The organism is Actinoplanes sp. 13, assembly GCF_056134165.1.
In genome coordinates this window covers 113,410-168,024 of sequence record NZ_JBVYOQ010000007.1, presented here as the reverse complement: position 1 = coordinate 168,024, position 54,615 = coordinate 113,410, and the positions used below count along the sequence as shown (strand labels likewise).

General features: G+C 71.0%; 59 protein-coding genes (2 of these 59 cut by a window edge). 32 read left to right on the top strand and 27 right to left on the bottom strand.

The annotated features are described in order from the left end of the window. Together AC0NH5_RS17240 and AC0NH5_RS17235 are read right to left on the bottom strand one after the other, a co-directional pair. Positions 1-94, bottom strand: partial view of a hypothetical protein gene (locus tag AC0NH5_RS17240; RefSeq protein WP_474404755.1) — the beginning only. 449 nt of this gene lie to the left of the window's left edge; 94 of the gene's 543 nt are visible here — the first part of the coding sequence; its start codon is at positions 92-94; its stop codon lies off the left edge, out of view. Between the two features lie 122 nt (positions 95-216). Next, complete coding sequence (locus tag AC0NH5_RS17235; protein ID WP_474404753.1) at positions 217-387, bottom strand: hypothetical protein; 171 nt, start codon at positions 385-387, stop codon at positions 217-219. Positions 388-445: 58 nt separating this feature from the next. Here AC0NH5_RS17235 and AC0NH5_RS17230 point away from each other — a divergent pair, with 58 nt between their 5' ends. Continuing rightward, complete coding sequence (locus tag AC0NH5_RS17230) at positions 446-1,921, top strand: hypothetical protein (RefSeq protein WP_474404751.1); 1,476 nt, start codon at positions 446-448, stop codon at positions 1,919-1,921. 27 nt (positions 1,922-1,948) lie between these two features. On the opposite strand, the gene AC0NH5_RS17225 is transcribed toward AC0NH5_RS17230, so the two are convergent. Next, positions 1,949-2,128, bottom strand: coding sequence for a hypothetical protein (locus AC0NH5_RS17225; protein ID WP_474404749.1), 180 nt, complete (start codon positions 2,126-2,128; stop codon positions 1,949-1,951). Between the two features lie 149 nt (positions 2,129-2,277). Here AC0NH5_RS17225 and AC0NH5_RS17220 point away from each other — a divergent pair, with 149 nt between their 5' ends. Then, a complete protein-coding gene (locus AC0NH5_RS17220) occupies positions 2,278-2,778 on the top strand; it encodes a DUF5956 family protein (RefSeq protein ID WP_474404747.1) in 501 nt (166 codons plus the stop codon). A 94-nt stretch (positions 2,779-2,872) separates the two neighbouring features. On the opposite strand, the gene AC0NH5_RS17215 is transcribed toward AC0NH5_RS17220, so the two are convergent. The 3 genes from AC0NH5_RS17215 to AC0NH5_RS17205 are packed head-to-tail and all read right to left on the bottom strand — an operon-like array spanning position 2,873 to position 5,771. After that, a complete protein-coding gene (locus AC0NH5_RS17215) occupies positions 2,873-3,577 on the bottom strand; it encodes an ABC transporter permease (RefSeq protein WP_474404745.1) in 705 nt (234 codons plus the stop codon). Further along, positions 3,574-5,055 carry a DUF1349 domain-containing protein gene (locus AC0NH5_RS17210; RefSeq protein WP_474404743.1) on the bottom strand — a complete coding sequence of 494 codons (1,482 nt, stop codon included), beginning with the start codon at positions 5,053-5,055 and terminating at the stop codon, positions 3,574-3,576. The genes AC0NH5_RS17215 and AC0NH5_RS17210 overlap by 4 nt, the downstream gene beginning before the upstream one ends. Then, the gene (locus AC0NH5_RS17205) at positions 5,052-5,771 is read right to left on the bottom strand and encodes an ABC transporter ATP-binding protein (RefSeq protein WP_474404741.1); all 720 of its coding nucleotides are present in this window, start codon (positions 5,769-5,771) and stop codon (positions 5,052-5,054) included. The genes AC0NH5_RS17210 and AC0NH5_RS17205 overlap by 4 nt, the downstream gene beginning before the upstream one ends. A gap of 87 nt (positions 5,772-5,858) precedes the next feature. On the opposite strand from AC0NH5_RS17205, the gene AC0NH5_RS17200 reads away from it, so the two are divergent. Further along, positions 5,859-6,869: a sensor histidine kinase gene (locus AC0NH5_RS17200; RefSeq protein ID WP_474404739.1), complete on the top strand. Its 1,011-nt coding sequence runs from the start codon at positions 5,859-5,861 to the stop codon at positions 6,867-6,869. After that, a complete protein-coding gene (locus tag AC0NH5_RS17195; protein ID WP_474404737.1) occupies positions 6,866-7,528 on the top strand; it encodes a response regulator transcription factor in 663 nt (220 codons plus the stop codon). The genes AC0NH5_RS17200 and AC0NH5_RS17195 overlap by 4 nt, the downstream gene beginning before the upstream one ends. On the opposite strand, the gene AC0NH5_RS17190 is transcribed toward AC0NH5_RS17195, so the two are convergent. From AC0NH5_RS17190 to AC0NH5_RS17180, 3 genes are all read right to left on the bottom strand, one after another. Continuing rightward, a complete protein-coding gene (locus tag AC0NH5_RS17190) occupies positions 7,525-8,787 on the bottom strand; it encodes a multidrug effflux MFS transporter (protein WP_474404735.1) in 1,263 nt (420 codons plus the stop codon). The genes AC0NH5_RS17195 and AC0NH5_RS17190 overlap by 4 nt on opposite strands. 152 nt (positions 8,788-8,939) lie before the next feature. Then, positions 8,940-9,608: a response regulator gene (locus AC0NH5_RS17185; protein ID WP_474404733.1), complete on the bottom strand. Its 669-nt coding sequence runs from the start codon at positions 9,606-9,608 to the stop codon at positions 8,940-8,942. After that, the gene (locus AC0NH5_RS17180) at positions 9,605-10,942 is read right to left on the bottom strand and encodes a sensor histidine kinase (protein WP_474404731.1); all 1,338 of its coding nucleotides are present in this window, start codon (positions 10,940-10,942) and stop codon (positions 9,605-9,607) included. Before AC0NH5_RS17180 ends, AC0NH5_RS17185 begins: the two co-directional genes overlap by 4 nt. 129 nt (positions 10,943-11,071) lie before the next feature. Between AC0NH5_RS17180 and AC0NH5_RS17175 the strand changes: the two genes are divergently transcribed. From AC0NH5_RS17175 to AC0NH5_RS17150, 6 genes are all read left to right on the top strand, one after another. After that, positions 11,072-11,635, top strand: coding sequence for a hypothetical protein (locus tag AC0NH5_RS17175; protein ID WP_474404729.1), 564 nt, complete (start codon positions 11,072-11,074; stop codon positions 11,633-11,635). Continuing rightward, positions 11,632-12,735, top strand: coding sequence for a hypothetical protein (locus AC0NH5_RS17170; protein WP_474404727.1), 1,104 nt, complete (start codon positions 11,632-11,634; stop codon positions 12,733-12,735). Before AC0NH5_RS17175 ends, AC0NH5_RS17170 begins: the two co-directional genes overlap by 4 nt. Next, entirely contained in the window at positions 12,732-13,418 is a 687-nt protein-coding gene (locus AC0NH5_RS17165; RefSeq protein ID WP_474404725.1) for an ABC transporter ATP-binding protein, read from the top strand. Before AC0NH5_RS17170 ends, AC0NH5_RS17165 begins: the two co-directional genes overlap by 4 nt. After that, positions 13,415-14,599 (top strand): ABC transporter permease, encoded by a 1,185-nt coding sequence (locus tag AC0NH5_RS17160; protein ID WP_474404724.1) that lies wholly within the window; start codon positions 13,415-13,417, stop codon positions 14,597-14,599. The genes AC0NH5_RS17165 and AC0NH5_RS17160 overlap by 4 nt, the downstream gene beginning before the upstream one ends. Before the next feature lie 127 nt (positions 14,600-14,726). Then, complete coding sequence (locus AC0NH5_RS17155) at positions 14,727-15,032, top strand: hypothetical protein (RefSeq protein ID WP_474404723.1); 306 nt, start codon at positions 14,727-14,729, stop codon at positions 15,030-15,032. Further along, entirely contained in the window at positions 15,029-15,526 is a 498-nt protein-coding gene (locus AC0NH5_RS17150) for a GAF domain-containing protein (protein ID WP_474404721.1), read from the top strand. Before AC0NH5_RS17155 ends, AC0NH5_RS17150 begins: the two co-directional genes overlap by 4 nt. A 22-nt stretch (positions 15,527-15,548) precedes the next feature. Here AC0NH5_RS17150 and AC0NH5_RS17145 read toward each other — a convergent pair whose 3' ends face one another. Next, positions 15,549-16,937, bottom strand: a complete 1,389-nt coding sequence (locus AC0NH5_RS17145) for a serine hydrolase domain-containing protein (protein ID WP_474404719.1) — start codon at positions 16,935-16,937, stop codon at positions 15,549-15,551. A gap of 93 nt (positions 16,938-17,030) precedes the next feature. On the opposite strand from AC0NH5_RS17145, the gene AC0NH5_RS17140 reads away from it, so the two are divergent. The 7 genes from AC0NH5_RS17140 to AC0NH5_RS17110 all read left to right on the top strand — a co-directional run bounded on the left by AC0NH5_RS17140 (position 17,031) and on the right by AC0NH5_RS17110 (position 21,812). Beyond that, positions 17,031-17,327, top strand: a complete 297-nt coding sequence (locus tag AC0NH5_RS17140; protein ID WP_474404716.1) for an ArsR/SmtB family transcription factor — start codon at positions 17,031-17,033, stop codon at positions 17,325-17,327. Then, positions 17,324-17,713 (top strand): VOC family protein, encoded by a 390-nt coding sequence (locus AC0NH5_RS17135; protein WP_474404714.1) that lies wholly within the window; start codon positions 17,324-17,326, stop codon positions 17,711-17,713. The genes AC0NH5_RS17140 and AC0NH5_RS17135 overlap by 4 nt, the downstream gene beginning before the upstream one ends. A gap of 51 nt (positions 17,714-17,764) precedes the next feature. Beyond that, positions 17,765-17,914 (top strand): hypothetical protein, encoded by a 150-nt coding sequence (locus AC0NH5_RS17130; RefSeq protein WP_474404712.1) that lies wholly within the window; start codon positions 17,765-17,767, stop codon positions 17,912-17,914. Positions 17,915-18,029: 115 nt separating this feature from the next. Next, positions 18,030-18,833 (top strand): ATP-binding protein, encoded by an 804-nt coding sequence (locus AC0NH5_RS17125; protein WP_474404710.1) that lies wholly within the window; start codon positions 18,030-18,032, stop codon positions 18,831-18,833. Then, positions 18,830-20,077: a PP2C family protein-serine/threonine phosphatase gene (locus tag AC0NH5_RS17120; protein ID WP_474404708.1), complete on the top strand. Its 1,248-nt coding sequence runs from the start codon at positions 18,830-18,832 to the stop codon at positions 20,075-20,077. Before AC0NH5_RS17125 ends, AC0NH5_RS17120 begins: the two co-directional genes overlap by 4 nt. A 76-nt stretch (positions 20,078-20,153) precedes the next feature. After that, complete coding sequence (locus tag AC0NH5_RS17115) at positions 20,154-20,945, top strand: alpha/beta fold hydrolase (protein ID WP_474404706.1); 792 nt, start codon at positions 20,154-20,156, stop codon at positions 20,943-20,945. Positions 20,946-20,960: 15 nt separating this feature from the next. Beyond that, entirely contained in the window at positions 20,961-21,812 is an 852-nt protein-coding gene (locus AC0NH5_RS17110) for a helix-turn-helix domain-containing protein (protein ID WP_474404704.1), read from the top strand. 427 nt (positions 21,813-22,239) lie between these two features. Here the strand turns inward: AC0NH5_RS17110 and AC0NH5_RS17105 are convergent, their stop codons facing one another. Continuing rightward, entirely contained in the window at positions 22,240-23,157 is a 918-nt protein-coding gene (locus AC0NH5_RS17105; protein ID WP_474404702.1) for a LysR family transcriptional regulator, read from the bottom strand. 107 nt (positions 23,158-23,264) lie between these two features. Here AC0NH5_RS17105 and AC0NH5_RS17100 point away from each other — a divergent pair, with 107 nt between their 5' ends. Then, the gene (locus AC0NH5_RS17100) at positions 23,265-24,194 is read left to right on the top strand and encodes an NAD-dependent epimerase/dehydratase family protein (RefSeq protein ID WP_474404700.1); all 930 of its coding nucleotides are present in this window, start codon (positions 23,265-23,267) and stop codon (positions 24,192-24,194) included. 207 nt (positions 24,195-24,401) lie between these two features. Here the strand turns inward: AC0NH5_RS17100 and AC0NH5_RS17095 are convergent, their stop codons facing one another. Together AC0NH5_RS17095 and AC0NH5_RS17090 are read right to left on the bottom strand one after the other, a co-directional pair. Further along, on the bottom strand, positions 24,402-24,890 hold the full coding sequence (locus AC0NH5_RS17095; protein ID WP_474404698.1) for a MarR family winged helix-turn-helix transcriptional regulator: 489 nt from the start codon (positions 24,888-24,890) through the stop codon (positions 24,402-24,404). Positions 24,891-24,898: 8 nt separating this feature from the next. Then, positions 24,899-26,146 carry an FAD-dependent oxidoreductase gene (locus AC0NH5_RS17090; protein WP_474404696.1) on the bottom strand — a complete coding sequence of 416 codons (1,248 nt, stop codon included), beginning with the start codon at positions 26,144-26,146 and terminating at the stop codon, positions 24,899-24,901. 126 nt (positions 26,147-26,272) lie between these two features. On the opposite strand from AC0NH5_RS17090, the gene AC0NH5_RS17085 reads away from it, so the two are divergent. Continuing rightward, positions 26,273-27,091 carry an SAM-dependent methyltransferase gene (locus tag AC0NH5_RS17085; RefSeq protein WP_474404694.1) on the top strand — a complete coding sequence of 273 codons (819 nt, stop codon included), beginning with the start codon at positions 26,273-26,275 and terminating at the stop codon, positions 27,089-27,091. Positions 27,092-27,100: 9 nt separating this feature from the next. Here AC0NH5_RS17085 and AC0NH5_RS17080 read toward each other — a convergent pair whose 3' ends face one another. Both AC0NH5_RS17080 and AC0NH5_RS17075 read right to left on the bottom strand, forming a co-directional pair. After that, entirely contained in the window at positions 27,101-27,439 is a 339-nt protein-coding gene (locus AC0NH5_RS17080; protein ID WP_474404691.1) for a hypothetical protein, read from the bottom strand. A gap of 61 nt (positions 27,440-27,500) precedes the next feature. After that, positions 27,501-28,739: a styrene monooxygenase/indole monooxygenase family protein gene (locus AC0NH5_RS17075; protein WP_474404689.1), complete on the bottom strand. Its 1,239-nt coding sequence runs from the start codon at positions 28,737-28,739 to the stop codon at positions 27,501-27,503. A 383-nt stretch (positions 28,740-29,122) separates the two neighbouring features. On the opposite strand from AC0NH5_RS17075, the gene AC0NH5_RS17070 reads away from it, so the two are divergent. From AC0NH5_RS17070 to AC0NH5_RS17055, 4 genes are all read left to right on the top strand, one after another. Next, a complete protein-coding gene (locus tag AC0NH5_RS17070; protein WP_474404687.1) occupies positions 29,123-29,896 on the top strand; it encodes an SDR family NAD(P)-dependent oxidoreductase in 774 nt (257 codons plus the stop codon). 393 nt (positions 29,897-30,289) lie between these two features. Continuing rightward, on the top strand, positions 30,290-32,197 hold the full coding sequence (locus AC0NH5_RS17065; protein WP_474404685.1) for a 5'-methylthioadenosine/S-adenosylhomocysteine nucleosidase family protein: 1,908 nt from the start codon (positions 30,290-30,292) through the stop codon (positions 32,195-32,197). 164 nt (positions 32,198-32,361) lie between these two features. Continuing rightward, positions 32,362-32,661 carry a putative quinol monooxygenase gene (locus tag AC0NH5_RS17060; RefSeq protein WP_474404683.1) on the top strand — a complete coding sequence of 100 codons (300 nt, stop codon included), beginning with the start codon at positions 32,362-32,364 and terminating at the stop codon, positions 32,659-32,661. A 1,051-nt stretch (positions 32,662-33,712) separates the two neighbouring features. Continuing rightward, positions 33,713-34,096 (top strand): VOC family protein, encoded by a 384-nt coding sequence (locus tag AC0NH5_RS17055; protein ID WP_474404681.1) that lies wholly within the window; start codon positions 33,713-33,715, stop codon positions 34,094-34,096. Here AC0NH5_RS17055 and AC0NH5_RS17050 read toward each other — a convergent pair. Then, positions 34,084-34,536 (bottom strand): nitroreductase/quinone reductase family protein, encoded by a 453-nt coding sequence (locus AC0NH5_RS17050; protein ID WP_474404680.1) that lies wholly within the window; start codon positions 34,534-34,536, stop codon positions 34,084-34,086. The two genes, AC0NH5_RS17055 and AC0NH5_RS17050, sit on opposite strands and share 13 nt — an antisense overlap. Further along, on the bottom strand, positions 34,533-35,312 hold the full coding sequence (locus tag AC0NH5_RS17045) for an SDR family NAD(P)-dependent oxidoreductase (RefSeq protein WP_474404678.1): 780 nt from the start codon (positions 35,310-35,312) through the stop codon (positions 34,533-34,535). Before AC0NH5_RS17045 ends, AC0NH5_RS17050 begins: the two co-directional genes overlap by 4 nt. Positions 35,313-35,437: 125 nt before the next feature. On the opposite strand from AC0NH5_RS17045, the gene AC0NH5_RS17040 reads away from it, so the two are divergent. Beyond that, entirely contained in the window at positions 35,438-36,067 is a 630-nt protein-coding gene (locus AC0NH5_RS17040; protein WP_474404676.1) for a TetR/AcrR family transcriptional regulator, read from the top strand. Positions 36,068-36,088: 21 nt separating this feature from the next. Here the strand turns inward: AC0NH5_RS17040 and AC0NH5_RS17035 are convergent, their stop codons facing one another. Then, positions 36,089-37,096 (bottom strand): MBL fold metallo-hydrolase, encoded by a 1,008-nt coding sequence (locus AC0NH5_RS17035; RefSeq protein WP_474404673.1) that lies wholly within the window; start codon positions 37,094-37,096, stop codon positions 36,089-36,091. Positions 37,097-37,157: 61 nt separating this feature from the next. Here AC0NH5_RS17035 and AC0NH5_RS17030 point away from each other — a divergent pair, with 61 nt between their 5' ends. After that, the gene (locus AC0NH5_RS17030; protein WP_474404671.1) at positions 37,158-37,748 is read left to right on the top strand and encodes a TetR/AcrR family transcriptional regulator; all 591 of its coding nucleotides are present in this window, start codon (positions 37,158-37,160) and stop codon (positions 37,746-37,748) included. Positions 37,749-37,756: 8 nt separating this feature from the next. Here the strand turns inward: AC0NH5_RS17030 and AC0NH5_RS17025 are convergent, their stop codons facing one another. Next, a complete protein-coding gene (locus tag AC0NH5_RS17025) occupies positions 37,757-38,497 on the bottom strand; it encodes an esterase family protein (RefSeq protein ID WP_474404669.1) in 741 nt (246 codons plus the stop codon). Between the two features lie 83 nt (positions 38,498-38,580). Here AC0NH5_RS17025 and AC0NH5_RS17020 point away from each other — a divergent pair, with 83 nt between their 5' ends. Further along, positions 38,581-39,036 (top strand): DUF3592 domain-containing protein, encoded by a 456-nt coding sequence (locus AC0NH5_RS17020; protein ID WP_474404667.1) that lies wholly within the window; start codon positions 38,581-38,583, stop codon positions 39,034-39,036. Between the two features lie 244 nt (positions 39,037-39,280). On the opposite strand, the gene AC0NH5_RS17015 is transcribed toward AC0NH5_RS17020, so the two are convergent. Further along, on the bottom strand, positions 39,281-40,852 hold the full coding sequence (locus AC0NH5_RS17015) for a hypothetical protein (RefSeq protein WP_474404665.1): 1,572 nt from the start codon (positions 40,850-40,852) through the stop codon (positions 39,281-39,283). A 138-nt stretch (positions 40,853-40,990) separates the two neighbouring features. Continuing rightward, a complete protein-coding gene (locus tag AC0NH5_RS17010; RefSeq protein WP_474404664.1) occupies positions 40,991-41,764 on the bottom strand; it encodes an NADPH-dependent F420 reductase in 774 nt (257 codons plus the stop codon). A 203-nt stretch (positions 41,765-41,967) separates the two neighbouring features. On the opposite strand from AC0NH5_RS17010, the gene AC0NH5_RS17005 reads away from it, so the two are divergent. The 3 genes from AC0NH5_RS17005 (at position 41,968) to AC0NH5_RS16995 (ending at position 43,173) form a co-directional block, all read left to right on the top strand. Continuing rightward, positions 41,968-42,606, top strand: a complete 639-nt coding sequence (locus tag AC0NH5_RS17005; RefSeq protein ID WP_474404662.1) for a TetR/AcrR family transcriptional regulator — start codon at positions 41,968-41,970, stop codon at positions 42,604-42,606. Positions 42,607-42,809: 203 nt separating this feature from the next. Next, positions 42,810-43,028 (top strand): DUF1206 domain-containing protein, encoded by a 219-nt coding sequence (locus AC0NH5_RS17000; RefSeq protein ID WP_474404660.1) that lies wholly within the window; start codon positions 42,810-42,812, stop codon positions 43,026-43,028. Between the two features lie 19 nt (positions 43,029-43,047). Further along, positions 43,048-43,173, top strand: coding sequence for a GNAT family N-acetyltransferase (locus tag AC0NH5_RS16995; RefSeq protein ID WP_474404658.1), 126 nt, complete (start codon positions 43,048-43,050; stop codon positions 43,171-43,173). Between the two features lie 11 nt (positions 43,174-43,184). Here AC0NH5_RS16995 and AC0NH5_RS16990 read toward each other — a convergent pair whose 3' ends face one another. The 4 genes from AC0NH5_RS16990 to AC0NH5_RS16975 form a co-directional block, all read right to left on the bottom strand. Further along, on the bottom strand, positions 43,185-43,565 hold the full coding sequence (locus AC0NH5_RS16990) for a hypothetical protein (protein WP_474404656.1): 381 nt from the start codon (positions 43,563-43,565) through the stop codon (positions 43,185-43,187). 217 nt (positions 43,566-43,782) lie between these two features. Continuing rightward, the gene (locus AC0NH5_RS16985; RefSeq protein ID WP_474404654.1) at positions 43,783-45,126 is read right to left on the bottom strand and encodes a cytochrome P450; all 1,344 of its coding nucleotides are present in this window, start codon (positions 45,124-45,126) and stop codon (positions 43,783-43,785) included. 306 nt (positions 45,127-45,432) lie between these two features. Next, positions 45,433-47,031: a cellulase family glycosylhydrolase gene (locus AC0NH5_RS16980; RefSeq protein ID WP_474404652.1), complete on the bottom strand. Its 1,599-nt coding sequence runs from the start codon at positions 47,029-47,031 to the stop codon at positions 45,433-45,435. 332 nt (positions 47,032-47,363) lie between these two features. Continuing rightward, entirely contained in the window at positions 47,364-48,431 is a 1,068-nt protein-coding gene (locus AC0NH5_RS16975) for an MsnO8 family LLM class oxidoreductase (protein WP_474404651.1), read from the bottom strand. Positions 48,432-48,446: 15 nt separating this feature from the next. On the opposite strand from AC0NH5_RS16975, the gene AC0NH5_RS16970 reads away from it, so the two are divergent. Next, on the top strand, positions 48,447-48,857 hold the full coding sequence (locus tag AC0NH5_RS16970) for a hypothetical protein (protein WP_474404649.1): 411 nt from the start codon (positions 48,447-48,449) through the stop codon (positions 48,855-48,857). Between the two features lie 37 nt (positions 48,858-48,894). Here AC0NH5_RS16970 and AC0NH5_RS16965 read toward each other — a convergent pair whose 3' ends face one another. Beyond that, on the bottom strand, positions 48,895-49,647 hold the full coding sequence (locus tag AC0NH5_RS16965) for a class I SAM-dependent methyltransferase (protein ID WP_474404647.1): 753 nt from the start codon (positions 49,645-49,647) through the stop codon (positions 48,895-48,897). 78 nt (positions 49,648-49,725) lie between these two features. Between AC0NH5_RS16965 and AC0NH5_RS16960 the strand changes: the two genes are divergently transcribed. Next, positions 49,726-50,298, top strand: coding sequence for a TetR/AcrR family transcriptional regulator (locus AC0NH5_RS16960; protein ID WP_474404646.1), 573 nt, complete (start codon positions 49,726-49,728; stop codon positions 50,296-50,298). Between the two features lie 37 nt (positions 50,299-50,335). Here AC0NH5_RS16960 and AC0NH5_RS16955 read toward each other — a convergent pair whose 3' ends face one another. Then, the gene (locus AC0NH5_RS16955; protein WP_474404644.1) at positions 50,336-52,489 is read right to left on the bottom strand and encodes a hypothetical protein; all 2,154 of its coding nucleotides are present in this window, start codon (positions 52,487-52,489) and stop codon (positions 50,336-50,338) included. A gap of 124 nt (positions 52,490-52,613) precedes the next feature. Between AC0NH5_RS16955 and AC0NH5_RS16950 the strand changes: the two genes are divergently transcribed. Then, positions 52,614-54,615 carry the 5' portion of an ATP-binding protein gene (locus tag AC0NH5_RS16950; RefSeq protein ID WP_474404642.1) on the top strand. The gene runs 737 nt beyond the window's last position, so the window shows 2,002 of its 2,739 coding nt (coding positions 1-2,002); its start codon is at positions 52,614-52,616; its stop codon lies off the right edge, out of view.

Genomic DNA, 54,615 nt, shown 5'->3' with positions numbered 1-54,615 from the left:
GTACCGCCATCTCGACGCCCTGCCATGAGTCGATGACCTGATGTCGCAACGCCAAGAACTTGGCCGCCTGGTCGCGTAGCCAATCACTGATCATCGACACAGTGTGTATCGCTGTGTCGAGCAAACCGCGCCGGGGAGGCGGCCACATTCTTGAGCACACCCGGCCTCCGCCCATGCCGCGATCCGCGCATGATGACCCAGACGATGGTGGCCGAGCTACCGGGGGACGGCGGTGTCCCAGGCGTCCTCGAACCGGTGCGGGCCGAGCTGCCACCCACGCACAACGGTCAACAGCGCCACCTCGTTCGCTGCATCGGCACTGCGCAGAAGCGTCGACCCGACGTCGTAGTCGAAGCCGTCAATCAGGTATGCCGGCGCTACGCTCATGCCGGCCGCCGCGAGGGAGCGCATGGAGTGTGCTTGATGGTCGCCTAGGCTCGTTCGGGTGCAACGCGATCTCGTCCTGCGCGGACTGGCTGAGAATCCGGCGATGCCGGCCGATGTGCTGGTACGCCTGCTGCGCGATCGGCCGGAGCAGGTTGCCGAAGGGCTGAGTGCCCGCACCGTACTTCCCCTGGCGTTGCAGCATGAGATGGCCGGCCACGTGATGCGCCGGGTTCGACTCGCCCTCGCCGGGCATGCGGAACTGGCTCCGCCGATTCGGCAGCGGTTGCTCGACGATCCCGACTGGTGGGTGCGAGTACGGAGTTTCACCAGAAGGAAGCAGTGGCCGCCGCTGCCCGACGAGGTTCTGGTCCGGCTGATGACGGATCTGCTCGACCCGCCGGAAGACCTGCCGTTCATGGATCACGAGCTGTTCGAGGAGATGTTCTTCGCCGACCGGGACCGCGTCTTCATCGCTGCCCGCCACCCTGACCCGCGGGTACGCGCATTCGCGACGCCTTACGCCTGGCGGGACGACCTGCGGTTCCTCGAGGCCGACCCGGATCCTCGGGTGGCGGCGGCCGCGGCAGCGTCGATCGCGGAACGGGAGCGGGTCATGGAGCCGGCTGACCTGCCCGACCAGCACTGTCACGCATTCTGGTGGGTGCTGCATCGGCCACTGTCCCGGGCGCTCGCTGAACAGGTGGCCGGCGGCGACGACATCGAGGCTGTCCGGTCGATCGCCACCAACCCGACAATCGCGCCCGGCATCGTCGACATGCTGTCGCACCACCGTGATGTCGAGGTCCGCGCCGGGATCGCCGGCCGTGAGGATCTGTCTGCCGCGCAGGTCGCGGCCCTGGTCGCCGATGCCGGTCCGGCCGTCCGTGCGGTGGCCGCCACCCGCACCGGGCTCACCCGGGAGCAGGTCGCCGCGCTCGCAGCCGATGCCGACGACGCCGTCCGCCTGGCTGTCGCGACTCACGCGTACCTGTCCGAAGAAGAACGGGCAGTCCTCGCCGGAACCACGGATCTGGAGCTGGAAGATGCCCGGCGGTGGGCCGGTTCGGAGAATCCGCGGCTGCGCCGCCGGGCGGCGCAGCGCCCGGACCTGCCCGGCGAGACGGTCGCCGCTCTGGCGGCCGACCCCGACGCAGAAGTACGGGAGAACTTGGCCCTGCATCACCCCCAGGCTCCCGGTGACCTGCTGCTGAGCTGCTTCCTCGCCAACCAGGAGCTGGACAGCCTGCTCGACCTGCCGCAGTTCCCGCGATCCGGGCTGGCGCGCCTGGCTGATCACACCGATCCACACGTGCGGCTGCTGGCGGCCCGCGACCCGGACGCCGATCCGTCGGTGATCACACATTTGACCACCGACCCGCACCAGTGGGTCCGCAGGGCCATGGCGCGTTGTCCACGCCTGCCCATCGACCGGATCACCGCCCTGCTCGACGACGCGGAACTGGCCGCGGACGCCGCCGCCAACCCGTCACTCGCATGGGGGCCGATCGTCGAGAGACTTTCACCCGGGAGCTGACCGCAAGGTCGCACCACCGTTCATCCCTCACCGTTTCGCTTCGGCGAGTTCCAGGACTTCTTCGATCTCCTGGAGTCCGCGCTCGACACGGCCCTTCACCACGTCGGCCATGGCGTGGGGCAGAACGTCCGTCAGCCAGACGAGCCGGCTCCCGTCGCCCTTGTCGCCGCAGACCGTCGTAATCAGTGGCGCGTTCCCGGGCGTCAATCACCCGTTCGGCCCGTCGGGGACGCCGGCTGCCCCGGCACTCCAGACAGGCACTCGCCGAAGCACCGGCGGGTAAGGACGGAGGCGGCGCCGGGCTGCGGGCCTGCATCGCAGAGGCGACCAAGACCGAGATGTCGTCCTGGACGTGCATGGGCGGCGAGCTGAAGGGTGCCGCTGTCGTCAACGGCGCAACCCGGATCGTCGAGCGAACGGTTGCGGTGGACTTCGCCGTCACGCCCGCAGAACTTCCCGAGGTGATGGCACTGGCAGCTGAAGGCTGGGAGCTGGCGCCGGATGCGCCCTTTCTCGCTTTTCTGCCCGCGGTGTGGCCCGGTGAACTGTGCACCTGGGTGCCGGACCGGGCGACGCGGTACAGCGAGAACTGGTCGGCGGACACCAAGATCGAACGGGTGGCATGGACCGCCGAGGTCCGCGCGGCGGTGGAAGCCGACGAAGTAACGACCCTGGCCGACGCGGGAATCGGGGCGCCACCGTCAGGCCGGCTGTGGTTGCTGCGACCTCCCTCGGGCTTCGAGTCGATCGGCGACGTTCTGGCTGCGGCAGATGAGCTGGCCGACCAGCGCGACGTGGCACCCAGCTGCTCGGGCGAATACGTCGCAGTCGTTCGTGACACGTTGGTCAGCCGGTAGGTCCTTCGCACGCCGAAGCGCACACCGCGGCACCGGCACGTCGCTCTCGGGGTCAGCCCCGCGCTGCGCCAGAGACTCCCACCCCGCTCGCCCGTCAAGGGTCGCGGCGGTGCAGGACCAGGGCGCCGAGTCCCAGCGCGCCCACCGCCCACGCCGCGATCACCCCCAGCGCCGCCCATGGCCCGAGCGGTAGTGCGGCGGTGTCCACCGTGGTGGCCAGAACCGGCACCGCCGTGGCCGGGGTCAGCCGGAACAGCACCCGCTGCCAGTCCGGGTCGGGCACCATCTGCAGCAGCATCGGCATCAGGTAGAGCAGCGCCAGGACGACACCCGTCGCCGCTGCGGCGCTGCGCACGGCCGCCGCCACCCCGAGGCCGAGCAGGCCGATCAGGATCAGGGCGAGGACCGACTCGGTGGCGGCCCGCAGCAGCGTGGCACTCGGCGGCAGGCCGATCACCGCGGTGCCCACGCCCAGCACGGCGGCCGGCGCCACCATTACGGTCAGCAGGGCTGCCTTGGCGGCGAGCATGTCGAGACGGCGTGGGACGGCGAGCAGCGTCATCCGGATCAGGCCGCTGCCGTATTCCGCGGCGAGCATCCGGACGCCTGCGGCGGCCACGGCAGCCTGACCGAGACGGACACCGAGCAGGCGTAGCTGCACCGGGTCGGCCGCATCCCGGCCGAGCAGCACACCGCCGGCGGTGAGCAGCACCGCGAGCACCAGTGATGTGGCCACAGCGGGACCGCCGGTGCGCAGCTTCGCCCACTCGGCACGCCATGCCCCTCCCCCGGCTTTCACGACGCGCTCCGCCGCAGGCGCCAGGTGGCCGCGGCGACGGCGGCGAGCGCGTAGAGCGCCAGCACAGCCAGACCCGCCCACGGTGCCAGCGGGTAGTAGCCGTCGAAGACCGTCTGCGGCCGGGTCACGTGCGGGTAGGCCGGAATGCTCTGCTGGATCGCGAACGCGGCGCCGGGGGTCAGCCGCAACAGCCAGGCGCCGGTGCCGGGCGGCAGGACCGACGTGACAGCCAGCATCGGCGGCGCGATCAGCAGGGCGGTCACCGCGACGACGGCGGGCACGGCTCGTTTCAAGAGCGATCCCAGGCCGTACGCGAACACGCCTGCCAGCGACAGCAGCAGCGCCGTGCCGAACGCGATCCGCAGCAGGGTCGGCCAGGGCACGGGCAGCACGATCACGTCGTTCGCCCGCAGCATCGCCAGCGCCATCGGCAGCGTCACCCCGGCCGCCACCAGGCCTGCCGCCAGCGACGCGGCCCCGACCACCGCGGCTTTGGCGGCGGACACCCGCACCGGGCGCGGCATCGCGACGAGCGTGGTGCGAATCATGCCGGTGCGGAACTCGGCCGTCCCGCACAGCGCCGCCACCACGATGAGCGGCAGCAGCCCGGCGAACACCCCGGTCAGCACCCGTTCCACGGCCAGGCCGCTCTCGCTGTCCGGGCCGATGTCGCCCGAGCCGGCCACGGTGATCACGCCGTCGGACTCGGTGTGGCCGGGCGGGTGGGTCTGCTCCCACGTCGTGCGGTAGTCACTGTGGCCGACCAGCGTGCTGTCCCACCCGCCGGATGGTGTCACCTGGGCGAACCGGGCGGTGGCCTGGGTCCAGCGGGCGGCGACGGCATGGCCGCCCTCGGCGCGCTCCTCGACGGTCATGCCGCTGGGCGAGGTGACGAACAGACCGATCCGGACCATGGCGGGCAGGTTCTCCAGGCGTACGGTCTCGATCTCCCGCCAGGCCCGGCCGTCGGTGGAGACGGCACCGGTGATCCGGTCGCCGGTCCGGGTGAGGCGCAGCCAGGCTCCGGCGATCGGCGCGGCCTTGTCGCGGGTGAAATTCGACTGCATGCGTACGCCGTGCGCGCCGGTGACCATCACCGAGGCGTAGGCCGAGCCCGGCCTGGTGCCGTCCTTGACCATCAGACCGGCTTTCGCCCACGGCACCACGCCGCGCACGATCGCGTCGTGGTTCGGCGGCGGGTAGGTGATGGTGCCGTCCAGGCCGTCCACCTTCGCGGTGATCGAGCCGTCGCCGTCGAGGGCCCGGTGCACGAAGGTGAACTTGTCCTCGACCGCCCGGCCGGTCGCGTCGGCCGGCGGTGCCGGGCAGGCCACCTCAGCCGTCCCGGCCATGCAGCCCATCCGCGCGCCGGAGGCCATCAGGCCGCCGAGCACCGCCACGAGCAGCGCCGCCGCTGCCAGGCCCCACACCCAGCCGCGCACGGTGCGGAACTTCAGCCATTCGGCCCGCAGGATCATCGGATGCCCCCGGCGCCCGCGGTGAGTTCCAGATATGCGGCCTCCAGCGACGTGTACGCCCCGATCAGGTCGTCCACGCCCGCGTCGGCGATGACCCGGCCGTGCCCGGCCACCACCACGTGCCCCGCCATGTCCTGCAGCTCGCTCATCAGATGGCTGGAGACCAGCACCGCGCGGCCCTGCGCGGCGAGGTCGCGCAGCAGGTCGCGCATCCACACGATTCCCGCCGGGTCGAGCCCGTTGAACGGCTCGTCCAGCAGCAGCACCGGCGGATCGCCGAGCATCGCGGCGGCCACCCCCAGGCGCTGCCGCATGCCCAGCGAATACCCGCCGGCCGCGCGCCGCCCGGCCTCGGCCAGACCGGTCAGGGCGAGCACCTCGTCCACCCGGCGGTCGGGCAGGTCCTGGGAGCGGGCCAGCCACCGCAGGTGGTTGCGGCCGGAGCGGGCCGGGTGCAGCGCGTGCGGATCGAGCAGCGCCCCGGCGTGCCGCAGAGGGTGGGTCAGCTCGGCGTAGCGGCGGCCGCCGATCGTGGCGATCCCGGCGTCCGGCCGGTCCAGGCCGACGATCGTGCGCAGGGTGGTCGACTTGCCGGCGCCGTTCGGGCCGACGAAGCCGGTGACGTGGCCGGGGTGCACCACGAAAGTCATCCCGTCCAGCGCGACGGCCCCGCCGAACCGCTTGCGCAGCCCGTCCACTTCGATGGTTGTCGTCATGACGGGAAGTTCTACGGACGCCCGCCTAACCACAGCGCGACGGAGGCTGTCATACCGCTGTCACGTCGGGCCCGGCATGCTGTGCGGATGGGCGTCCGGCTGCGTTTCACCCTTCTGTACGGCGTGCTGTTCCTGTTCTCGGGCGCCGCGCTGCTGACCATCACTGCGGCGTTCGGTGTGCGGTCGTCCCGGCCTGTGGGCGACTCTCTGGGGCCGGCAGCGGCGGCGCAGTTCGAGGTCGCCTCCGCGGCACAGACCCGGCAGATCGTCGTCGGCGCGATGGTGGCGATGGCCGTCATGCTGCTGCTGTCGCTGCTGCTGGGCAGGACGGCGGCCGACCGGGTGCTGCGGCCGCTGCGCACCATCACCGCGGCCACCCGGCGGATCACCGCCGACAATCTGCATGCGCGGCTCGCCGTGGCCGGGCCGGCGGACGAGGTCAAGGCGCTCGCCGACACGATCGACGACCTGCTCGGCCGGCTGGAGGAGTCGTTCGCGGCGCAGCGGCGGTTCGTCGCCGACGCCTCGCACGAGCTGCGCACGCCGCTGGCCACGATGCGGGCCGCGATCGACGTGGCGCAGGCCAAACCGGCGCCCCCCGTGGAGGTGGACCGGCTGGCGGGCCGGGTCCGTGCCGAGCTGGATCAGCTGGAGCGGCTCCTGGAGGGTCTGCTCGTGCTGGCCCGGGCACAGCACGGCGCGCTCGACGGTCGTACGCCGTTGTCGATGTTGTCGTTGATCCCGGCGGGAACGCCGGTCGAGGGGGACGACTTCGTGACGGCCGGCGATCCGGTGCTGCTGGCCCGGATGGTCGCCAACGTGGTGGACAACGCGACCCGGCACAACGAGCCGGGCGGGTGGAGCCGGGTGACGCTGGCACCCGGCACGCTCGTGGTGGAGAACGACGGACCGGTCCTCGACCCGGAGCAGGTGGCGACGCTGGGGCGCCCGTTCCGCCGCCTCGGGGTCGCGCGCACCGGATCCGGCACCGGTCTCGGGCTGGCCATCGCGTCGGCGGTGGCGGCGGCGCACGGCGGGTCGTTGCGGCTGCGTGCCCGGCCGGAGGGTGGCCTGCGCGTGGAGGTGCGGCTGCCGTGAGAGTGCTGGTGGTGGAGGACGCGGTGGCGCTCGCCGAGGTCGTCGCCGAAGGCCTGCGGGACCAGGGCATGGCGGTCGACGTGGCCCTCGACGGGCTCGCCGCGGCCGCGAAGCTCGACATCAACACGTACGACGTGGTGGTCCTCGACCGGGACCTGCCCGGCCTCAGCGGCGACACCCTCTGCGAGATGATCACCGGCCGGGCCGAGCGGGCGATGGTGCTCATGCTGACCGCGGCGGGCTCCGCCGACGACCGGGTCCGCGGCCTCACGCTCGGCGCCGACGACTATCTCGCGAAGCCGTTCCACTTCCCGGAGCTGGTGCTGCGCGTGCGGTCGCTGGCGCGGCGGCGACCGGTGGCACAACCCCGCACGCTCGCCGCCGGCGACCTGGAGCTCGACCCGATCCGCCGCGTCGTGACCCGCTGCGGCTCCAGGCTGAACCTGTCGGTGAAGGAGTTCGCGGTGCTCGAGGCGCTGATGCGGGCGGCGCCCGGCTATCTGAGCAGCGAAGCCCTGCTGGAGCAGGTGTGGGACGAGCACGCCGACCCGTTCACCAACACGGTGACGGTGACGGTCGGCCGCCTGCGCCGCAAGCTCGGCGAGCCGGCCGCCATCGTCACCCTGCCGGGCGTCGGTTACCGCATCGCCGTCCCTTAGTGCACGACCGCGACAGCCGCCTCCGGCCGCACGGTGGCGAGGCGGTGCGGCTGGACCACCAGGAAGTAGACGAGGGTGGCGGCCAGCATGCCGCCGAACACCACGATCGCCATCGCGACCGCGCCGACGCCGAGCACGCCCACCAGGGGCGCGGCCAGCGCGCCCACACCGAACTGAACCGCGCCGAGCAGCGCGGCGGCGGTGCCGGCGGCCTCGCCGTGGCGGGACAGCGCCAGCGCGGGGGCGTTCGGCATGGCCAGGCCGACCATGGCGAGCACCAGCCAGAGCGGGATCAGGATGCCGGGCAGCCCGCCGATCCCGGTGGCGGCCAGGACCAGGAAGACCAGGCCGAACCCGACGCCGGCGAGCAGGGCGCCGCTCATGATCTGCTGGGGCGTCCGGCGCAGCAGCAGCCGCACGTTGAACTGGGTGGCGCCGATCAGGCCGACCGCGCCACCGGCGAAGACCAGCGCGAACTGCTGCTCGCTCATGCCGTACCCGTCCTGGAAGACGTACGACGACCCGCTCACATAGGCGAACAGCGCGGCCATCGCCAGCCCGGCCACCAGGATCAGGCCGACGTACACCCGGTCGGTGAGCAGCCGTCCGTAGTCGCGGGCGGTGCCCAGCAGACCGCCGTTGCGGCGCCGGGCAGCCGGCAACGTCTCCGGCAGGGTGAGCGCGGAGACCGCCATGATGGTGACGCTGATGACGGTCAGCACCACGAAGACGCCGCGCCACGACGTCCAGTTCAGCACCAGGCCACCGATGGTGGGAGCCAGGATCGGCGCCACCCCGACGACCAGCATCAGCCGGGAGAAGAGCCGGGCGGCGGCCTTGTCGGTGAACAGGTCGCGCACCATCGCCATCGCGACCACGGCTGCCGCCGCGGCGCCCAGGCCCTGCAGCACCCGCAGCGCGCCGAGCAGGGCGACGTTCGGGGCGATCACACAGAGCAGGGAGGCGAGGACGTGCACCGCGATGCCGGCCAGCAGCGGGGTGCGCCGGCCGAACGCGTCGGAGAGCGGGCCGATCAGCAGCTGACCGAACGCCAGCCCGACCAGCGTGCCGGTCAGGGTGAGCTGCACGGCGGCGGCGCTGGTGCTCAGGTCGCTGGTGATCGTCGGTAGCGACGGCAGGTACATGTCGATGGTGAGCGGCCCGAGCGCGGTCAGGAGGCCCAGCACGAGCACGATCCGGAAGCGGCGCCCCGCGGGCAGGCGCTCTCCCGGAGAGAGGTCGTTGTCGGGTGGGGTCACGGTTCGAGTCTCAGCCACGATGGCGACAAGTCGGCGAACACCAGGGTTCTTCCAGGTACGGCGAATTGGTAATGGTGCTCACAGATCTGGCGAAGTGGCCTCCCAGCAGGCGGTATCTCGCTTGCCGGACCGGGGCCGGCACCGGCACCGGCTCACGTGGGCTTCCGGTGGTGACCGGCCAGCCCGCATTCGTAACCCAGAATCACCGCCTGCACCCGGTCACGCAGGCCCAGCTTGGCGAGGATCCGGCTGACGTGCGTCTTGACCGTGCTCTCGGAGAGCACGAGGGCCGCCGCGATCTCCGGGTTCGACAGGCCCCGGGCGATGAGGGTCAGCACCTCACGTTCGCGTGCGGTGAGGGCGGCAAGCCGCTCACCCGGAACCGGTTGCACCGAGGCGCTGCCGAGATAGTGCGCGATCAGGCGGCGTGTCACGCTGGGCGCCGCCACCGCCTCACCGAGCGCGACGACCCGTACCGCTGAGATCAGGTCGGTGGCGAGCGCGTCCTTGAGCAGGAAGCCGCTCGCGCCGGCCCGCAGGCCGGCGAGCACGTACTCGTCGAGATCGAACGTCGTCAGGATGATCACCTTGGCGTGATGCGCGCCGGACCGGATGCGGCGGGTGGCCTCGATGCCGTCCACGCCGGGCATGCGCACGTCCATCAACACGACGTCCGGGCGGGTACGTGCCACGACTTCCAGCGCCTGTGCTCCGCCGGCGGCCTCCCCCACCACCTCGATGTCGTCCGTCTCGTCCAGCACCAGCCTGAAGCCGGTTCGCACCAACGTCTGGTCGTCGACCAGGACCACCCGGATGCTCAACGCTGCACCGGCGGTGCAATCGTCAACGGGAGAGTCGCACGAAGCCGGAAGCCGGTGCTGTCCGGCGCCCCGATGGTCAGGGTCCCACCGAGCAGGGCGACCCGTTCGGCGATGCCGCGTAGCCCGTTGCCGCGCTCGTCCGCGCCGTCGGACAAGCCGACGCCGTCGTCGGCCACCTCCAGCCGCAGGCACTCCGGACCGAACTCCAGCAGCACCCGCGCCGCGGCGCCGGGGCCGGCATGTTTCAGCACGTTGGTCAGGGCCTCCTGCACGATGCGATATCCGGACAGGTCGACCGCCGCCGGCATCACCTCGGGCACGCCTTCGATGTGCAAGTCGATCGGCATCCCGGCCGACCGCAGCTGGTCGACCAGCGCGGGCACCGCACTGATCCCCGGTTGCGGGGCCAGGGGCGTGTCACCGGCCGGGTCGGTGCGGCCGGCACTGAGCAGCCGCCGCATCTCCGCCAGCGACGACCGGCCCGTCTCGATGACGTGCTGCAGGGCGGTGGCGGTGCGTGCGGGATGCCGCTCCAGGGCGGCGGCGGCGCCCTGTGCCTGCACCACGATCACCGACATTCCGTGCGCGACCACGTCGTGCAGTTCCCGGGTGATCCGGGCCCGCTCGGCGGCGATCGCGAGCGCGGCCCGCTGCCTCTCTTCCCGGGCACGCTCGGCGGTGCGCTGCTCGACCGCGGCCAGATGGGCACGGCGGCTGCGCATGCCGTCGCCGACCGCGTAGGCCGCGAACAGCAGCAGCCACATCTCCAGCACCGCCTGGCCCGTGTCGACGAGGCTCTCGACCCAGGGCGGTGGCGCGGACACGACCAGCTTTTCCACGGGAACCACTCTGGTCTTGCCCTGAACCTGCTCCTGAACCTGCTTCGCCGACTTCATCGCGCTGCTCTCGGTGGTGTGAAAGCGGCTGCCCAGCATCGCCACGTACGCCAGCAGCATGGTCAGCGCCAGGGCGACCAGGGAGAACCGCCGGCGCCGGGTCATCGCGGCAACGGTGTACAGCACCAGCGGAAGGGCCAGGTCGATCAGCTGGAACTTGGTCTCGATCGCCAGATGCCCGAACGTCCCGGCGCCGGTGAGGATGAGCGCCACGACCGGACGCTGTTGTCTGAGCAGCACGCCGACAACGATCAGCGCGGTGCAGACCCACCACGGCGAGCCCGTCGGAAGGTTGGCCGCGGCCAGGTAACCCGCCGGATCGCCGGGCTTCTTCGCCGCCAGCGTCCCGGTTACGAGCGCCGGCCCCAAGGTCGTAGACAGCAGGGCCAGGGCCAGGGCGGCGTCGGTCAGCAGACGGCGCGGCACTGACCTCGACATGTCCCCATCGTAGGAAGGGAAGGGGCCCACGGCGTCAGACTCAGGTGCTACATCGGAGGTACCGGCGGCACCGGCGAATACCGACCCCGGCTTGACGATCGGGTCCCGTCCAGCGACCACCGTCGAGCTATGAACAAGACGACGTCCACCATTGTCCTCACCGCACTTCTGACAGCCGGGATCGCCGGATGCAGCGGCGGCGGTTCCCCCGGCTCCGCGAATCCGTCGGTCTCCGCCTCGGCGAACCGGCAGCAACTGCTCGCCCTGGCCCAGGACTGGGTCAAGTGCATGCGCGACAACGGCATGCCCAGGATGCCGGACGCGGAGGTCACCTCGGAGGGCTACCTCGCCTTCCCGCCGCGCGACGGCTACGAGTGGAAGGCCGACCTGGACAACCATCCGGGCATCATCGACAAGTGCAAGTCGTTCGAGGACCAGTACCCCCCGAACGCGTTCCGCCCGAAAGAACAGGTCTCGCCGGAAGACCTGCGCAAGCTGACCGAGTACGCCAAGTGCTTCCGTGAACACGGCGTCCCGGAATTCCCCGACCCGGACAAGGAAGGCGTCTTCGACTTCACCGGGACATCGCTGGCCAACGGCATTCCGCAAAGCAAACGGGAGGCCGCGGAGGAAGCCTGCAAGCACATCTGGGACGGCCCGATCAAGGTCACCGGCGGCGGAGACAAGAAGTGAACCGCGGACGCGCGACCGGCGCGGTTCTCGCGGTCGCCGTGACTGCCCCCCTGGTTGCCGGCCTCGCCTACGCCGCAGGGTCCGAACCGCGTGCCGCCGAGACACCGTCGGCCGAGGTGGCGACCGCCACCGCCGAGGTCACCAAGGGCACGCTCACCGAGCGGACGCAGCTCGACGGTGTGCTGGGGTACGCCGGGTCCTACACCGTCGATCACCAGGGCGCTCCGGGGGTGCTCACCGCGGCGCCTCGCCCGGGCGCCACGATCGGTCGCGGCGACGTCCTTTACCGGGTGGCCGACGGGCCCGCCCGCCTGCTGCTGGGCGCCGTCCCGGCCTATCGCGACTTCGGGTCCGGCATGAGCCCCGGCCCGGACGTGCGCCAGCTCGAGAAGAACCTGGTCGCGATGGGGTTCGACCCGTACCACCGGATCACCGTGGACCGCAGGTTCAGCGCCGCGACGGCCGCGGCGATCCGCCGGTGGGAGGCGTCCTGGGGACGGCGGCCGTGGCAGCGTACCGGGCGGCTGACCCACGGTCAGGTGGTCTTCCTGGCCGCTCCGCTGCGGGTCACCGAGGCCCAGGTCAGGGTCGGCGCCGCGGTAGGGCCCGGGACGACGGTGCTCGCCGGCACCTCGACGGCCCGGGCGGTGATCGCCCAGCTGGACACCTCCCAGCGCGGGAGCGTGCGGGTCGGCGACCAGGTCGAGGTCTCGCTGCCGGACACCGGCCCGATCACCGGCCGGGTCACCGAGGTCGGGCCGGTGGCGTCGGTGCCGGCCGGAGAGGACGACACCGATCAGCAAGGGCCGCCCGACCCGGACCTGGCGACGGTGCCGCTCACCATCGCGGTTCGGCCGCCGCAAGGCTTCGGCCTGGACCAGTCGCCGGCGGGCGTGGAGATCGTCACGGCGACCCGCCCCGACGTGCTGCTGGTTCCGATCGCCGCCCTGCTCGCCCGGCCGGGCGGCGGCTATCAGGTACGCCTGGCCGACGGGCCGATGGTCGCCGTAGAGCCGGGCGTCTTCGACGAGAGCACCGGCCGGGTCGAGATCACCGGTGGCCTCACCGTCGGCCAGCAGGTGGAGGTGCCTGCCTCATGACCGCGGTCCTGGAACTGATCGACGCGCGCAAGGTCTATCCCGGCACTCCGCCGACGGAGTCGCTGCGCGGGGTCACCCTGACCGTGCACAGCGGTGAACTCGTGGCCGTGGCCGGCCCGTCCGGCTCGGGCAAGACCACGCTGCTCAACCTCGCCGCCGGCCTGGACCGCCCGTCCGGTGGCTCGGTACGGATCACCGGCCGGCCGGTCGAGAAGCTGTCCGACCGCCGGCTCTCCGGCTTGCGCGCCCATCGCCTGGGCGTCGTCTTCCAGCAGTTCTTTCTGCTCGAACGGCTCAGCGCGGTGGAGAACGTGGCGACCGGTCTGCTCTACCGCGGGGTCCCGGCCGGTGCTCGCCGCCGGGCCGCCCGGACTGCTCTGGAGCGGGTCGGCCTGAGCGATCGGGCGGACTTCCCGGCCGCGCACCTCTCCGGCGGGGAGCGGCAGCGGGTGGCGATCGCCCGGTCGCTGGTGGGGCGGCCCGCCGTGGTGCTTGCCGACGAACCCACCGGCAACCTGGACTCGGCCACCGGGGCGGGCATCATCGCCCTGCTGACCGAACTCAACGGCGAAGGGGTGACCATCGTGGTGATCACACACGACGATCGGGTCGCGGGCGCCATGCGGCGTCAGATCGAGCTGCGCGACGGCCTGGTCGTGCGTGACAGCGGGCGTGCGTCGTGAGATCGCGGCTCCTGATCGCCGACCTGTTGCCGGTGAGCACGGTGGGGTTGCGGTCGCGGCCCGGCAGGGCGGCGCTGTCCGTGCTCGGGGTGGCGATCGGCATCGCGGCGATGGTTGCCGTGCTCGGCGTCACCCGGTCCAGCCAGTCCGACGTACTGGCCCGCATCGACCGGCTCGGCACCAACCTGCTCACCGTCGCGAACGGCAAGACGATCGGCGGCGAGGAGGCCGAGCTGCCGGTCACCGCGGGCACCGCTGTGGCGCGTACCGATGGGGTGCTCGCCTCGGCGGCCACCGCGACGCTGGACGTGCCCGTCTACCGCAACGATCGCATCCCGTCCGGTCACACCGGGGGGCTGTCGGTGCGGGTCGCCGACCCGCACCTGCTCGACACGCTCGACGGCACGCTGGTGGACGGCCGTTTCCTGGACGCGGCACTGACCCGCTACCCGGCGGTGGTGCTCGGGCATTACGCCGCCACCGTGCTGGGCATCCGCGACGTCACCGGCCTTCCCCGGATCTACCTCGGCGATCACTGGTACACCGTGGTGGGCGTCCTGGCGCCGGTCGAACTCGCGCCCGAGCTGGACACGTCGGCGCTGATCGGCGGTCCGGCGGCGGCCGCTCATTTCGCCTATGCGGGCAGTCCGACGAGGATCTTCGTGCGAGCGCGGACCGAGCGCACGGACGAGGTGGCCGGGCTGCTGAGCCGGGCCGCGAATCCGGCCCACCCCGAGGAGGTCGCGGTGAGCCGGCCCTCGGAAGCGCTCACCGCCCGCCTCGCCGTCACCGGCGGCACCACCGTCCTGCTGCTCGGCCTGGGCGCGGTCGCTCTGCTGGTCGGCGGGATCGGCATCGCGAACGTGCTGGTCATCTCGGTGCTGGAACGGCGTGGCGAGATCGGGTTGCGCCGCGCGCTGGGTGCCACGCGGCGGCATGTGGCGGCCCAGTTCCTGGTGGAGTCGCTGCTGCTGGGCGCGGCCGGGGGGATGGCCGGGGTGCTGCTGGGCGCCGCGGTGACCTATGCGCTGGCCACGGCCCGTGGCTGGCAGACGCTGGTGCCCGCGTCCGCGGTGGGTGCGGCTCTGGCGTTGGCCGTGGTGATCGGCGGCTTCGCCGGCCTCTATCCGGCCATGCGTGCCGCCCGGCTCTCACCCACCGAGGCGCTACGCGCGATGTGACCCGTCACGGGCCCGGTCTGTGACGTAGCGGCATCGGATACCGGATGTCCACACCTCAGGTGCGGTGTGCACCGGCCGATCTCACGGGGAGATGCACGCAGGCCGACGAGAGGCACCAGTGGCGGAGATGATCACCGAACCGGACGTTTCATCGTCAGGCGCGGCGTACGACCTTGAGATGCCGACGCTGGCGACCGCCCGGGCGGCCCTGACGAGCTACTACGGTCCGCACGCTGAGGACGTCTGGCAGACCCTGCTGTTCAGTTCCGGGCTGACCGGGCAGGAAACCGGCAGCGCGGCTTTCGGCAGGCTCATCTCCTGCATGCAGGCCGCCGCACCGATGACCCGGCTGTGCGCCCGTAGCCTCGCGGTACGCGCCGCGGCATACGAACGCCTCGTGAAGCGGCACGAAAGGAACGGGACACCGGCATGAACGTCCACCCGAACCGTTATGAGGTCCTTGCCGGCATCGACCTCGACGACCCACAGTTGCGCCGGCGTCTGGACGACATCGCCCGGCGTACTGCTGAGCGGCTAGGCCAGCCGATCGCCCTGGTCAGTATGGTGCTCGACACCTCGCAGGTCTTCCCCGGCTCGTACGGGCTGACAGGATGGCTGGACGAGCTGGCCGGCACCCCGATCGAGTGGTCGTTCTGCGTCAACGCCGTCAACTCCGGAACCGCGTACGTCGTACCGGACGCCAGCGTCGACGCACAGCAGTCGGCCAACCCGCTGGTGACCGTCGACGGCGTGCGGAGCTACGCCGGTGTCCCGATCGTGGTCGACGGAGCGATCCTGGGCGCGCACTGCGTTCTCGGCACCGACCCTCGCCCGTTCAGCGACGCGGACCTCGCCGAGCTGCGCAACGGCGCCGAGGAGATCAGCCAACTGCTGCGATCGTTCCCCGTACCGGACCCGGTCCGGTAGAGCTGGACGCGACCTGCCCGGCTCACGCCACGTCGGGCCGGGTCATCAGCGGCGCTCGCAGGTGCAGCGCCAGGTCGGGTCCGGTCAGCGGCACGGTGCTCCAGGTCGCGGTGGCCGTGTCGCCGTCGACCGCCAGCCGCACCTGGTGCGGGGTGGTGATGACGAACAGCTCGGCGACGAAGGTGTCGCCCTGCCACGCACCGGACGCGACAACCGGCCGGCCGAGGGGGGAGCTCTCCCGCCACCGGCCGTGCCCGATCTCGATGTCGCCGATCGACTCACAGCGCAGCCGCCACCCGCCGCCGGACGGCTCCACCAGCACCGCGGAGCCCGCCGGTAGCGCCGAGTCAGCGGCGGCCGAGACCGTCGCCCGCGCCGAGCGGCCCGGCTCGGCCGATCCCGCCACCAGCGGGAACGACAGCTGCCGCAGCCGGTCGGCGAGCATCTCATCGTCCCGCACGTTTGCGGGGTGGTCGATGCCGGGCGCCAGGAACTTCCCGATCGCGTGGGGCGTGGCCGGCGGCTGCGGGCTGTGGCTGGTCACGACCACGACGAGGTCCAGCGACGGGATCACCACGCAGTGCTGGCCGAAGGCGCCGTCGGCGTAGAAGCCGTGCTCCGAGATCCAGAACTGGTATCCGTAGCCGCGCGCCGAGTCCTCCTCGACCGGCGCGATGTCCGAGTGCGCCCGGGTGGCGAGATCCACCCACTCGGACGGGACCAACTGCTGGTCTCCCCATCGGCCGCCGCGCAGCAGCAGCTCACCGAAGGCGGCGACGGCCTCGGTCGTGAGGTGCAGGCCGTGGAAGCCGAACACCTTGCCGCTGGCCACCCGATCCCATTCGGCGTGATCGATCCCCATCGGCCGGAGGAGTCGTTCGTCGAGCAGGTCCCGCAGATCCCGGCCGGTGACCCGCTCGACCATGCGGGCCAGCAGGAAGGTGGTCGCGTTGTCGTAGACGAACCGGGTCCCCGCCACCTCGGGGAACGGCCCCCGCAGGAAGCCCTTGACGAGGTCGTCCGGCTCCCGCTCCCAGGCCTCGGCGAGGCTGTCCGTGCCGCGCCCGACCGTCATCGACAGCAGGTGGTGCACCGTGATGCGGCGGCCCTGCTCGGAGATGTCGTCCGGCACCTGGTCGGGCAACACGTCGACCACCCGATCGTCCAGCGAGAGCAGCCCGTCCGTCACGGCCAGCCCCACGGCGATCGAGGTGAACGATTTGGTCACCGAGTAGAGCAGGGTCGGGCGATCAGCCGAGTACGGCGTCCACCAGCCCTCCGCGACGACGTGCCCATGGCGTACGACCATGATCGAATGACCCTCGACGGCGCGTTCCCCGAACCAGTCCAGCAGCGCGCCGATCGAGCGTGACGACATTCCCTGGGCGGCCGGAGTCGATCGTGGCAACATCCGCGCACGCTAACAACTGCACCTTCGGCAGTCGCCCCGTTTTCGGCGCCGGTTCGCTTGACAGGCAAGTCACCGCTTGCCTATAAAGGTCTCGTGGACGAGGAAGCCGACCTGTTCAAGGCGCTCAGCGACGCGACCCGCCGCACCATCCTGGACGAGTTGACCGAGCACGACGGCCAGACACTGTTCGAGATCTGCGGCCGCCTCACCATGAAGCACGGTCTGGCCTCCTCCCGCCAGGCCATCTCGCAGCACCTGGCGGCGCTCGAACAGGCCGGCCTGGTGCACACCCGGCGGCAGGGCCGATACAAGTTCCATCACCTCGACACCAGCCCACTGCGCGCGATCGTCGAGCGGTGGCCCATCGACCGAGAGGACCCCAACCCATGATCAGCGTCAAGCTCACCAGCGTGTGGGTGGACGACCAGGCCAAGGCCCTGGCGTTCTACACCGAGAAGCTCGGCTTCATCAAGAAGACCGACGTGCCCACCGGCGACGCGCGCTGGCTGACTGTGGTGTCCCCCGCCGACCCGGACGGGATCGAGCTCCTGCTGGAGCCGGCCGGCCACCCGGCGACCAAGCCGCTCAAGGACGCCCTGGTCGCCGACGGCATACCGTTCACCCAGTTCGCGGTCGACGACATCTACGCCGAGACCGAGCGCCTCAAGGAACTGGGCGTCACCTTCACCCAGGACCCGATCGACTACGGCCCGGTGGTGACCGCCGTCTTCGACGACACCTGCGGCAACCTCATTCAGCTCGCCGCGATGAAGTAACCCGGTCACCCGACGAGGCGTCATTCACGATCTGTGGGGTACGCCCCGGCCATGACCGCACAACCGCAGGAACACACCAGCGACGACGACGTCACGGCCGACCAGGGGGACGCGCCGGTGCTGCCGGCCGGCGACGACGTGCGCGTCGGGCCCGATCAGTCCGACGAGCCCGAGGCCGGCGCGACGGAGCCGACCGACTGACCTCCCCGTCGAGTCGCGGTGTGCCAGGTCGCTCGATCGTGCGGTCGCCGCTTGTCGGGTGTCTCCCACGGGACGAAGATGGACTTCAGCCGACTGACGAGCTGAAGGTCTTCTCATGGCTTATGCGGTTGACGTCGAGATCACAGCACAGGGCACCGTCCGACTCGCCCTCACCGGATCCTTGATCCTGGTCCGGCACGATGAGGCGCTGGCGCAACTCGATCCGGCGCTGAAGGCGGATCGGAGCACGAACGTCCTGGTCGACCTCGGCGGAACCACGTCGATGGACTCATCGGGCATCGCCCTGCTGTTGCTGGTGCGACGCCGGGCCCGGCGGGCCGGCAAGGCCTTCAGCGTGGTGGGCGTCCAGCCCGAGGTGATGAGGCATCTGTACCTGGCGGGCTTGACCCTGTTGCTCGGACTGGAGCCGTCGGACGACGTCCGCCGTCCGAGCGCCGAAGAGCGGCCTGCAGCCCCGCCCGAGAGTCGACGCGCACCGGTCGAGGTCCTCGACGAGCGATTCGACACCACCAGCATCGCGACGATCCGGGCGCAACTGTCCCGTTACGCCGCCGCGAACGGCATCTCCGACCAGGCTCAATACAAGTTGCTGCTCGCGGCATCCGAGGTCATGGCCAACTCGGTACAGCACGGTGGGGGCTCCGGCCGGATCACGGTCACTCGCCTGGGTGACCGTCTGCTGCTGGAGGTCAGCGACAACGGCCGTGGCATCCCCCGGCGTTACCTCGGCGAACGCCCACCGCCACGGCCCGGGCGCATCGGCACCCTCGGCCTGTGGATGACACGCCAGGTGTGCGAGCGGGTCGACATCGACACCGGACCCGGCGGTACGACGGTGCGGCTGACCTTCGCGGTGTCCACCGCCGGAGGGGGACCGGACCCGGACCCGCCATCGTGAACGGCATCGTGTCGCAGCACGCTCAACAGGAGCTGCTTCTGAAGGCGTACCGGAACCTGGGTCGATCGTTGACCCTGCACCGCAACGCCACTGCCGCGGTGCGCCTGGCCGTACCGGCGCTGGCCGCAACGGCGATGCTGGTCCTCGCCTTCGACCGGAAGCGAGTGCAGTGGTGGACGGCACGGGAAGGTGACCCGGACCGACATGACAACGGGGCCGCGGCCGACCTTCCCGGCTGGATGCGGGCCGACCTCGACCGTCCGGAGAGCACCCGGGTGCTACCGATGCCGTCAGGTCGGCGGTCTCTGCCGGACGGCACGGAGCACGCCGGCCACGGGGCGGTCGTACGGTTGGCGTGTTCCTACCAGTGCCAGGGCGTCCTGGTCCTGCTGCGCGACACCGACCAGGCGGCGTTCACCGAAGACGATCGATTCCTGGCGGCAGAGTTCGGCGCCGTCGTCGGCCGCGCGGTGACCGCGGCTCTCCTCTACCAGGACCAGGCCCAGGTCGCCGACACGCTGCGGGCGGCGTTGCTGCCCGCTCCGATGCCGCACGTCGCAGGCGTCGAGCTGGCGGCCGTGTACCGACCGGCACGCGAGGCCCTCCGTATCGGCGGCGACATGGTTCACGTCGAGCGGCTCGCGAGCGGCGGCGCGTTCTTCGTTCTGGGCGACGTCTGCGGCAAGGGCATCGAAGCGGCAGTGGCGGGAAACCGATTGCGGCAGTCCCTCCAGGTGTTGAGCCGGATCACCGAGCAGCCCCTCGACATGCTGACCTTGCTGAACGACGCGACCTTCGATCCCGACGCCGCAGCAGCAACCCAGTTCGCCACGCTGCTCCTGGGCGTCGTCGAGGCGATGCCGCACGGCGGCGCCCGGCTGCGCCTGGCCGGTGGCGGTCACCCGCCACCACTGGTGGTCCGCCGCGCCGGCATGGTGAACGCGGTCCATGTCGGCGGCATGATGCTCGGCGTGGACCATCCGGCGACGTTCGCCGAGGCGGCGATCTCGCTCGCGCCCGGAGACACCTGCGTGCTCTACACCGACGGGGTGATCGATGCCGAGGGCGGCCCGCGAGGGCGGGCATTCGGACTGGAACGCCTGGTCACGCTGGTGGCCGAGTACGCCGACATGCCGGCCGCCCTGGTGGCGGAACGGATCGAACAGCGCACCGGCGACTGGCTGGCCATGGCCGACCACGACGACCTCGCGGCCCTGATCATCCGGGCACCTCACCGGCGTTGATCCGGCGTGCAGGGTTGACCCTGACGCAGCGTCAACCCTGCACGCTGGATCCGTTGCGGGACGGAACGGAGACGCCATGATCGGTAAGACCTCGACCTCGTACTGGACCGGCATGGTGCCGGTGGACGACACGGCACTGGCCGTCACCGATTCAGGTGGCTCCGGGACGCCGGTGATCTACCTCAACGGCCAGTTCGCGACCCAGGGCTACTGGCGGCGGGTCATCGCCGAACTCGGGCCGGACTGGCGGCACATCACCTACGACGAGCGGGCCCGTGGGCTCAGGTCCCGGCGGTCCGCGGACTACTCGTTCGAGGCCGCCGTCCGCGATGTCGATGCCGTGCTCGACGCCCGCGGTGTCGACCGGGCGCTGGTGGTCGGTTGGTCGTACGGGGCCTTCGTCGCCGCACACCGGGCGAGCCGCCACCCGGACCGGACGATCGGCGCTGTGCTGGTCGATGGAGCGCAGCCGCACGACTGGCTCACGGACGAGATGGAGCAAGGGATCCGGAGGGTCTTCCGTCGCCTGCATTGGCTGACGGTGCCACTGCGCGTAACGGGGCTCACGCCGCGAATGACCGCGCTGGAGATGGCCGAATGCAACATCGAAGTCGGCAAGCTGGCGCGTGAACGGCAACTCGGTCCGGTGATGGACAGCATCACCGTCCCGACCCGGTACGTCCTCGCATCCGGAACGTCGTTCGGCAGCAGAGGGGACGGACAGGAGAAGATCCGCGCCGCCGTGCCCGCGGTGGCCGAGCGCAACCCCCACATCTCGATTCACGCCAAGGTCGCGAGCAATCACGGCGCGATCCTCCGCAAGGACTTCCGCGCGATCGCCGAGGCGGTCCGCGGCGTCGCCGGTTGAGGCAGTCTGGGACCCATGCTCACGATCAGCCAACTGGCCTCCTATGCCGGGGTGACGGTGCGAACAGTCCGGCACTATCACCAGATCGGCCTGCTCGCCGAGCCCGAACGCGACCACTCCGGCTACCGCAGCTACGACACAGCCGCCGTCGTGCGGCTGATCCGGATCCGCGTGCTGGCGGATGCGGGCGTGCCCCTCGCTCGAGTGCAGCAACTTCTGGTCGCCGGCCCTGACGAGTTCGCCCGAGCTGTCGAGGAGATCGGCAAAGCCTTGAGCGCCGACATCCGCCGCCTCCAGAGCAACCGCAGGCGGATCGCCAAACTCGCCGCCGGCGATCACCTGGCTCTTCCCCAGATCGTCCTGGACTACCTGGACCGGCTACGGGGGCTCGGCGTCGGCGAGGCCTACATCGAGCTCGAACGGGACGTCTGGATCATGCTCGCCGCGCAGGCTCCGCTCAGCATCGACTCCGTGGTCGCCGAGAAGAACCGCCATCTGGACGAGGACCCGGACATGACGCGGCTCTATCGACTCCTCGGCTCCGCGCCGAACTGGTCGCCGGAGGATCCGCGAATCGTCGAACTCGCCGACCTCGTCGAGGACCTCCGCATCCGCGCTGTCCGCAGCGGTGAGCTGGAGATCGGCGGCCCCGATCAGGGGGATCCGCTCACGGCCCTGCTGGACGCGGCCATGTCCGAGTCCGCACCGGTCGCTCGACGGCTGCTGGCGATCCTCGAACAACGCGGGTGGCGTGGCTGGACGCGGCTGGAACGAGTCCCCGACGGACGGATCTCCACTTCGTCCTCTCGAAGAGTCACGGGCGCCACGCAAGAAAGCTTGACCCGCGGCCCGGCCACGGAAAACTGAACCCGGCACACAGGTGGAGCCACTTCGGAGCGGGCGATTCTGGCGGTCGTCGCGACACTGCGAGTGAGCGACTACGAGGCTGAACTCAGCGATGCCGCCGCAGCGACTCCAGCGGCGGACCACCGACATCTGCGTCGGACCCCCGGATCACGGCACATCAGTGCGCCACAAATCGGCCGCCACTCCCCGGCTCGATGACGGCGACGGTCAGCACGATTGGCAATCCTTGTCCAGCTGGCCGAGGAGCAGCACAACGACGCGATGTTCAGCAGGCCGGGCCGGGACCGGGTGGTCGCTGACGAACATGGCAACTTCGTAGCCGGAGTGCATGTCGCGCACAACCGGCCGTTGGATCCGGCGACCTATCGGCGGCCGAGGAGTACGCGTCGCCGTCCCGGGCCGTGGCCGCCGGAGCGACCCGGGCCCTCTAGGGCACGCCGCGGCCCTCGAGTTGTTTCTTCACATCTCCGGGCACCCGCACACCGCGAGCACGCAGATCGACGATGAAGCGGGCAGCGAGTGGGTCGGGCTCCCCCGGTGTCACCGCGACCAGCTGGCGGGCCCATCGGGGCGAGAAGGAGCGGACCACGCCTGGGAAGCCGGCGCTGACGGCACTGACCGGAGTTATCGCGATGCCGAGTCCGGCCGCCGCGAGCTGAGGTGCGGCGGAGGTTACCGACGTCCTCAGCACCGGCTTCAGGCGAAGTCCGGCTGCGCTGAGCGACCGATCGAGCCAGCTGCTCAAGCCGTTGTCCGGCGCGAAGTGCACCAACTCAGCACCGTCGAGCTCGGGAAGTGCAACCGAGCTCCGCTCCGCCAACCGATGTCCCTTCGGCGCCGTCAGCACAATTTCCTCCTCAGCGAGAACCGTGGAGGTGTACCGGCCGTCCACCGGACCGGGTAGCACCCATAGGTCGGCCTCCTCGCCGGCGATGGATGTCAACAGGCCGTCCGGCACGACCGCCTCCCTGATGCCGATCACCACGTGCGGGTGGTGCTGGTGCCAGGCGCGGATCACCGGGGCGAGCAACGGCACGGTCAGGCTTTGCGCGCAGACCAGGCGCAGCGATCCGCCCTTCGCCTCACCCGTGGCGCGGGCCGAGCGCACCGCTGACGCGGCCGCGTCGATGGCTCGCCGAGCGTCCGCGACGGCCGCGCGACCGGCCGGGGTGAGCGAGACGCCACGCGATTCCCGGCGCAGCAGAGGTGTACGGGTCTCGCGCTCCAGCGCGGCGATCTGCTGGGACACCGCCGGCTGCGACGAGTGCAACAGCCGGGCCGCCTCCGTGATCGAGCCGGTGTCCGCGACCGCCACCAGACACTCCAGCGCACGCAGTGTAGCCATTCGCAAATCTTATCGGAGGCCCCCGAAAGGCAGATTCTTCTGAGGGAAGCAATGCGGGTGGCCGATTGCTGGAACAGGCGGAAATCATCACGAACGAGGAGTACGACATGGCACAGGCTTTCATCACGGGCGGTTCCGGCTTCATCGGCCGGAGACTGGTCGAGCGCCTGCTGGCCGAGGGGCACGCAGTCAAGGTTCTGGTCCGCAGCGCCGCGTCCGCCGATGTCGTGACCGCGCTGGGCGCCCAGCCGGTGCACGGCGAGCTGACCGATCCCGATACCTGGCGCGCCGCCGTCGAGGGCAGCGAGGTGCTGTTCCACCTGGCTGCGGAGACCGACATCACGGCTGAGCGGGAGCGGCAGGAACTGGTCACGGTGGGCGGCACCCGGGCCGCCCTGCAAGCAGCCCAGCAGGCCGGGGTGGCCCGTTTCGTGCACTGCGGCAGCGAATCCGCCCTTCTGGCCGGTGAGCCGCTCGTCGATGTCGACGAGAACGCGCCGTTGCGACCGGATTCGGAAGCCGCGTACTGCGCGACGAAAGCAGAAGCCGAGGCGTTGGTGCTGGCCGCGAACGCGCCGGGCTTCGCCACCGTGTCGATCCGGCCGCGGTTCGTGTGGGGACCCGAGAGCTCTCTGGTCGAAGGTCTCGTCCAGGCGGCCCGCAACGGCGAGTTCGCCTGGATCGAGGGTGGCCGGCACACCACCGACGTCACGTTCGTCGACAACGCGGTCGAAGGCCTCATCCGGGGATGGCTGCGCGGCCGGCCGGGTCAGGCGTACTTCGTCACCGATCAGCACCGCGTGACCCTCCGCGAGTTCCTCGAGGAGAACTTCGCGATCTACGGAGTCGACGCCACGATTCCCGACATGGACGCCGGCACCGCTGCCCGCGTGATCCCGGTTCCGGCGCGCTGGTTCCTGGAGCAGACCTGCACGTTGCGCACCGACAAGGCCGTCGCCGAGCTCGGTTATCGGGCAATCGTCACGCAGGCCGAAGGCCTGGACGCCGTGCGAGACACGGTCACCCGCGCCGCCTGAACGACGACAGCGCCCTCGCCGCGTTCGCGCCGATCTCGCCGGCTGGCGTCGACCAGGAGGGCCGGCAGACGGGCGCGAACGCGGCCCGCCCGCTGCTGGACCGCATCGGCCGGCGCGACCGGCGCACCGCCCAGGTCAAGCTGTCACCCACCCTGATCGTCCGCCGCACCACCGCGGCCGTCGACACGGCGTAGCCCTGCCGAAGCGTCAGGCAGACCGCTGCGCGGTGTTGCCGCCGCGGAGGCGGTCCAACTCGGCGAGGTACATCGCCTGCATGCGGTCATAGTGCCGGACCAGCAGCGCGACGTCCTCGACGCTGTAGCCCTCGATGAGCCGCTCCGCCCGCTCGGCGAACCGCTCGTACGGCCGCTCCAGCTCGGCGATCCGCTCCGGCCGCAGGGCGACGATCACCCGCCGCCGGTCCCCCGGATCACGTTCGGCCGTGACGTAACCGGCCTCCTGGAGCCGGCGGAGCATGCTGGTCACGGCACCGGTGGTGAGGTTGGTGCGCTCGGCGACCTGCCCGGCGGTGGCGGATCCGACGTCCGCCAGGAAGTCCAGGCACTCCAGGTCGCTCACGGTGAGACCCAGCCGGTCCGCGACGGCGTACCGGAACACCATGGACAGCCGCGAGGCCTCCCGCCCGGCGCGCATGAGGTCGGCGATCGCGGAGGCACGGGCCGGCTCGTCGGACATGCCCGCAATCATGCCTCCGGCACGGTGACCCGGTGAAGCCGAGGTAGCACGCGGGTCAGCACCCAGTGCGGCGCGGCCGCGCCCCCGGTGAGGCGGCGCATCAACCCGGCGGCGGTGTCGACGGCGCGGAAGGCGTAGGGCACCATCTCGTCCTGGTATGCGGCGATCGCCTCCTCCACCGGCGTGCCGCCCGCGTGGGCCTCGACGAGCCGGTGGCCGAGCAGGGCGGCGTCGCGGAGCGCGGTGTTGCCGCCGTGCGCGCCGAACGGCGGCATGACGTGCACGGCGTCGCCCATCATCGTCGCCCGGGGCACCGCCCACTGTCGGGGGCGCCGGCCGGTGGCGAAGAGGTTGAGGACCGTGGCGTCCAGCTCGGCCGTGTCGACCAGCCGCCGGACGAGCGGGTGGAAGTCCGCGCTCATCCGGGCGGCCAGATCCCGCAGCGCCAGCAGGTTCCCGCGGACGCCGGCGGGCACCTCTTCCTGCCGGAGCAGCAGCCCCCACATGACGTAGTCGTCGCCGGTGGGGGCGTAGCTGCCCGGGGCCAGGCGCGCGAACGCCTCCCGCGGCCTCTCGCCGAACCGCATGGAGGTGAAGAAGAAGGCGCGGCCCGGCCGGTCGGCGATGGCCAGGACCCCGCTGGTGCGCAGGGCGTCGGGGATGACGCTCTCGCCGTTGCGCCGCAGGGGTGACCGGCCGTAGATGCCCGCCATCGGGGTGTTCGCCGGGTCCGCGTCCGGTACGAGCTGGGCGCGCAGCGCCGAGCCGACGCCGTCCGCACCCACGACGACGGTCGCCGCGACAGCCCCGCCGTCGGTGAACCGCAGCCGCAGCCCGGTCGCGCCGCCGCTGTCCACCGCGGCGGCGGCCTTGCCGTAGTGGATGCGCCCGTCCAGTCCGGACATCAGGATCGACCGCAGGGTCAGCCGGTCGACCTGGCGAGTCGCGTGCGGCTCGTCCTTGAAGGCGATGGTGAAGGCGTCCCGCAGCCGGCTGTCGGTGAAGCGCAGGTGTCCGCCGGGCTCGTCGCCGGTGGCCAGCGCCAGGCGGTACAGCGGGCGGGACAGGCTCGCACGCAGCGCTTCGAGGCCGTACCGATCGAGAATGATCCGGTAGCCCTGCTGGCGGACGAAGGGGCCGGGGTCCCGCTCATAGACGTGCACGTCGATGCCGGATCGCATCAGATATTGGGCGAGACAGAGGCCGGAGAGGCCGGCGCCGGCGATCGCCACCGAGAAGTCGGTCGATATGCCCATGCGATTATCTTAACGACTAAGATGATTGAGGCAAGGTCGCCGGCACACTCTCGGGGCCCCATTCGTGCCCTCCTGAGCCGCTACAGTGCCTGTGTCCGAATCTTCCAACGTCGATAAGGGGACACCGTGACCGGGCCTGACGCCACGCCTTCGGTGATCGACTCTTCGGTGCCGCATCCGGCCCGCCGCTACGACTACTGGCTGGGAGGCAAGGACAACTTCGCCGCCGACCGGGAATCCGCCGACGCGATCGAGGCGAAGTTCCCGGGAATGCGCGCCGGTATCCGCGCCAACCGCGCGGTACTGCGCCGGATGACGGAGTTCCTGGCAGCCGAGGCCGGCCTCCGGCAGTTCCTGGACATCGGCACCGGCCTGCCGACCGCGGACAACACGCACGAGGTGGCGCAGCGGATCGCCCCGCAGAGCCGTGTGCTGTACGTCGACAACGACCCTCTGGTCATGTCCCACGCCCGGGCCCTGCTGACCAGCAGCCCTGAGGGCGCCACCGACTACATCGAGGCCGACCTGCGCAAGCCGGAGGCGATCCTGGCCGCGGCACGGGAGCGGCAGGCGCTGGACCTCTCCGAGCCGGTGGCGTTGATGCTGATCGCCGTGCTGCACTTCATCCCGCCGGGCTCCGGGCAGGCCCAGGAGATCGTGCGCACCCTGGTCGACGAGCTGCCATCCGGCAGCTATCTGGCGGCGACCCACTTCACCGTCGACTTCATGCCGCCCGAGGAGCAGACCCGCTACCAGAAACTGCTCGACGCCGGCGTCAGCGACATCTGGCCTCGTGACCGGGCCGCGTTCGCCGCCCTGTTCGACGGCCTGGAACTGGTCGACCCCGGCATCGAACTGATCAGCCGGTGGCGGCCCGACGTGCAGGCCGACGACACCGACCCCAGTCGCATCAGCATCTGGGGTGCGGTGGCCCGCAAACCCTGAACCGTCCGCTCACGAGGGCGGGTGCACGATGGCGGCATCGGGGACCCGCCCTGCGGTGAGCAGAGCGTCCAGCTCGCCCAGCAGCACCTCGAGGTCGTCCGGTCCGGTCAGGTCGTAGTGCTTGCTGACCGCTCGATCATCGGCGACGCGAAGGGCATCGAGCTCCGCCTCGCCGCTGATCCAGAGCAGCACGTTGCCCATCCAGGTCGCCGACTCGAACTCACCGGCGACCACCGGTTTGCCGTGGTTCGGGGCGACCGGGCGGATCCGCCATGCGAGCCCCAGCCGTTCCCAGGTCCCGGCCCGGGCCGCAACGGCCGGCCCCAGCGCCTCCAGCGGGAAGTTCACGATCGGCACTATCGCACGGCACGTCCCCTCGTGCCGTGCCCCGCCTCAAGGGGGCGCCGCCTCAAGGGGGCGCCGCTTCGGCCAGGTAGGCGACCGCCTTCTGCGGGTCCAGCAGCCATGCGGTGACGTCGTTGGGGTCGTCGAAGCCGCTGGCGAAGCGCCGGGCGACGGCGTCGCTGGTGGCCGCGGTGCCGAGTACCTGCTGGACGTGCGGCGGTAGCGGCTGCAGCATCGCGTTGGTCCAGACGGTCACGGCGCGGCCGTGCGCACTCCAGAAGGACTCGAACGTCGCGGTCATCCACTGCTCGTCGAACGGCTGGTCGCCGCGGTCCAGGATCCGCCGCAGGTAGTGCTGGGCGGCTTTCGCCGCGGTGTTGCTGCCCTGGCCGGTGATCGGATCGTTGGCGATCACCACGTCGCCGAGACCCAGCACCACGCCGCCACCCGGCAGATGCGCCACGGGCCGGCGGACGGTGGGCGTGTAGCGGCCGGTCAGCGTCGCCCGGTCGTCGGTGAGGCGGACGTCCGCGCAGCGTTCGTGCACCCAGGGCAGGTACTGCTTGATCAGGCCGAGGCTGAGTTCCAGGTGCTGGTCGTCGTCGGCGCCGGCGAGCACGTCGAGCGGGCCGCCCGGGATCGCCTCCCAGAACAGCGCGTGGCAGGGGCCGCTCGCGGTGAGCAGCGGGATGACGAACAGCTCGCCGAGACCGGGGATCGCCTGGAACGCCACATGCGGTTGCGGCCACGCCGGATCCGGTGCCAGACCGTGGACGTACGCGACAGCGAGGCTGCGCTGCGGTGCCGTACACGGGGAGCGCTGCGGATCCCGCTCGAACATGGCCACCAGGTCGCCCCTGCCGGCGGCGACGATCGTCAGGTCGTACCCGCTGTCGCGGGTGTAGGCGTCCAGGTCGGCCGGTATCACCGCGCCGTAGACGACCTCGATGCCGCGTTGCTCGGCGTCGCGCAGCCAGCGCGACATCTTGATCCGCTGGTCGACGGAACGGCCGGGCCGATCCAGCGGGGCCGAGAACTGCAGCGCCAGGGTGCCCGGCGGGGCGCAGAGGGACAGTCGCAGGCCGTTGATCGGTGGGGCGAGGCCGGACCAGTGGTCCAGGTCGTACGCCCGCTCCGTCTCCAGCGCCAGGTCGAACATCGCCTGCGTGGACGTCGGACGGCCGCCGTGGATCTGTTCGGGGGTGCGGGCCGAGCAGATGGTCACCCGATAGCCCTCGGCGTGCAGCGACAGTCCGAGCTGAAGGCCGGCTTGACCGGCTCCGACGATGAGCACGTGCCGCAAAGGTGCCTCCGCGTGGCAGTCACCGGTGGCCGGATGGAGCGGCCGGTGCTTGCGGTGACCGTACACAGTTACCTGCGGATATGACCATGGGTGAGTATCTGAATACGTAGTGATATGACCGGAAAGAGATAGACAAGCAATTGCCGGGCACCGATGGAGATCTACACCGCGAAGGTGCCCGACGACCCTTTTCCGAGTCAGGGCCGCGACGGCTGCGTGGAGCCAGGTCGAGGCTGGTGCGCTGAATGCTGGGGTTGCGGTGCGCCGTTGATCGTGGCGGTCAGCGTGTCTCGAGCGACTTGAGAGTCAAGCGCGTCCAGGGCGCAGCGTCGATGGGTGAACCGGTTAATCGGCTCGTCCGTTCGTCCGGCAGGATGGCTGTCATGGCAACGATTCTGATTACCGGCTCCAGCGACGGCATCGGGCGGCACACGGCGGAGGTCCTGGCGACGGACGGGCATCAGGTGACGTTGCACGCCCGCACCGAGCGCCGCGCCGAGGACGCGCGGAAGGCCGTGCCCCAGGCGCACGGTGTGGTCGTCGGTGACCTGGCGTCCCTGTCGCAGACCCGGGAGCTGGCTGCCCGGGCGATCGAAGCCGGCCCGTTCGACGTGGTGATCCACAACGCCGGCATCGGTGGTGGGCAATCCGCTCCGGAGATCACCGAGGACGGGCTGGAGCGCATCTTCCAGGTCAACACGCTCGCCCCGTACCTGTTGACCGCGCTGATGCCGGCACCGGCCCGCCTGATCTATCTGACGTCGGGACTGGAAGCGGACGGCCGGGCACGCCTCGACGACCCGCAGTGGCAGACCCGGCAGTGGGACGGGATGCAGGCCTACAGCGACTCCAAGCTGTACGACGTGATGCTCGCCTTCGCGGTGGCCCGGCTGCGGCCCGGCACCCTGAGCAACGCGGTCGACCCCGGCTGGATCCGCACCCGGCTCGGCGGCCCGGACGCCACCGACGACCTGCCGCAGGGCGCGGACACCCAGGTCTGGCTCGCCACCTCGGACGAACCGGCGGCCACGGTGACCGGTCACTACTTCAAGCGCCGCACGGCCCTGCGAGCCAACCCGCAGGCGTACGACGAAGGCCTGCAGCAGCAGCTGCTCGCCCTCTGCACAGACCTCACCGGCGTCAAGCTCCCGGCCTAGCCACCGTCCGGGGCCGTCGGCGAGCGGGGTGAAGAACGGCTCCCATCCTTTGATCATCCGGTCGGTTCCGTTCCACCTCCATGGGAGCGGAACGAGCCGACGAGCGCCGGTCGAGGCCGCCGTTGGATGCTCCATGATCCAAGACCCGGCCGCTGCGGCTTCGGTTGCTTTCGCTCGCGCCCACGTGGGTCAGCGATCGCCCGGCCGCTGTTACCAGGCCGCCGATCGGGTCTATGCCGACTCAGGGACAGAGGTACTCCATAGCTACCTTCATTCAGCGAACGCTACGTGCTCGTCGTCCCGGCCTCGGCTCGCAGGGCCGCCGAACGTGTGGGGCGCGATGTTCGCTCCCTGGTGCGGTCGCGCCGGACCAGGTAGGGCACGATGGGTCGGGTGTCGGCTTCCCCAGCCAATCAGAACCCGGTTCTCGTGCCCGACCTTCATGCGTGCCGGGCGGCAGCTCGCGCGGTGCAGGCAACAGCGTTGTGGCCGCAGGTCAGGGACGCGGTGCGCCCGCCCGGGGTCGGCATCCACCGGTCCCGGCCCCCGCTCGGCGTGCTGCTCTACGGCGCGGCCCGCGACGGTCGCCTGGTCTGGCGGTCCGATGGGGAGTTCGCCCTGCTGGAACCACCGATCGCCCGGAGCCGGGAGTGGGCCACCAGCGACGCCGGGCGCACCTGGCTCAGCCGCCTGGACCGCTGGTGGGATCACCTGGTGTTCGGCGTTCCGCCGTTCCTCCTGCTCGCCCTCAGCATGCCGACCTCGTTCGTCCCGGAAGTGGGCGTTCTCCTGGCGCTCCTGCTGATCTGCGCCGCCCTGCTGTACGTCCTGGCGCAGATGACCTTCGGGCTCATCGGGCGATCCGCCAGGCACCTGCGCGGCACGCCCGACGACAGCGCCCGGAGTCTGCACTGGACCGTGGTCCTGATGCACCTGACCGACCCGGCGAAGGCCGATCGGCTGCTGCGGGCCGCGCTCACCCGGTCGCAGGACCTGACCAGGGCGAACATCCGGCCGGACGTGGCGGAGGGCAGCCACGCGTTGATGTGCTTGGAGCGCGGGATCACCACCGGGCAGGCCCGGCGGGCTGTCGTGGTCGCACCGGTGGCGACCGGTACGGACCCGGACCGGCCCGGCGTCTACGCCGTGCTCGACGGCGGCGAGTTCACGCCACCGGATCCGGGGGCGCACCGCCCGATCAGCTTCATCCCGGTGCTCCTGCTCGGCACGGCGCTCGTGGTCGGCGTGGCCGGGCAGCTCACCGCGGCCGCCGAGGCCACCGCGTGCGCCGGCGCGCAGGACTGCGCCGGCCGGCCGGCGACCTGGATCGACGCCGTGACGTGGCTGCTCAACCGGATGGTCCTGGACGATGCCGGGCTGACCCCGGCCACCACCCAGGCACGGATCTTCGGCTGGCTGATGCTGCCACTCGGCCTGGTCGTGCTGCTCTGCCTCGTCGTCGCGGGCCGGCGGCGGGCAAGCATGTTCAAGAAACGACAGGAGAGGACGTACGCCCACATGGACGCAACGATCAACCGGCGCATCCGCGTCCTCGTCCTGACTGTGCTGGACGTGGAGCGCGACGCGGTCATCAGCGCCGTCGCCGCCGCGAACGGCCGGCCGCCCGAGCCCGACACGGAGGCCGGCTATCCGATCTTCCGCCTCGGCCGGCTCGGTGACCAAGGCACCGAGGTGCTGCTCGCCCAGGCCGCACAAGGCATCGTCACCCCGGCCGCGATGTTGCTCACCGCGGAACGGCTCATCCCCGCCGTGAATCCCGACTACGTCATCCTCGCCGGCATCTGCTTCGGGCTGTGGTCGCGCGAGCACGACCACGGCGCACAGGAACTCGGCGATGTCGTCGTCTCCGAGTATGTGCAGAACGTCGACCACCGGAAAGTTACCGACGAGGACGGCCGCGAACGGATCATCTGGCGCGGCGAGCGGGTCCAGGCGACCACCCCGCTGCTGCTGGCTTTCAAAGCGGCGACCCAGGGCTGGACCGGGCGGCCGGTGCACTTCGGCCCGGTCCTGTCCGGCAGCACTCTGGTCAGCAGCAAGGCGTTACGCGCGGAACTGCGCAAGGAGTTCGAGGAGGCATCGGCCGGTGAGATGGAGCTGACCGGCGTCTACGCGGCGAACGCCGGTCGCCGCAGCGGCTGGATCATGGTGAAAGGCATCTCCGACTGGGGCTCCGGCGAACTGACCGACGGCACCCGGCGGCCCGCGGCCGAGGCTGCCGCCTCGTTCCTCGTGCACGCGCTCACCTTCGGCACGCTGCCGGTCCCCCCGCGCGGTTGACCGTGATGCGGCGGAAGACGGTTCGGTGGCTCATCGTCTTGGGTGCTGGGCTCGGCGCGCCGGCCGTCCGCTACGGACGGACCGGCTCCCGGTCGCGGTGCCGGAATATGATCGTTGTTCCACGGCCGTGCGACAAGCCCGGCTGACGAGGGACGGCGGTTGACGTGTTCGCGCTGGTGGTTCGCTTCGATTGCCGGGATGAGGCCGCCGCCGCGCGCTTCGACGAGTTGACGGCGGCCGCCGTCGAGCAGATCACTGAGCGCGAGCCCGGCACCCTGTTGTACGCCACGTCGGCCGTCGAGGGCGAGCCGCTGGCCCGGGTCTTCTACGAGGTCTACCGGGACCGCGAAGCTTTCCAGGCGCACGAGGACGCCGAGCACGTCCGGCGCTTCCACAAGGCGAAGGACCCGCTGCTGATCGCCACGCGCGTGGAGTTCCTGCGTCCGGGCCCGGCCAAGGGGTGAACGCGGTGCCGGCGCCCCGGGCCGCCTCCAGCTTCCGCAAGGTGACCAGTCGGTCCAGCGGTTGCATGATCCGCCCGGCCGGGGCATGCAGCCAGGTGAAGCCGGTCCGGGGGTACCGTCGGTGTAGGTCAGCGTGGCGGTGCTGGAGACTCCGCTTGGTCGGCCGGTCGAGGAGCCGAGCAGGCCGAGACTCGAACCACGTGGCGGCCAGGCCGCAGGGCACCCCGGCCCGTGCGGCGAATGCCGGAAATGCCGGGAGGTCAGCCCGGCTCGAGGAGGCAACGGCAGAGGAATCCTGGGTGCCGGCGGATGCCGCGGAACCGGGCAGTTTGTCGATGGCATTGAGCACCGCCCCCGGCGCGGGGATCGTCGGCGGCCCAATCTCGGAAGGGATTGTTGAGGTCGGTGGCAAGCCAACGGTCGGTCTTGGCGCCGGCCAGGGACAGCTCCACGCCGGTTCGCCGGAACCGCGCCCGCCGGCAAGACATTCAGCAGGGCGGGCTCGTCGAGCCGTCCGGGCGGTGCGGTCCACCGCAAGGCGAGTGTGTGAACGGCGGTAAGCCCCGCCAGCGTGGCCGCGGAGATGACTCCGCCGCCGGTCAGCGACACCGTCCGCACTTGGTGCAGGCCGCGGGGCGCCCGTGTGATGTCACGGCGAAAGCCCGGACGCAACGGCGCGGCCGCCCCATTTGAACCGCTCGAAGCTCAGGATGTTCACATCCACCGTCTGCTCCCCCGGATGGAGCTCACAAATTCGGCAGGTGCCGAAGCCCGGTCGCTCCGCGAAGGCGTGGGAAGGCAGCAGGCGGGCCACCGTGTAGGAGCCGAGGGCCGAGCGGAGGTCGAGCCTTCGACTGGTCAGGCTGGCGAGAACGTCTCCGTCAGGCCGCGCACAGATGGCGGCGACGGATCGTACGGCTCGAACAGCATGTCGGGGGTACCGGCCGGGTCGGACGACATGACCGCATCCTGGCACGCCCGGCACCGATGAGTTCGTGCTTTCTGCGGCGTACTACTGGGGACCGCACCTCACGAATCCGAAGGAATTCCCATGCCGACCGTCCAAGCGATCATCAGCACGCCGGACATCGAACGCCAGCGCGCCTTCTACGAGCGGCTGCTCGGCGCAGTTGAGACGAGCCGCTTCCCCGCCGACGGCCAGCCGTTCTTCGTCAGCTTCACTCTCGGCGATTCCGCGTTCGGGCTCGTCCACGAGGCCGGCACCGACCTGTCCGCGCCGGCGCGCTTCGTCCTGAGCGTCGAGGTCCCCGACGTCGACGCGCTGCTGGAGCAGGTCGAGGCCGCGGGCGGGCGGGTGCTGGCCCCGCCGACCGACATGCCGTGGGGCCAGCGGGTGGTCCATCTCCACGATCCCGACGGCAACATGGTCAACCTGACCCGAACCCTGCCGGCGGATGCGCCTCAGTCGAAGTGAACGCGCATCAGGCGGCTGGCGGCCCAGTCCTCCGGTCGAGTCGGTCTGATGGTGCCGGGGTCGTGCGGCTGGTTGAGGTCGTCGACGATGGCTGCGATCGCCGCGGCCCGTTCGGTGGGATCGGTGACCGTTGTCGCGTACGCCGGTAGGTCCGCATTGATGCCGTTCTTGAGGTGGAAGGTGAAAGCGGGGTTCGCTCGCAGGTTCGCGTACCAGCCGGTCGCACCTCCGCCCGCTCCGTCGCAGAGATAGGTCGTGCCGTTGGCGCGGTAGAAGAAGATCTCGATGCGGCGCGGTCGTCCGGTGCGCCGCCCCGTGGTGGTGATGTCGACGATTCGTTCGCGGGTTCCGGCCGCGGGTGTGATCTCGATGGCGCGCCTGATCTCGTGCGGCAGGTGGGCAAGTGGATCCGGCGCGCCGCGCTGATCTGCGGTCGTCATGCGGCTTCCTTCTGCAGAGCGGGACCGAGGAGGAGGCCCCCGTCGATGACGTACTCGGCGCCGGTGATGAAGGACGCGTGCGGCGAAACGAGGAACAACAGCAGCGCGGTGATGTCGGCGGGCAGGCCCAGTCGCGGGACGGCGAACGGCTCGGGCGAGTAGAAGTCGGCTATCGGGGCGGCGCTGCCGGCTGCCGGCTCGGTGATGAACGGGGTGGCGACAACGCCGGGGTGGATGGCGTTGACGCGGATGTTGTCGCGGCCCAGTTCGAGGGCAGCGGTCCGCGTGAGCCCGCGGACCGCCCACTTGCTGGCGACATAGGGCGCGTACAAGGCCGTACCGCCGATTCCCATGGTGGAGGCGATGTTGACGATCGCTCCTCCCCCGGCGCGCCGCAGCGCCGGTGCGGCTGCCTTGATGGCGAGGAAGGTGCCGGTGAGGTTGATGTCGAGGATCCGGGCCCAGGTGGCCTGTTCGGTGGACTCGATGAGGGCCGGCGGGTTCTGCACCCCGGCGTTGTTGACGAGGACGGTGAGCGCGCCGAAGGCCTTCTCGGTCTCCGTGACGGCGGCGGCCCACGACTCCTCCCTGGAGACGTCGAGGCGGACGAAACGCGTCCTGGCTCCCAGCTCGGCAGCCAGGTCCGAGCCACGCTCGACGTCGATGTCACCGATGACGACGTTGGCGCCTTCGGCGTGCAAGGCGCGAACGTGGCTGGCTCCCTGCCCGCCGGTGCCACCGGTCACGAGGACGGTCTGGTCGGTGAATGGGGGCATCTGATCCTCCGGATGGGAACGAGACGTCAACCGGCGAACCGGTTGGTGAGTCGCACGACTCACCATGCCGAAGCTACGCCGGCTCCGGTGGTGAGTCAACCCACTCACCTCGCTATTCTGGACGCATGACCCCAGTGCCGTCCGCCTATCACCAGCGCGTGGCAGCGGAGAAGCGCTCGCTCCTCGTGCGAGCCGCCACCGAGCTCTTCCTCGAGTTGGGCTATGACCGGACATCACTGGCCCGGGTGGCCGAGAAGGCCGGGGTTTCGAAAGCGACGCTGTTCAAACAGTTCCCGACGAAGGCGGCCTTGTTCGATGCCATCGTCGTCGACTCCTGGGCCGAGAACGACGGCGCCGACGTGCCGCCCGCCGGTGACCTGACGGCCGGTCTGACGGTGCTCGGCCGGCGCTACGCGACGCTGGTGAGCCAGCCCGAGATGACGGATCTGTTCCGCATCGTCATCGCCGAATCGCCACGCTTTCCGGAGCTGGCTAAAGCACAGTTCTCCCGGGGCAAACTGCCGTATTTCGAGACCGTTCGCGCGTACCTCCTCGCCGAGCACGACGCGGGGACCGCGGAGATCGCTGATCCGGAGATGGCCGCTACGCAGTTCCTCGGGATGATCTCCAACTACCTGTTCTGGCCGAGTCTGGTGCTCCCGGACTGGACGGTGACCCCGGCCCGCACGATCGCGGTCGTGGACGAGGCCGTCCGCACCATGGTTGCGCGGTACGCGCGGCTGCCGGCCGCCTGAAGCCACGCGGTCACCATCGGCTCAGGCGACCGTCTGCCACCAGGCTTCGATCTCCGGCGGGTTGTCCACGTTGATGCGCTCGCCGGGCCGCGGGATCGCCAGCCGCACGTCACGCGCCTTGGCCTCGCGCCAGGTCCGCTCGGCCGGCTCGGACCAGCGGTGCGGTGCCAGGTCGAAGGTGGCCCAGTGCACCGGGATCATCAGACCTCCGCGGACGTCGAGGTGGGTGGCGACGCCGTCCTCCGGCACCATGTGGATGTCCGCCCAGGTCTCGGCGTACGCGCCCACCTGCACCAGCGTGACGTCGAACGGGCCGTACTGCTCGCCGATCGCGGCGAAGCCGGGGAAATAGCCGGTGTCCCCGGAGTAGAAGGCACTGCGGGCCGGTCCCTTGATCACCCAGCTGGCCCAGAGCGTCTCGTCGCGCCGCAGCCCACGGCCGGAGAAGTGCCGGGCCGGTGTCGCGACGAGGTCGAGGCCGGCCACCCGGGTGCTCTCGTGCCAGTCGAGCTCGACGATGCGGCTGCCGGGCACGCCCCAGCGCGACAGGTGAGCGCCGACGCCGAGCGGCACCACGAACGTGACGTCCTTCTGCAGGGCGGCGAGTTGCCGGATGGTCGCCGAGTCCAGGTGGTCGTAGTGGTCGTGGGAGATGACGACAGCGTCGAGTCTCGGCAGCTGCGAGAGCGAGGCCGGCGGCTCGTGCAGCCGGCTCGGGCCGGCCAGCTGCGACGGCGAGCAGCGGCGGCTCCACACCGGGTCGAGCAGGACCCGGTGGCCCTCGATCTCGAGCAGCGCGGTGGAGTGCCCGTACCAGGTGACGTGCAGACCCTGCGCGTCACCGGCGGACCCGCGGACCAGCGGGATCGCCTGGCGCGGGCGGCGGTCCCGGCTGCCGGTCAGCGCCGCGCGGACGATCTTGGGCATCTCGGGGAGGTGCAGGGAGGTGTCGGTCGGAACGCTGTTGTGGAACCTGCCGGCGGAGTACTGCGGGGAGGCGTCGAGCCGGGTGCGCCGCGAGGTCGTCATACCGATAATGTAGGCGGTGATAACAATGTAGTCAACGCTTACATCACGGTAGGGTGGTGGCATGACGGCTCGCCCCTACCACCACGGAGACCTCCGCGCGGTGTTGCTGACCCTGGCCGAGGACACCTTGCGCGAGCGGGGTCCCGGCGAGCTCTCGCTGCGCGAGCTGGCCCGGGCCGCCGGGGTGAGCCCGGCGGCGCCCAGCCGCCACTTCAAGAGCAAGCAGGCACTGCTGGACGCGCTGGCGCTGGCCGGTTTCGAGCGCCTGACCTCGGCGCTGACCGAAGCCCAGGAGAAAGCCGGCGACACGTTCGCGCAGCGGCTCGACGTCCTCACCCACGCCTTCGTCGGCTTCGCCGTGGGCAACGCCGCCCTGCTCGAGCTGATGTTCGCCCGCAAGCACGACCCCACCGCCCCCGCGGAACTGGTAACGGCGACACACCGTTTGATGGACGTCGTGACCCGGGTCATCGAGGACGGGCAGCGCCGGGCCGAGGTCCGGGAGGGCCCGGTGGACGTGCTCATGGTGCCGTGGGTCGCCCTCATGCAGGGCCTGACCACGCTGGCACTCAGCGGCGGCCTCTCCGCCGGCCAGTTCGAGCAGAGCCTCACCGAGACGGTCGCCTTCGCCCTGCGCGGCTACGCTCCCTGACCCGGCGGTCAGCAGAACCGGGGCAGGTGGTGAGCCAGCTGGGCGCGCCACGACGGCCAGTCGTGCGGGACGTCATGACCCCACAGATCAATTTCATGGCGTACGCCCTTGTCGCTCAGCCGTTGCGCCATGCGCCGGGTCGATTCCAGGGAGCCGGTGGTGTCCTCCCATTGGCCCTGCCCGCAGACCAGCAGGATCGAAAGCCGTGACCGCAGCCAGGCGAGGTGGTCGCCGTGCAGGTTCGCGACGTACGCCGCGGGGTTGTTGAAGTAGACCGCGTCGCCCGCCTCGCCCCATCCGCGCCAGGTCGTGGGGTCGTAGTTGCCGGAGAAGCAGAGCGCCACCGGGAACAGGTCGGCCCGCTTGAAGGCGAAGTTGAGGGCGTGGAACGCGCCCAGCGAACAGCCGGCCGTGACGATCTCCGCGGCGTCGCCGCTGTCCGCCCGGATGTGCGGGACCACGGCGTCGAGGATCCACGACTCGTACGCCCCGTGCCGCCGGGCGCGCTCCTCCACCGGGAGATCGGTTGCCGACCAGGTCCCGGCGTCGAACCCGTCGACGCAGTACAGCTTGACCCGGCCTGCGTCGATCAGCTCGCCGACCGCCGCCACCATGCCCTGGTCGGCGAACTGGTGCGCCTGACCGTACTCGCTGGGAAACACCAGGACCGGCCGGCCGTAATGCCCGTAAGCGGCGACCGTGCCGCGCACGCCGGCCGGGGTCCACAGATCTGCCGTGTAGTGGCGCATGCCGGTCATCCTCCCCCGCTGTTGCCGGTGGGTGTCATCCTCAGCGTGTGGAGCTGTGGCGGAAACTGGTCATCCTGTGTTCCATGTCCTTCATAGCTCTGGGGCTGGTCGGGTCGGGGCTGATCGACGGCTACCACAACATCGCGATCCGGGCGGAGGGGGTGGAGACGACCGCGGCCGTCCGCGGGCTGAACCACGACGCGATCCTGGTGGAGTACCGGTGGGAGGGGCAGATCCGGACCGCCTGGACCGATCGGGTGGCCGGCGAGCCGCCGGCCGTGGATCGCTTCGTGCCGGTGCTCGTCGACCCGGACGACCCGGATTGGGTCACCATGCCGGAGTGGGTCGACCGCGCCCCGCCGAGAATTCTCGGCAGGATCGGATCCGGGCTCCTCATCGCGCTGGGAGCCGCCCTGCTGCTACGGCACATGCTGCGCGAGGAGGAGCCGGACCGCCCGATCCTGCGGCCGCGCACCAAGCGGCGGCCACCGGACCGGCGGCGAAGGGTCAACCGGCAGCTCAGACGGCGTCCGCGGTGAGGCGCCGTACCACGCTCATCACGTCCGCCCCGGCGGCCGGCACGCTAGGCGTACCCGGCACCGCACCCGTGATCCGCGCCGAGCCGCTGCCGATCCCGCACCCCATCACGATCAAATCTTCGGTACGGGCTACCGACGTCACGCCGTGCGGCAGCAACGGCCGGCGCGTCGTGCGATCGTCCGCTGCCCCGGTTGCCGGCGTGTGAGCCCGGGCCACGATCGAGAAGCTTCCGGGCGTTGCGAGTCAGAAGTCCAGGTGCTCGTATTCGACGCTTCTCAGCCAACTGGTCAGCTCCGCGATGTGGTCGCGGGTGACGCCGTGGGCGACCCATTCGTTCTGCTGGTCGAGCTGGAGGAACCCTTTTCCTGCGAAGGCGCGCCGTAAGTAGTCGGTGAAGGTCAGGCCATGCACTTCGTAGCGGACAAGCGGATCCGCGCCGGCGTGGGGTAGCCAGACAGAGTATGGGGCGCCGCCGCTGATGTTGGCCTTGTGGAGGTAGTCGGCGGCGATGGTGATTTCCAGCGGTCCGGCGATCTCGGGATGCAGTTCCGCCGATTCCTCCTGCCACTCCTCGACCGAGAACCACGCCGTGCTGAGGTCGATGATCTCCAGAGGGTCGGCGACCGTGAGTTGTTCGGGTACGCCGGGCGGGAACGGGGCGTTCCAGGTACCGCGCGGGACGAGGTCGATGGTCCCGACGATGCGCCAGTAGGCGGCCAGTGCCGGCGGCACCGCCGATTCTGTGACCTGCTCCAGTTCTCGCAGCCGATCCTCAACATCCGCGGCGGGGCCGGGCAGCGCCTGCTCGTCGCTGACCGGCCAGCCGCAGGCAATGAGAGCAGCGGTGAGGTTGGCGGCGTTTCGCCGGACACGATCCATGGTCAGTACGGCTACCTGCTCGGCCTCCGCGCGCCACAGGTCGTCGAGGTAAGTGACTGCCGCAAGGTCGCGCCACACCCGTCGGTGGTCCCCGTCCCGATAGCGCGCCACGAGATCCCCCGGTCGCAAGAGCCTGCCGACGGGCATTCTTGTCTGCGCCGCCCGCACGGCTCGGGCAGCGTCCAACGCGGGAGCAGTGACGGCGGGATCGGCATGCCTGAGCACTTCACGAGCCTGCCTGCCCAGCGCTTCGTGGTCGCGAAGCCTGACGCACAGGTCAAGCCAGCGGTGGTCCCGCGACACGAGATCGCGCAGCTCCGCCGAGTGCCACTGCGGGCCCGATCGGGAATATGAATGCGGCGACAGGAGACCGAGAGCCTCGGCCGCAGCCGTCAACCCGGCCGTGGTCGCCAGGCATTCGTCGGAGAACAGGTGGCTCACGTTGTCCCAGGCCGGTCCGTCGTCGGTGAACATGACCTTCAGAGCCATGAAGCGGCCGAGGTGCTCATGGTCGTGGATTCCGTGCCGCAGGGCATCGCGAGCCTCAGCTGTCCCGATCCCGAAAAGCGCGTGGGCGGCGGCTACCGCGACCGGGTGGACGGGGCATTCCTCCCACAGCGCGATCAAAGTCGGGACGGCCGGCTCGTACCGCAGCCGGCCAAGTTCGCCAACATGATCGGCCACCGGCTGCCAACCGGCAACACCGCGCACGGCGGAGATGCCTTTATCCTGGTAGGCCCGCGCCTCGTCCGCAGTAAAGCTGTCCCATTGCTGGATGCTGACGCGGGCCTGGCTGCCGGCATCCGGCCATCCAGCGAGAGCCTCGAGGAGGGACTCCAACACCCGCGCGCCACCGATCTCATCTCCACCCGAGCCGCCTACCACGCGCACAGTATGCCAGCGGCCAGATGATGAACCGCCGTTGCTCAGCGCCACCGGCGACGGACCAGTCCATGCCGGACCTCGCGCACCAGGTTCGGATGCGGCATCGACTGTCTGTACCGGAATCATGAGACGACTGGCTTGCTGGGTGGGCCGATCCGGCCGAGAAGAGTGTGCTGGGTGAGCCGTTCGTCAGGCGATCAAGCGGTCAGCGGTCAGCTTGCGGGACGCGTCTGCGAGCAGGGTGCGCAGCCGGTCCGCGGGTAGCGGGGCGGCGCCCGGGTCGGCGGCGGGCGGCTGCGGGGCGGCGCCGGAGCGCAGGGCTTCTACGAGCTGCACCCAAGCGGCCCACATCGCGTCGGGGTCTGCGCAGTACGGCACGACATAGGGGCCGGTTTCGGGTTCGAAGCGCCAGCTTTCGGCCAGGGGGCCTGCGTCGACGGTGTCGAATCCGAGCCGGCTGATCAGCTCGGCGGCGCCGGCCTTGGCCTGCGGGTCGTTGCCGGCGATGGGTAGCGCGGTGCGGTCAGCCGCGCCGGCGGGGCGCGCCAGTGCAGAGATGTGGTGTTCGCCGATGTTGTTGAAGGCCTTGACGAGGTGGGCGCCGTCCAGCTGCTGTTGGACGAATTCGCTGGTGGTGATCTCACCCGCGTCGAGGGCGGGGATGTGGCCGTCGCGTGTCGCGTAGTAGTTGCCCGTGTCCAGCACCACCTTGCCCGCCAGTTCAGCCGCGGGGAGCTGCTTGTATGCGGCGAGCGGGAGGATGCTCACCACCACCCAGTCGCCGGCTCGGGCGGCTTCCTCGGGAGTCGCGGCACGGGCTCGTGCGCCGAGGTGCGCCACTTTTTCGGTGAGAGTTTCCGGCCCGCGGGAGTTGGCCAGGACGACGTCGATACCCGCTGCGATTGCCTGCTGGGCGATTCTGGTGCCGATGGCACCGGCGCCGACAATGCCGAGTGTTGCCATGGAAAGTTCTCCTCATCTCGCGGACGCAGTCGTCCGCCGGTGCAGCGGAAGCTGAGTCAGGGCGGGCCCATGAGCAGCGGCCCAGCCAAGCGGAGCAGGTGCTCCGCATCAAGCTAACACCAAACGGAACACATGCTCCTGTTGCCCGGGTCACAAACGGAGCAAGAGCTCCGGAACCCGATTCCTGTCGTACGCTGGACACCGTGACGCTCCCTGACCACGCCACTGCGGGGCCCAGGCCGGGCCGCCGCGCCGACGCCGAGCGCAACCGTGCCGCGATCATCAACGCGGCCGGTGAGGTGTTCGCCGAGTGCGGCGGTGGTGTGGACGTCAGGGAGATCGCCCGGCGCAGCGGTGTCGGCATGGGCACGCTCTACCGCCATTTCCCGACCAAGGACGAGTTGCTCGCCACCGTCCTGGAGCAGCAGTTCAACGCATGGCTCACCGACGCCCACCAGCAGGCCGTAGCCAACGAGGACCCCTGGCAGGCACTTGTCGGCTTCTTCGAACAGCTGCTCGACAACCAGGCCGGCAATCGCGCCGTCGTCGAGAGCTACGCCACCACCGGTGGCCCCAGCGCCGCCTGCATACAGCGCTGCTACTCCATCATCGACCAGGTACGCACCCGCTGCGTGGACGCCGGCGTTCTGCGCCCCGGTGTGACCACCGAGGACCTGTTCCTGCTGAGCGGCTCCCTGAGCCAGGCCGTCCTGACCACCGCCGTCAGCCACCCGGGTCAGTGGCGCCGCCTGCTGCGCATCTCCCTCGACGGCCTCAGTAGCCGCAACACCGAACCCCTACCTGATCCCGGCATGGGGCACGGACACGTCGGCAACGACTGACCGCGTCCAGCCGGAGACGCACCAGCGCCCACGGTGACAATCACGGGCGGCCGATTCTGCCCGCCGTGATCGACAAACCGCCAGGCCTGTCCTCAGTGGCGTAGTGCTGACCGCGCCGACAGCGCCGGTCGGCATGCTCCGCGAAGAGCTCGGCCCCGCCAAGGCGGGAGAGAGACAGCAGCCGTCAGGCGCCTTCAGCACGCGTGGCACATCCTCGCGGCAGATCCGTGCGCGTGGCGCTCGGTGCCGGCGGCGCCGAAGCCGACAAAGGCGGCGCGCTGGCGACCCTCGCGGCCCAGCCCGGCGGACGGGCGCTGCTCCGGGCAAGTCACGACAGGGATCGCCGTGCCCGTATTGTGGCGGCTCGGCGAGGCGACGGTGGGCCTGCGATGAGTACGACCACCCCGCAAACGCATCCGTAAGCGGATCGAAAGTGCGGTGGTGTCGGCCCGCCGCCTCTACGAAAAAGCGGGCTTCCAGGCCGAAGGCGTGCTCCGGGACGCCCTGCGCACCCCGGGCGGCTGGGCGGACGCCATCGTCATGTCCGCCCTCGCCCCAGCTCCCTGATCCTTTTGTCTTTATCGGACGACTGCGGTCTCGTCGGATTCGGCGACAACGGCTGCCAGGGCCTCGGCCTGGGCGAAACTCTTGGCGAGGGAGAACGTATTCTTGATGCCATGGAAAGCGTGGGAGAAACCGCCGTCCCCGAGAGCTTCCAAATGAATTTCCCGGCGTTCCTCATGGTCCACTACATAGAGCCGGACGCCCCATGTGCCGGTCAGTCCCTTGCGGGAGGCCAGCAAGGCTATGTCAGGCTGATCGTTGAACTTGTCGAGCGGGTTGTCGCTGACCGTCAGCGGTTCGACGGTGGCTTTCTGGCTGCCCGGCGCGGCGTTGAGCAGCGCCGCCACCTCGGCCAGCGGAATCGCGGTGTCCACAATCATCGTCTTGGTCTGCATGACGTGGCGCCTCCATAATGGAATGTTCTCAGAAGGGACGTTACTCTTCGCCATGACGGACCGAGCCACCCGCTCGGCTCACCTTTTTCGCATAACGCCGCTCAACGGCGCCGTCTTATGCTCGAAGTCCGGCTGCCGAGCCCGCCCGGCACAGGCACCGCTGCGGTCTGCCCGGACCGCGACGGAAGAGTCGCCCGGGATGTCGGACCCGGGCCGTTCAGTTCGGGTGCAGGACGACCGGCAGGCCGTCCTTCGGGAACGGCAGGGAATGGTGATCCAGCGGCGGCACATAACCGGGGTCGATCTCCCAGTGGTAACACCGCAGCAGCCGGTGCATGATCGCTTTCACCTCGAGGGCGGCGAAGTGCAGGCCGATGCACTTGTGCACACCACCGCCGAACGGTTCCCAGGCGAACCTGTGCGACCGGTCCTCCCGGCGTCCGGCCCCGAAACGGTCCGGGTCGAAACGCTCCGGGTCGGTCCAGTACTGCTCCATCAGGTGGGTGAACTGGATGCCGATCGTGCACATGGTGCCGGCCGGAATCCGTACCCCCTGCACGACGGTGTTCTTGACGGTGTGCCGGACCACCACCGGCACCGGCGCGCGCAGCCGCAACGCCTCGCGCATGACCAGGTCGATCGCGACGAGCGCCTCGAGTCCGGCGCGGTCGGGCGCCGGTCCCAGCGCCAGCGCCTCGTCCCGGCAGCGTTGCTGCCACGCCGGGTGCTGGCCGAGGTGTTGCAGGATCGTGGCGGTGGTGATGGTCGACGTGTCGTGCGCCGCCATCATCAAGAAAATCATGTGGTTGACGACGTCGTCGTCGGAGAAGCGCTCGCCGTCGTCGGTCTCGATGTGGCAGAGCACCGAGAAGATGTCGTCGGTCACCGTGGCCCGTCTGGCCGGCAGGTACCCGCGCAGGAAGCTCTCCAGCACCCGCCGGGCGCGGTAGGCCCGGCCCCACCGGGTGAACGGCACGTCGGCGCGCACCACGCCGGAGGCGGCCTGCACGCAGGTGAGGAAGGCCCGGTTGACCCGGGCCATCTCCGCCGCGCTGGTGTCCCGCGCGCCACCCATGAACAGCTCCGCGGCGATGTCGAGGGTGAGCTGCTTGAGGCGCCAGTGCGCGGGGATCCGCCGGCCGACCGCCCACCGTGCCGTGCCGCGTTCGATCGCCGGGTGCAGCCGGCTGGTGTAGCCATCCAGCCGCTCCGGGGTGAACGCCTCCTGCATGATCCGCCGATGGGCCCGGTGGTCGTCGAAGTCGAGAAGCATCAGGCCGCGGCGGAAGAACGGGCCGACCAGCCGCGCCCAGGCCGGCTCGTTGGCGAACGCCTTGTCCCGGTTCTGCAACGCCTCGCCGCAGGCGTCCGGCCCGAGCAGCATCACTGTGCTGCGGCCGAGCATCCGGGCCGGGGCGACTGCGCCGTAGTGCTCCCAATGCCGCCGATACAGCTGGACCGGATCCCGTTGGTACGCCAGGAGCTGGCCGATGAACGGCAGCCCACGATCCTCGCGGCGCAGGCGAGGGAGAGCACGCGGTGCCGCGCTGTCGGCCGCCATCGGCTCACCTCGCCCGTCGCATCTGTCGTATCGACCAGCGTGGCCAGCGGGGGACGCCGGTGTCAACGGCACGGCTGGGTGCTGCCGCACCTGCGAAAAACGAATCCCGGCCTCATCGTGCCGGGCTGGGGCGTTGGGGTGGTCGTCTTCGACCGGGCCCGCTCACCCGCCCCTGCGCTCAGCCTGACCGGGCGGCGACCGCACGGCTGCGCTGGGCGCACTGCTGCTGGGAGCCGCCCATGCCCTGACCCGGCGGCTCGCCTCGCGGTGAGGGTGCCCGTCCCGGGACACCCTCACCGCCGGCGGTCAGGCGCCGATGATGGCGTCGATGATGCCCTGCTGGGTCACCGTCGCGGTGGCGCGGTCGAACAGCGCGAACCCGTATTGGCCGTTGTGGCCGTTGTCCCAGTACGCGGTCGCCGCGCCGTACTTCTTGGCGGTCGCGACCAGAGTGCGCGCGTAGTCGGCCCGGTACCGGTTGTTCGCCGGATCGGCGGACGTCTTGTCGATCGAGCCGTACTCACCGACGAAGACCGGATAGCCCTTCACGACGAACGTGTCGTGCACCTTCTTCAGCTGCGCGTCCATGAAGTCTTCCTGACCCCATACCGACTTCTTCGCCGGGTTGGTGGCGGCCGCCCCCCACTGCGTGATGGTGCCGTCCTCCGTGCCGGCGAAGTCCCACGGGTCGTAGTAGTGCACCGAGATCATGATTCGCTTCTCCGCGCTGGGGATGGCGGCCGACCGGTACTGATCGGTGGGAATCACGAAGCCGGAACCCACGGTGTGATCGATGTTGGTGTTCCAGCCCGGCACCAGCAGCCACCGCGACGCGTTGGTGCCGCCGGTGCGGCGCACGGTGTCCACGAAGATCTGGTTGTACGCGTTGATGTTGGAGTAGCACGGCTGCGTCGGGTTGCCGTACTGCCCGTCGAAGTTCTCGTTCATCGACTCGAAGATCAGGCGTCCGCTGTAGCTCTGGAACCTGGAGGCCACCTGCTGCCAGACCTTCTGGTACTTGTCCCTGATCGTCGTCTGGTCGGCCGCGTCGCAGATCAGCCAGGCGCCGCCGACGCTCTTGTACCCGTCGCCGTGCATGTTGATCAGCACATACAGACCCCGGTCGTGGGCCAGGTCGACGACCTGCTGGATCCGGTTCAGCCAGGCCGGGTCGACCGTGTAGCTCGGCCCGGCGCCGATCTTGTTGAGGTACGAGACCGGGATGCGGATCGTCTTGAAGCCGGCCGCCTTGACCCGGTCGATGAGCGCCGAGGTGACGACGGGGTTGCCCCAGGCGGTCTCGCTGGGCACTCCGTCGATGTTGGCTTCCAGCTGGTTGCCCAGGTTCCAGCCCTTGCCCATGTCGGCGACCAGCTGCGCGGCGCTGCCGGTGACCGGCCCGGTGCTCGGGCTCGTGCTGGGGCTCGTGCTCGGGCTGGGACTGGTGCTCGCGCCGGCACTGGGCGTCGGGGAACCGGTCGGGGTGGTCACGCCTCCCGTGCACGCCGTGCCGTTGAGGGTGAAGGCGCCGGGCACCGGGTTGCTGCCGGTGAAGGCGCCGTTGAAGCCGAACGACGCGGTGCCGTTGGTGGCGATGGCCCCGTTGTATCCGGCGTTGCGCACCGTCACCGCGGCTCCGGACTGGGTGAAGGAGCCGTTCCACAGTTGCGTGATGCTCTGGCCGGCGCCGAAGGAGAAGGCCAGACTCCATTGGGTGATCGGATCACCCAGGTTGGTGACCTTCACGGCGGCGCCGAAGCCGCCCTGCCACTGGCTGGTCACCGAGTAGTCGACCCGGCAGCCGGCGGCAGCGCTCGCTTGCAGCGCGACCGCGACCGAACCGCCGACGGCGACCGCGGCGATCGCGGCCGCGGACACCACTTTTCGTGTTCGTGTTCGAGACATGGGGGATGGTCCTTCGGGGATTCGGGAGCGCTCCCACGGGGGTTGGGCGACGACTCCGGGGTGTGGAGGGGATCACGAACACTATGCCCGATGAGGCGTACGAGAACCACGCCCGGGCCTTGACTGTGCCCTGAGGGTACGCCGTCGAGATCCGGCGCGACCTGGACGCCACCCGCTCCTGGCCGAGGCGGCCGGCAAGGTTCAGCGGGGCGGCGACCCTCACACCCAACCGGTTCTGCTGCACGCTGTAGCCGAACTGCTCAGCGCCGCCCAGATCGATGTCTTGCAATGCGCCAACGCCTTCATCTACCCGCACGCACAGTCCCAGGCACTCAGACCTTTCGCATGGTGGAGCCGGCGTGCGCCGGTACCCGGCCGAACAGCGCGGCCAGCGCGGCGTCCGACGCGGCCAGGGCGGCGCGGTCGAAAGTGCTGCCGGCCGCGACCAGTTCGGCGGCACCCGTCCGGTCGACCAGCTCGGCGAGCCGCCGCTCCACCTCGGCCGGCGTGCCGGCCACCGCCGCCGCAGCGGTCTGCTCCATATATTGCTGCTGGCGGGAGGTCCGGGAGGCGGCCCGGACCGCGGCCACCGGTTCCAAGGGCGGGAACACCCCGGTGGTACGACCTCGCGCCATCGCCCACGCCTCGCTCAACAGCAGGTCGGCGGCGTCCGCGGCGGTGTCGGCGACCAGCACGTCGAGGCTGATCGCCACCCACGGCTGCGGCTGCCGCGCCGACGGGCGGAAGGCGCGCCGATATCCGGCCAGCGCCTCCAGTCCCGGTGCCGGGTCACCGCTCACACCCAGCAGTGGCCCGCCGACGATCACCGGAAGGCCCAGCTCGGCCGCGACCTTCAGGCCGCTCCCGGTGGCCAGCACATGAAGCGGCACCGGCCCGTCCGGTTGCGGGTGCAGGGTGATCTCGGCCGTGCCGTCGAGGAACGCGGACAACTCGCCGAGGTCGGCGGCGAAGTCGCGGTCGGTCTGCCGCAGCGCCCGCCGCACCGGCGCGGTGAAGCCGGGCGAACGGCCCAGACCGAGGTCGACCCGGCCCGGCGCGAAGGCGGACAAGGTGGCGAACTGCTCGGCGACCACGAGCGGCTGGTGGTGCGGCAGCATCACCCCCGCGGAACCCAGCCGGATCGTGCTCGTCGCAGCGGCGACGGCCGCCAGCAGCACGGCCGGGGCAGCGCCCGCGATGCCGGGGACGCTGTGGTGCTCGGCCACCCAGAACCGGTCGTAGCCGAGCCGCTCCGCGTCGACCGCCCGCGCGACACTGCCCCGCAGCGCCGCGGGCTCGGCCTCGCCGGCACGGGTACGGGACCGGTCCAGCAGGGAAAGTCGAGGCACACCGTTGGTCACAGTCAGTTCCAGCCGCCGCCGTGGCCGGGTTGTTCCCACGGGATCATGGTGAACATGCTGTCCTCCGAGACTTCCCTGATCGCCGCGACGGCCGTACATCTGGGCTTCCAGGCGACGGTGACCGTCATCGTCTACCCGGCGCTGGCCCGCACGCCCCCGGCGCAGTGGCCGGTGGCGCACAGCGCCCACTCCCGGGCGATCACTCCGGTGGTGGCCGTGGTTTACGGGTGTCTGCTGGCGGCCTGCGGGTGGTCCCTGTGGTCGGGTCCGGACGCCGCGACGGTGGTGGCGGTGGCTGCGACGGCCGCCGCGATGCTGGTCACCGCGGTATCCGCGGGGCCGGCGCACGGACAGCTCGCCCGCGGACACGATCCCGACCGCGTCCGCCGCCTGCTGAAGGTGGACCGCCTGCGTGCGGTGGGCGCGGCAGTCGCCCTGCTGGCCTCCTTGGCGGCGGCGTGGTGACCGCACACGCAGCAACGGTTCGGGCGGTGCCGGTGGGTTACCGGCGGACAGCAGTCAGGCACCAGGTGGCATAGGCGAGGGTGACGTCGCCGTCGACCGCGGCGGCGACCGCCTCGAGGATCTCGGCGAGCTTGTCCGGTGGCATGCTCGCGAGGCCGCCGGAGGTCAGGATGAGTTGGAGCAGTTCGTCGCGGGCGTAGGTGCGCTGCCAGTCGTAACGGCGGATCTCGGGTTCGGCGAAGCAACCGGACGCGTGGACTCCCTCGGCGGCCCGGTCGTAGAGGGAGCGGTAGCCGTCGAGGATGGAGCCGGCCGGCTGCCGGTAAGGCAGGTCGGGCGCAGCCCGCCGTAGCCCCTCCGCGAGCGCTGCGGCAATCGGCGACGGCAGCTCGTAGGCGTGGCCGAAGGGTGCGAGGACGCCGCCCGGGCGCAGGACCTCGGCTGCCTTGGCGGCGCCGGCGACAGGGTCGACCCAGTGCCAGGCCGTGCCGGAGACGATCGCGTCGAAGGCGCGCCCGGCCGGCTCCCACGTCTCGAAGGTCGCGACCTCGACGTCGATGCCGCTGGCGCGGGCGAATTCGGCCATCCGGGGGTCGGGCTCGACGCCGAGGACGGTGCGCCCGGCAGCGCGGAACTGGCGGGCTTCGATCCCGGTCCCGCAACCGGCGTCGAGGAACGCGGGGCCTGGCGCGGCGGCGACGATGTGCTCGATCAGCGCCTCCGGATATGGCGCCCGGCTACGGTCGTAGTGCTCCGGATCGCTTCCGAACGACTCCGCGACGCGGCGCACTTCGTGAGGTTGCGGCGGTAGAGTGACCATGCGCCCACTTTAGTGGGCGACCGCCCACTAGGAAAGTGACAGCGTTCCATGCCGACCGGCGTAGCCCTGCGCGATCCGCGCCAGCAACTGTTCGACGCGGCCGCGCGAGTGCTCATCCGGGGCGGGGTCGCGGCGCTGACCAGCCGAGCGATCACCGAAGAGGCCGGAGTTGCCAAGGGCGTGCTGCATCGGCACTTCGCCGACTTCGACGCGTTCCTGGTCGATCTGGTGCTCGACCGCATAGCCCGGGTCGAGGCGCAAGGTGCCGCGCTTCGCGACGCGGCCGGGACCGGGACCGTTGCCGGCAACCTCACCGGCGCGATGTTCGCACTCTTCGAACCGGTCATGTCCGCGATCATCGTGCTCACCATCACCCGCGACGAGCTGCGCAACCGCCTGCGCGCGGCCGGCACCGCCCGGTTTCCCCTGGTGGGAGAGGCGGTCGCCGCGGTGGCCGGCTATCTGGCAGCCGAGCAGGACCGCGGCCGGATCGCCGCCGGCGCGGATGCGCAGGTGCTGGCGGCGACCCTGATCGGCACCGTGCAGCTGATGTTCACCGAACACCGCGGCGAGCCGCCGGCCGGCGATGTGCACAACGTCGTGGCAAGCATCCTGCGCTGACGCAGCATGCCGAAGCCGACGGACCGCCAGGTCTCGATCACAGCTGCCAGCCGGCCGGCCCTCCGGGTCCAGGCTGGTACCGGAAGTGGCCGCCGGTGTGCAGCGACGCGCGTAGGTGCGCCGCAGCGAGCGGAACCACCGGCTCCAGACGGGCTAGCACCGTCCGCAGGGCGCGCGTCGCGTTGACGCGGGCCCGTTCCGCCTCGGCCGAGTGCCGGCGGGTGCGGCCGCCGAGACCGGCCGCCCGGCGCAACTCGCCGACCAGCGCGGTCCGTTCGGCGGCCAGCTTCGTGGCGCTGTCGGCGTCGCCCCGGCGGTCAGCGGTCTCCATCTGCCGCGCCAGGTCGTCGAGCCGCTTGCGGTACGCGACACGCGCCGCGGTGTCGAGCACCGGGTCGGGCTGGGGCACCACGAGCCCGGCGCCGCCCGCCACCAGATCCAGCGCGGCGATCTCCCGGCCGGGGGCGGCCAGCAGAGCGCGCAGATAGTGCAGTCCGCGCACGTCCCGCAGGCGGGCCCGCTCGGCGCCCGCCTCGATGACCCAGTCGTCGCCGTCGCGCTCCAGCCGCCACAGGTCCGGGCGGCGCGCACCGATTGCCGGCAGGCCCAGGTGCTCCGCGATCGACCGGGCCCGGTCACGGTCGCCGCGAGCCGTGAGGGTGGCCGCCAGCCAGGGCAGCGCCCCGAGCCGCTCCTCCTGAGCGATCGCGCGGTCGAAGTGCGCGCGTGCCTCGTCGGCCCGGCCCAGCCTGGCGGCCAGCCGGCCCAGGTAGTCGTCGACCGGCCCGGTGATCGTGTTCGCCCCGCCCCACACCACCAGGCGGCCCCGGTACGGAAGGAGGGCGTCGTAGAGGGATCGAACGGCAGCCGGAGCAGCGCCGTGCGACGCCACCAGGGCGAGGTCGGCGACCGCCCCGATCCAGCGTGGCCCGGCCCCGGCCAGCACCGCGGGCAGCAGGCGATCCACCTCGAGCAGCGCCTCGTCCACCCGGCCGGCCTCGGCCAGCGCCCGGGCCGCGGTCACGTCGAAGAAGTGCCCGGGCAGTCGCCGCGCGAGCGCCCGCAACGGCTCCACCTCGCCCGCCGCGTCGCCGCGCAGCGCGGCCAGCCGGCCCAGCAGCGACGCGGTCAGGCGGTCGGCGTCGGCCAGCCCGACCCGCCGGCCCGTCTCTCGCACCTCGGCGGCGAGGGTCTCCACCAGCTCGAACCGCCCTCGCACCAGCGCCAGCACCGCTTGCCGGGACAACGCCACGACGGCCGCTCCGGGATCGCCGTCGCGCTCCCCCGCCCGGGCGTACGCCACCAGGGCGGCCTCCGCGGCGTCGAGGTCGCCCAGTTCGGCCAGCGCGGTGAACCGCCAGAACAGCCCGCTGCGCTCGATCGCGGATTCCCCGGCCGCGCGGGCCAGGCCGACGATCCGCGACGCCGTGGACAGGCGCTCGTCCGCCGCGGCCGGATCCCACAGCGCATGCAGCCGGCCGTCCAGCACCTCCGCGAGCGTGCGCGGATCCCCGGTGCCCTCGGCGAGGCGGACAGCGTCGTCGACCAGCTCCCGGCGCCGGGCCGCGGCCGACGGGTCACCCAGCAGCTCCCGGGCGAGCCGCACCAGCACCCGGGCCCGGACGGCTGCCGGCAGGACACCCGACATGGCGTCCTCCAGCAGCCGGATCACCGCCATGTCGAGGACGAGGAACTCGCCTCGGGACGGCGCCGCGAGAGCCAGCTCGACGACGGCCTGCTCACCGGCTCCGGGCGGCAGGGCCGCCGCGAGCTGCAGAGCCGGCCCCGGCCAGCCTGCGGTGAGCAACCAGATCCGGTGCACCGTGCCGGCCGGCAGCCCGGGCAGCAGGACGGCCAGTTGCGGCCCGGTCAGCGGAGTGAGGTACAGGTGTGGCCCGGCGCCGGCGGCCCGCCGCGCAGTGATCAGGACCGCGGCGCCGTCGGCGATCAGCTCATCGAGGCGGGACGGCTCTTCCGTCCCATCAAGATCTTCGAGTACGACCAGACGAGCGCCCGTCGCCGTCGGGCTCACCGGCAGACCGCGCTCCCGGGCGTACTCCGCAGCGGCCCCGGCGAGCATGCTCTTTCCGGATCCCGGCGGGCCCACCACGGTCAGGCTCCCGCCCACACCCGCGACCGCCCGGTCCAGCAGCCGTCGCACGGCGGCGAGTTCGCCACTGCGTCCGATCATGGGCCGAGCGTAGGCCGTGCTCCTCGACGGCCGGCGACTGAACCTTTCCGGCTTGCGTACGTCGAGAGGGGCATGAGGCCCGACGACGATGCCGACCCGAGAGACGCCTGACGTGATGCCGAGCGTGACAGAGCTGTTCGGACGCGAGGTGGAGCTGGCTCGCATCAGCGACTTCCTGCAGTCGGTGCGCCAGAGCGGTGACGTGCGGATCGTCCGCGGCGATCCCGGCATCGGAAAATCGGCACTGCTCACCGCAGCGGCCGACCTCGCCGGCCAGGCCGGCATGCGGGTGCTGCGGGCGTCCGGCTCCGAGTTCGAGGCGGACATCAGTTACTCCTTGCTCAACCAGCTGTTGCTGCCCCTGCACGCCGAGGTGCAGCGACAGCCACCCGCGCTGCGCGACGCGCTCATCGTCGCGCTCGGCTTCGGGCCGGGCCCGGCCCCCGGCGCGCTGCTGGTCTGCAACGCCGCCCTGGCGCTGTTGACCACCGTCGCCAAGAGGACACCGATCCTGCTCATGGTCGACGATGTGCAGTGGGGGGACCGGCCGAGCGCCGTGGTGCTCGGCTTCATCGCCCGGCGCGTGCAGGGCTCCCCCATCGGCATGGTGGTCTCCTCCCGCACCGGCACGGAAAGCTTCCTCGACCGCCGCGGCCTGACCGAGGTCGTCGTGCAGCCACTCACCCCGGACGCGGCCGCCGAGCTGGTGAAGGCCCGCAACCCGGGCATGCCGCCACGCCTGCGGCAACGACTGCTCGACCTCGCGCAGGGCAACCCGCTCGCCCTCACCGAACTCCCGGCCACTCTCACCGGCACCCCCGAGCAACACCTGGATCAGTCCGGCGTGGTGCCCCTGACCGAGCACCTTCAGGCCCTGTTCACCACGCGGATCGCCGGCGTGCCCGACGCCACGCGGCGGCTGTTGCTGCTGGCAACCTTCGAGGGCAGCGGCGACGTGCGGGTCCTGCGGGGCATGGCCGACCTCACCGACCTGGCGCCGGCCGAACACGCCCACCTGGTACGCGTGGACGACGCCACCGGGCGCCTGGCCTTCCGTCACCCGCTCATCCAGTCCGCGATCGTCGCGGTCTCCTCCCACGAGGAACGCCATCGCGCCCACCTCGCGATCGCCGCCGGCCTGCCCGGCGACCCGGAACGCCGTGCCTGGCACCTGGCGGCAGCCACCGCCGGACCCGACGAAGCGGTGGCGGACCAGCTCGAACAGGCATCCCACCAGGTCATGCAGCGCGGCGACGTGCTCGGCGCGGTGGCGGCCCTGGTGCGCGCCGCGGAGCTGAGCGCCGCCCCGGACGACCGGGCCCGGCGGCTGGCCGAGGCCGCGTACATCGGTGCGGAGGCGGGCGGCGCCGGTGACGCGACCACGCTGCTGGCCGACGCGCAGGCCGCGAGCCTGGACTCGACCGGCTCCCTGCACGCGGCCAGCGCCGCGGCGCTGCTGATGATCAACGGTGACGGCGACGTGCACACCGCCCACCGCCTGCTCGCCGGTGCCATCGAGATGGGCGCGCACGGCTGGCGGGCCGACGACCCGGCCCTGGACGAGGCCATGCACACGCTTGTCCTGCTCTCCTGGTACGCGGGCACACCCGAACACTGGGCGGTGTTCCACCGCGCCATGGCCCGGCTGACACCGGCGCCCACCGACGTCCTGGCGGTGATGAGCAGGACGTTCCCGGACCCGGTACGCACCGGTGCGGCCGCTGCGCCCGAACTCGACGCCCTGGTCGCGGGGCTGCCCGGGGAGGAGGACCTGACCCGGGTCATGCGCATCGGCACCGCGTCGGCCTACATGGATCGGCTCGGCGACAACCGCGAGTTCTCCTGGCGGCTGGTCCGCCAGGGCCGCGACGGCGGTGCGCCCCGCCGGCAGCTCAGCGCCCTCATGCACCTCTGCCTGGACGACTGCCTCACCGGCCGGTGGGACGAGGCCGAGGAGCTGGCCGAGGAGGCCCTGCAGGTCTGCACCGCCGGTGGCCTGCCGTTCCTCCGGTGGTACTTCCTCTACAACAAGGCCGTCGTGGCTGCCGGGCGGGGGCGGTCCGACGACGCGTACAAGCTGGCCGACGAGATCACCCACTGGGCGTTGCCCCGCGGCGTCGCCGGTG

Excerpts from the sequence above, each read along its gene's own strand:
- AC0NH5_RS17235 (WP_474404753.1), bottom strand. The coding sequence starts at position 387 with ATGAGCGTAGCGCCGGCATACCTGATTGACGGCTTCGACTACGACGTC.
- AC0NH5_RS17175 (WP_474404729.1), top strand. The coding sequence starts at position 11,072 with ATGAACAAGACGACGTCCACCATTGTCCTCACCGCACTTCTGACAGCC.
- AC0NH5_RS17210 (WP_474404743.1), bottom strand. The coding sequence starts at position 5,055 with ATGATCCTGCGGGCCGAATGGCTGAAGTTCCGCACCGTGCGCGGCTGG.
- AC0NH5_RS17090 (WP_474404696.1), bottom strand. The coding sequence starts at position 26,146 with ATGGGCATATCGACCGACTTCTCGGTGGCGATCGCCGGCGCCGGCCTC.
- AC0NH5_RS17155 (WP_474404723.1), top strand. The coding sequence starts at position 14,727 with ATGATCACCGAACCGGACGTTTCATCGTCAGGCGCGGCGTACGACCTT.
- AC0NH5_RS17020 (WP_474404667.1), top strand. The coding sequence starts at position 38,581 with ATGTCCTTCATAGCTCTGGGGCTGGTCGGGTCGGGGCTGATCGACGGC.
- AC0NH5_RS17070 (WP_474404687.1), top strand. The coding sequence starts at position 29,123 with ATGGCAACGATTCTGATTACCGGCTCCAGCGACGGCATCGGGCGGCAC.
- AC0NH5_RS17055 (WP_474404681.1), top strand. The coding sequence starts at position 33,713 with ATGCCGACCGTCCAAGCGATCATCAGCACGCCGGACATCGAACGCCAG.
- AC0NH5_RS17025 (WP_474404669.1), bottom strand. The coding sequence starts at position 38,497 with ATGCGCCACTACACGGCAGATCTGTGGACCCCGGCCGGCGTGCGCGGC.
- AC0NH5_RS17010 (WP_474404664.1), bottom strand. The coding sequence starts at position 41,764 with ATGGCAACACTCGGCATTGTCGGCGCCGGTGCCATCGGCACCAGAATC.
- AC0NH5_RS17095 (WP_474404698.1), bottom strand. The coding sequence starts at position 24,890 with ATGTCCGACGAGCCGGCCCGTGCCTCCGCGATCGCCGACCTCATGCGC.
- AC0NH5_RS17165 (WP_474404725.1), top strand. The coding sequence starts at position 12,732 with ATGACCGCGGTCCTGGAACTGATCGACGCGCGCAAGGTCTATCCCGGC.
- AC0NH5_RS17150 (WP_474404721.1), top strand. The coding sequence starts at position 15,029 with ATGAACGTCCACCCGAACCGTTATGAGGTCCTTGCCGGCATCGACCTC.
- AC0NH5_RS17035 (WP_474404673.1), bottom strand. The coding sequence starts at position 37,096 with ATGACGACCTCGCGGCGCACCCGGCTCGACGCCTCCCCGCAGTACTCC.
- AC0NH5_RS17200 (WP_474404739.1), top strand. The coding sequence starts at position 5,859 with ATGGGCGTCCGGCTGCGTTTCACCCTTCTGTACGGCGTGCTGTTCCTG.
- AC0NH5_RS16985 (WP_474404654.1), bottom strand. The coding sequence starts at position 45,126 with ATGGCGGCCGACAGCGCGGCACCGCGTGCTCTCCCTCGCCTGCGCCGC.
- AC0NH5_RS17110 (WP_474404704.1), top strand. The coding sequence starts at position 20,961 with ATGCTCACGATCAGCCAACTGGCCTCCTATGCCGGGGTGACGGTGCGA.
- AC0NH5_RS17130 (WP_474404712.1), top strand. The coding sequence starts at position 17,765 with ATGACCGCACAACCGCAGGAACACACCAGCGACGACGACGTCACGGCC.
- AC0NH5_RS16990 (WP_474404656.1), bottom strand. The coding sequence starts at position 43,565 with ATGCAGACCAAGACGATGATTGTGGACACCGCGATTCCGCTGGCCGAG.
- AC0NH5_RS16970 (WP_474404649.1), top strand. The coding sequence starts at position 48,447 with ATGCTGTCCTCCGAGACTTCCCTGATCGCCGCGACGGCCGTACATCTG.
- AC0NH5_RS17050 (WP_474404680.1), bottom strand. The coding sequence starts at position 34,536 with ATGACGACCGCAGATCAGCGCGGCGCGCCGGATCCACTTGCCCACCTG.
- AC0NH5_RS17030 (WP_474404671.1), top strand. The coding sequence starts at position 37,158 with ATGACGGCTCGCCCCTACCACCACGGAGACCTCCGCGCGGTGTTGCTG.
- AC0NH5_RS17180 (WP_474404731.1), bottom strand. The coding sequence starts at position 10,942 with ATGTCGAGGTCAGTGCCGCGCCGTCTGCTGACCGACGCCGCCCTGGCC.
- AC0NH5_RS17205 (WP_474404741.1), bottom strand. The coding sequence starts at position 5,771 with ATGACGACAACCATCGAAGTGGACGGGCTGCGCAAGCGGTTCGGCGGG.
- AC0NH5_RS17115 (WP_474404706.1), top strand. The coding sequence starts at position 20,154 with ATGATCGGTAAGACCTCGACCTCGTACTGGACCGGCATGGTGCCGGTG.
- AC0NH5_RS17100 (WP_474404700.1), top strand. The coding sequence starts at position 23,265 with ATGGCACAGGCTTTCATCACGGGCGGTTCCGGCTTCATCGGCCGGAGA.
- AC0NH5_RS17040 (WP_474404676.1), top strand. The coding sequence starts at position 35,438 with ATGACCCCAGTGCCGTCCGCCTATCACCAGCGCGTGGCAGCGGAGAAG.
- AC0NH5_RS17125 (WP_474404710.1), top strand. The coding sequence starts at position 18,030 with ATGGCTTATGCGGTTGACGTCGAGATCACAGCACAGGGCACCGTCCGA.
- AC0NH5_RS16960 (WP_474404646.1), top strand. The coding sequence starts at position 49,726 with ATGCCGACCGGCGTAGCCCTGCGCGATCCGCGCCAGCAACTGTTCGAC.
- AC0NH5_RS17045 (WP_474404678.1), bottom strand. The coding sequence starts at position 35,312 with ATGCCCCCATTCACCGACCAGACCGTCCTCGTGACCGGTGGCACCGGC.
- AC0NH5_RS17105 (WP_474404702.1), bottom strand. The coding sequence starts at position 23,157 with ATGGCTACACTGCGTGCGCTGGAGTGTCTGGTGGCGGTCGCGGACACC.
- AC0NH5_RS16980 (WP_474404652.1), bottom strand. The coding sequence starts at position 47,031 with ATGTCTCGAACACGAACACGAAAAGTGGTGTCCGCGGCCGCGATCGCC.
- AC0NH5_RS16955 (WP_474404644.1), bottom strand. The coding sequence starts at position 52,489 with ATGATCGGACGCAGTGGCGAACTCGCCGCCGTGCGACGGCTGCTGGAC.
- AC0NH5_RS17145 (WP_474404719.1), bottom strand. The coding sequence starts at position 16,937 with ATGTTGCCACGATCGACTCCGGCCGCCCAGGGAATGTCGTCACGCTCG.
- AC0NH5_RS17135 (WP_474404714.1), top strand. The coding sequence starts at position 17,324 with ATGATCAGCGTCAAGCTCACCAGCGTGTGGGTGGACGACCAGGCCAAG.
- AC0NH5_RS17220 (WP_474404747.1), top strand. The coding sequence starts at position 2,278 with ATGGGCGGCGAGCTGAAGGGTGCCGCTGTCGTCAACGGCGCAACCCGG.